Below are 52,113 nucleotides of genomic sequence, written 5' to 3'. Positions count from 1 at the left end.
CTCGCGGTAGATCTCGAGGAACCCGCCGGTGAGGCGGACCTCCTCGGCGTCGCGGGGCCGCTCCAGCGGCACCTTGAACACGGCCTTGATCGTCGCGGGCCCCGCGGTCATGACGACGACCCGGTCGGACAGCACGAGCGCCTCCTCCAGGTCGTGGGTGACGAAGACGACGGCGGCGCCGGAGCCCGACCACAGGCGCAGGAGCTCGTCCTGCATGAGGCCCCGGGTCTGCACGTCCAGGGCGGAGAAGGGCTCGTCCATGAGCAGCACGTCGGGCTCGTTGACGAGCGTCTGCGCGAGCGCGACGCGCTTGCGCATCCCGCCGGACAGCTGGTGGGGGTAGTAGCCCTCGAATCCGGCGAGGCCGACCCGCGCGACCCAGTCCCGGGCGCGGTCGCGGGCCTCGCGCTTGGACGCGCCCCGGTAGCGGGGGCCCGCCGCCACGTTGTCCAGGACGGACCGCCAGGGCAGGACGGCGTCGTTCTGGAACATGTAGCCGACGCCGTCGGGGATCCCGTCCACCGGCCGGCCGTGGACCAGGACGCGGCCCTCGGACGCCGGCTCCAGTCCGGAGACCAGGGACAGGGTGGTGGACTTGCCGCAGCCGGTGGGGCCGACCACGGCGACGAACTCGCCGGGCCCCACGGACATGTGCAGGTCCCTGACCGCGGTGTGGACGCCGTTCGCCGACCGGAAGCGCTTGGTGGCGCCGGCGAGTTCGATCACGGGCCCGGCGGATCGCTCGGAGCCCTCTGGCTGGGGTGATGCTGATGTGGACACGGCGGCACCGTACGAATGTGGCGCGGGTCACCGGAACCCTTGCCCGCGATGTGCTCGCAAGCCGCGAATCCCCACGTTGAGCGCGTTAGCCGGGCTTCTGCGCGTTCTGCTCACGCGGGGTCTGGGCGGCCGGGCCGCCATGGTCTACGGTGCACGTCATGTCCGTCCGGCCCCGCATCACCTTCGCCCGCCAGGTGCTGATCCTGCAGGTGGGCGTGGTCGTCGTGGTGGCGGTCCTCGGGTACGGGCTCGTCGCCTGGATGCTCGACGGCCGGCTGCGCGACCAGTACGGCCAGCGGGCGCTCACGGTCGCCCGCAGCCTCGCCGTCGACCCGCAGATCGCGGCGGCGGTCGCCGCGGGCGATCCCGGCGGGATCGTCCAGGACCGCGCCGAGCGCGTCCGGGTCCGCACGGGGGCGCTCTTCGTCGTGGTGACCGACAACCGCGGCCTGCGCCTGTCCCACCCGAACCGGCGGGAGCTCGGCCGGCACGTGAGCACCGACCCGTCCGACGCCCTGGCGGGGCGGGAGGTCGTCCGCGTCGAGCGCGGCACGCTCGGGCTGTCCGCGCGCGGCAAGGTGCCCCTGTACGGGCCGGACGGGCGGATCCTCGGCGAGGTCAGCGTCGGGTTCGACGCCCGCGCCATCGACCGCGAACTCGGGCACGTGCTGCGCGAGATGACGCTGTTCGTCGCCGGGGCCGTCCTGCTCGGCGTCGTCGCGTCCGCCGCGATCGGCCGCAGGCTGAAGCGCCAGACGCTCGGCCTCGAACCGTACGAGCTGGTGGAGCTGGTCCACGAGCGGGAGGCGGTGCTGCACGGCGTCGGCGAGGGCGTCGTGGCCGTCGACACCGCGGGCCGGATCGCCGTCTGCAACGACGAGGCGTCCCGCCTGCTCGGCGTCGCGCCGGAGCGCGGCGCGCCCGCCGGGGGCCTCGCCCCAGAGGGGACGCTGCGGGACGTCCTGACGGGGCGGCGCGACGCCGTGAACCTGTTCGTCACCGCCGGGGAGCGCGTCCTCGTCGTCAACCGGCGGGAGGTCCGCAGGCACCGCCGCGACCTCGGCGCCGTCATCACCCTGCGCGACCGCACCGACCTGGAGACCCTCGCGCGCGAACTGGACTCGGTCAGCACCCTGTTCGACGCGCTCCGCGCGCAGCGCCACGAGTACGCCAACCGGCTGCACACCCTGTCCGGCCTGCTCCAGCTGGGCCACAGCGAGGAGGCGGCCGACTACGTCGGCACCCTGATGGAGGACGCCGCACGTCGCGCCCCGGCGCCCGACAACCTGCCCGACCCCCTGTCGGACCCGTACCTGCGCGCCTTCCTGTCGGCCAAGTCCGCCGTCGCCGCGGAGAAGGGCGTCCGGCTCGACATCGGCGCCGGCAGCTACGTGCCGGGCCGCGTCGCCGACCCCCTGGACGTGACCACCGTCGTCGGGAACCTCGTCGACAACGCCGTCGAGGCCGCGCGGCTCGGGCGGCGGCGGCCCGCCCGCGTCGAGGTGGAGCTGCTCGGCGACGGCCGCGACCTGCACGTCACCGTCGCCGACTCCGGCGACGGCCTGCCGGACGGGCTCCGCGACGCCGTGTTCGACGACGGCGTCTCCACCCGCGACATCGCCGCGGGCCGCTCGCGCGGACTCGGCCTCGGCCTCGCGCGCCGCACCGCCCGCGCCCGTGGCGGCGACGTGGCGTTCGTGGACGCCGGGGCGGGCGGTCCGGACGGCGGCGGAGCCGTGGCGGTCGCGCGGCTCCCCGGGGTGCTGGGCGCGGAGGCGGTGCGGTGATCGACGTGCTCGTGGTGGACGACGACTTCCGCGTCGCGCAGGTCCATGCCGGATTCGTGGCGGCGCTGCGGGGCTTCGCGGTCGCGGGGCTCGCCCACACCGCCGCCCAGGCCAGGTCCATGGCCGCCGAGCTGCGGCCCGACCTCGTCCTGCTGGACGTCTACCTGCCGGACGCCTCGGGCCTCACCCTGCTGCCCGATCTGGACGCCGACGTCATCATGGCGACGGCCGCCGCCGACCCGCGCGCCGTGCGGGAGGCGTTCCGGCGCGGCGCCCTGCACTACCTGGTCAAGCCGTTCACCGCCGCCGCGCTCAACGAGCGGCTCACCGCCTACGCCCGGTACCGGCAGGCGCTGTCCGGCGGGAACGAGCTCTCCCAGGCGGCCCTCGACGACGCGGTGCGCGCCCTGTACGCGCCGCTGCACGCCCGCACGCCCGCGCCCAAGGGCCAGTCGCCGGTGACGACGCGGCTGGTCAGCGACGCGCTGGCGCGGGCGGACGCGCCGCGCTCGGCGGCCGAGATCGCCGACGAGGTCGGCATCTCCCGCGCCACCGCGCAGCGCTACCTCGCGGCCCTCGCCGAGGCCGGGCGGGTCGTGGTGACCCTCCGCTACGGCGCCACGGGCCGGCCCGAGCACCAGTACGCGTGGTCGCCCCGGTAGAGGCCTGCGAGGACCTCCTCGATGCCCGCCTCCCGCAACGAGATGTCGCGGACCTCGTGGTCGCGGGCCAGCGCGGCGACCACGGCCGCCGCGTTCGCCGCGCCCGGGAGCCGCAGCCACTGCCGCGGGCCCTCCACCCGCTCGGCCTCGATCCCGTCCAGCCTGATCGGCGGGGCCGGCCGGGCCAGCTCCACGACCAGCAGCCGGTCGGTGGCCACGGTGCGGCGCAGCTCGTCCAGCCCGCCGTCGTAGGCGAGCCGGCCGTGGTCGATGATCATGACGCGGCGGCAGAGCCGCTCGATGTCGCCGAGGTCGTGCGTGGTCAGCAGGATCGTGGTGCCGCGCTCGGTGTTGACGCGTTCCAGGAAGTCGCGGACGGTCGCCTTGCTCACCACGTCCAGGCCGATCGTCGGCTCGTCCAGCACGAGCAGCTCGGGGTCGTGCAGCAGCGCGGCGGCGAGGTCGCCCCGCATCCGCTGGCCGAGGCTGAGCTGCCGGACGGGGGTGTCCAGGAACGGCTCCAGCTCCAGCAGCGCGGTCAGCTCCGCGAGCCGGGCGCGGTGCGCGGCGGCCTCGACCCGGTAGAGCCGCCGGACGAGCGCCAGGCTGGAGCGCAGCGGGAGGTCCCACCACAGCGTGGTCCGCTGCCCGAACACCACCCCGATGCGGCGCGCGAGCGTCGTCCGGCGCCGCGACGGGTCCAGCCCGCACACCCGCAGGGTGCCCGAGGACGCGGTGAGGATCCCGGTGAGCATCTTGATCGTCGTCGACTTGCCCGCCCCGTTCGGGCCGAGGTAGCCGACGAACTCGCCCCGCTCCACCGTGAAGGACACCCCGTCCACGGCGTGCAGCCGCCGCCGCGTCCGCCGCAGGGCGCCCGAGCGCGCCCGCACGGTGAAGGACTTGACCACGTCCTCGGCCTCGATCATCGGCACCGCCATCAGCTCCCTGTCGATCGGTAGTGCCGCAGGCCCGCCCGCCACGCCGCGGCCGCCGCCCCGCACAGCACGGCGGCGACCGCCGGGGAGGCGAACCGCGCCGCGCCCGGCAGCCCGAGCGGGTCGGGCCGGTCCAGGACGTACAGCGCGGGCTGCCAGTTGACGAACGCCAGCGGCACGGCGAACGTCACCCCGCGGACCAGGTCGCGGGCGAACATCGTCATCGGGTACTGGGTGAGGAACGCGCCGCCGTAGGTGAGCGACTTGCTCGCCCCGTGGCTGTCGACGAGCACGAACTGCACCGCGCCCGTCAGCACCCACAGCCCGCCGAAGATCGCCGCTCCGGACAGCACCATGACCGGGACCATCGCGAGCCGGCCCGGCGTCCAGGCGACGTCCAGCCGGCCGAGCGCGTACCCGAGCACCAGCACCGCCGGGACGAGCTTGCCGAGCCGCCGGGGCGTGAACCCCTCCGTCGCGATCTGGACCAGCGGGCTCACCGGGCGCACCAGCATCGCGTCCAGCGTCCCCTCGCGCACGTGGGCCCCGAGCCGCTCGGTCGTCCCGAGGACGATGTCGGAGAGCGCGAAGGACAGGGCCGACGTGCCGTACAGGAACAGGACCTCGTGCACGCCGAACCCGGCGATGCGCGGCGCCCGGGAGAACAGCACCATGATCGCGGCGGCGTCCAGCACGGAGACGACCGCCGTGGCCAGGCCGAGGAGCACCATCGAGACGGGGTACTGCGCCGCCGCCCGGATCCACGTCCAGGCGAGCAGCCCGTACGCGCGCAGCGCGCCGGCCGCCGGATCAGCCACCGTGCACCACCAGCCTCCGCCGGGCCGCCCGCGTGACCAGCGCGCCCGCCCCGAGCAGCAGTGCCGCCCACCCCGCCTGGAACGCCAGCGCGCCGGCCAGCCCGGCGCCCTCGTGCCGGCCGAGGAACACGTCGGCCGGCACCTGGATCTGCGCCGCCCACGGCAGCATCTCGGCGACCTCGCCGAGCCGCCCTGGGAAGACGACGAGCGGCAGGATCATCCCGGAGAAGAACAGCGACATGACGAGCGTGACGGCGCTCAGGCCGCGGTCGTCGTGCAGCCAGAACATCCCCATCGCCACCAGGTAGCGCAGCCCGAAGCTCACCACCGTCGCGAGCACCAGCGCCGCCGCGAACGCCGCCAGGTTCGCCGGGGCCGGCCACCGGAACGGGAACGCCAGGGCCCCGGCCAGCAGCGGCGGGCCCGAGCGCAGCACCAGCGAGCTCGCCGCGCGCCCGAGGTCGTGGGCCAGCCACCAGCCCTGCAGCCCGGCCGGCCGGTGCAGGTCGATCGCGACGTCCCCGTTGCGGATGCGCTCGGTCAGCTCCATCCCGCCGAAGACCTGCACCGGCCCGATCAGGGCCTGGGTGACGAAGCAGAACGTCACGGCATCGGCGGCCGCGTACCCGCCGAGGGACGGCCGGACCTCCCACAGCGCCAGCAGGACGTAGGCGCGCATGAAGCCGAACATCGTGTTGGTGAGCGACTCGGTCAGGGATCCGAGCGGATAGGCGGTGTGGCGGCGGAACCCGTACCACCAGACCCACGGAAGAACCCCCACTTGCCGGAAGCCTAGACAGGGGGCCCGGTTCCGACCACGTACTTTCGCACAGAACCGGGCCCCCGGCGCGTCTCGCCGGAGGCCCGGTCCAGGGGCGGGAGGGGGGTCAGCCCTGCGGGATGTCGGGCTTGACGGGGGAGTAGAGCCAGTCCTTGAAGAAGCCGCTCAGGTCCTGGCCGGCGACCCGCTGGGCCAGCGCCGTGAACTGCTCGGTCCTGGCGTTGCCGTACTTGTGCTGCGCGTACCAGGTCCGGAGCAGGGTGAAGAACCTCTCGTCGCCGATCTTCTCGCGGAGGAACTGCAGCATCATGCCGCCGCCGCTGTAGACGCGGTCGTTGAACATGGTGTCGCGCTGCGGGTCGGCGGTGAGCACCGACCAGTACGGCCGGCCCGCGCGGTCGGGGAAGGGGCGGGCGGCGTAGGTGGCGCGGGCCGCGTCGTGCACGGAGCGGCCGCCGTGCACCTCGGTGTAGTACCACGCGGACCAGGTGGCGAAGCTCTCGTTCAGCCAGACGTCCCGCCACCGGGCGGGGGAGACCGCGTCGCCGAACCACTGGTGCGCGAGCTCGTGCGCGATGGTGCCGGTGTCGCGCACCGCCGAGTAGACCGGCTTGCTCTGCGTCTCCAGGGAGAACCCGAGCGGCTGGCCGTTGAACCGGGCGTCGTCGGCGATCGCGCCGGTGCTGCCGAACGCGTACTTCCCGAACGTCTTCGACCAGAGGTCGGTGACCTCGCTGGTGGTGCCGTAGAAGAAGTTCACCGCGTCGGGCTGCGCGGCGAGCAGTTCTGGGTCGACGGCCGTGTAGTTGGGGACGCCGCCCGGCGTGCGGCCCTGCTTCACGTTCCACTTGCCGATGTCGATCGTGGTGAGGTAGCTCGCCATGGGGCTGTCCTCGCGCCACTTGAAGACCTCGGCGCGGCTCTTGGCCGCGCGCCGGCTGAAAGCGGCGACGGTGGAGCGGTGGCCCGCCGGGCGCCCGTTGGCGACGGCGGTGAGGCCCTGCGGCACCGTGATGGTGTAGTCGTAGGTGGCCTTGTCGCTCGGGTGGTCGTTGACGGGGAACCAGGTGCTGGCGCCGTTCGGCTCGCCGCCGACGAACGCGCCGTCGGGGGTGTGCAGGAAGCCGTATGGGGAGCCGAACACGATCGGCGAGCCGACGATGGTCTGCGGCACTCCGCCGTACCTGATGACGGCGGTGAAGGTCCGCCCCTTCCGCAGGCCCTGGGGCGGCGTGATGACCAGCTCCTGGCCGCGCCGCTCGTAGCGGGCCCGGCGGTGGTCGACCCAGACCTTGTCGACGTCCATACCGGACAGGTCGAGGTCGAACCGCGACAGGTTCTGGGTGGCGCGCGCGGTGACGGTCACGGTGCCGTCGAGCTGGTCGAAGTCGGGATCGTAACCGAGGTCCAGCGAGTAGTGCCGGACGTCGTAGCCGCCGTTGCCCTCCAGCGGGAAGTAGGGGTCGCCTACACCGGAGGCGCCGGGGGTGTAGCGCCCGTGGTGGCCGGGCCCGCCCGCGGATGCGGCGGGCGCGAGCGCGACGACGCTCACCGCGGCGACGGCGAGCGGCAGCATCCGGCCGGGGATCGCCCGGGACCGGATGAACCGGGGGTGACGCGCCATCAGGGGTCCTCTCTCGGAGAGATCGACTGGCGGGGCCACAATGCGCCCCCGTGGCGCGTTTGTCGAGTTCCATAGCCGAATGTGGCCGGAACGTAAGGGGGGCCGGATGGGGCGGGAGGGGCGCGCGGGCGTGCCGGGACGCCGTAAGGCCCCCGCGGGTGTAGGGACGCGGGGGCCTTCGGGGTCCTGGGGATCAGGCCGGAGAGCGGGGCCGGCGGCGCCGGCCGGCGAGGGTCAGTGGAACTGGCCCTCCTCCGTCGAGCCCTTCAGGGCCGTCGTGGAGGACTCGGGGTTGATCGCGGTGCTGACCATGTCGAAGTAGCCGGTGCCGGCCTCGCGCTGGTGCTTGACCGCGGTGAAGCCCTTCTCGGCCGCCGCGAACTCGCGCTCCTGCAGGTCGACGTAGGCCGTCATGCCCTCGCGGGCGTAGCCGTGCGCCAGGTCGAACATGCCGTAGTTGAGCGCGTGGAACCCGGCCAGGGTGATGAACTGGAACTTGAAACCCATGTGGCCGAGCTCGCGCTGGAACTTGGCGATGGTCGCGTCGTCCAGGTGCGCCTTCCAGTTGAAGGACGGCGAGCAGTTGTAGGCCAGCATCTGGTCCGGGTACTCGGCCTTCACGGCCTCGGCGAACCTGCGGGCCTGCTCCAGGTCCGGGGTGCCGGTCTCCATCCAGATGAGGTCGGAGTACGGCGCGTAGGCCTTGGCGCGGGCGATGCAGGGCTCGATGCCGTTGCGGACGCGGTAGAAGCCCTCGGCCGTGCGCTCGCCGGTGGTGAACTCGCGGTCGCGCTCGTCCACGTCCGTCGTGATCAGGGTCGCGGCCTCAGCGTCGGTCCGCGCGATGATCAGGGACGGGGTGCCCGAGATGTCCGCGGCCAGGCGCGCGGTGTTGAGGGTCTTGATGTGCTGCGAGGTCGGGATGAGGACCTTGCCGCCGAGGTGGCCGCACTTCTTCTCGGAGGCCAGCTGGTCCTCCCAGTGCACGCCCGCGGCGCCCGCGGCGATCATGCCCTTCATCAGCTCGAAGGCGTTCAGCACGCCGCCGAAGCCGGCCTCGGCGTCGGCCACGATCGGGGCGAGGAAGTGCGTGTCGCCCTCACCCTCGGCCCACTGGACCTGGTCGGCGCGCAGCAGCGCGTTGTTGATGCGGCGCACGACGGCCGGGACCGAGTTCGCCGGGTAGATGCTCTGGTCCGGGTAGGTCTGGCCCGCCAGGTTGGCGTCCGCCGCGACCTGCCAGCCGGACAGGTAGATGGCCTTCAGGCCCGCCTTCACCTGCTGGACGGCCTGCAGACCCGTCAGCGCGCCGAGGGAGTGGACGTAGTCCTCCTCGTGGAGGAGCTTCCACAGCCGCTCGGCGCCGAGACGCGCGAGGGTGTGCTCCTCCTGGACCGAGCCGCGGATCCGGACGACGTCCTCGGCCGTGTAGGTCCGCTCGACGCCCTTCCACCGCGGGTCGGTCTCCCACTGTCGCTGCAGCTCCTCGGCTGCGCCCTTGAGGCGACTTTCGCTCATCATCTTGCCCTTCCGTGTCGTCCCCTGGGTGCTCGTTCACGACTATGCCCTCGGTGCAACCCCGTTATGAACTGGCGAGTAACAGAAGAAGTGCGAAATTTCCGCTATGATGAAGCGGTGACGACCTTGCAGGCAGAAGAACCCTTCAACTTGACGAGTGACGTGGATCTCGTCACGTTCGGGCAGCGGCTCCGCCATCTGCGGCGCGCCCGCGGCCTGACGCTGTCGGAGCTCGGCGAGCGCGTCGGCCGCGCCCCGTCCCAGCTGTCACTGCTGGAGAACGGGCGGCGCGAGCCCAAGCTCTCGCTGCTGCAGGCCCTCGCCGCCGCGCTGGAATGCCCGGTGGAGGAGCTGCTGCGCCGCCAGCCCCCGAGCCGGCGCGCCCAGCTGGAGATCCAGCTGGAGGAGGCCCAGCGCGACCCGCTGTACCGGACCCTCGGCCTGTCGCACCTCAAGGTCGGAAAGCGGATGCCGAACGAGGTCATCGAGCACATCCTCGCCCTGTACGGGGAGCTCAAACGCAGCCGCACCAAGCCCACCGCGAGCCCCGAGGAGGCGCGCAAGGCCAACGCCGAGCTGCGGCGCCAGATGCACGAGCGCGGCAACCACTTCGCCGACATCGAGCGCGTCGCCTCCCAGACGCTCGACTCGGTCGGGTACCGGCGCGGCGCGGTGTCGCAGGGCCTGCTCATGACGCTGGTCGGGCACTTCGGCTTCAGCCTCCAGTACGTCCAGGACCTGCCGCGCTCGGTCCGCTCGGTCACCGACCTGCGCAACCGGCGGATCTACCTGGAGCGCGAGCAGCTCGGCATGCACACCCCGCGCACGATCCTGCTCCAGACCCTCGGGCACATCGCGCTCGACCACGACCAGCCGCGCGACTTCGCCGACTTCCTGCGCCAGCGCGTCGAGGCCAACTACTTCGGCGCCGCGATCCTCATGCCCGAGCGCACCGTCGTCCCGTTCCTGCAGGAGGCCAAGGCCGCCCGGGAGCTGTCGGTGGAGGACCTGGCGGACGTGTTCTCCGTCTCCTACGAGATGGCCGCCCACCGCTTCACCAACGTCGCCACACACCACCTCGACCTGCAGCTGCACTTCACCAAGAACGACGAGAACGGCACGATCTACAAGGCGTACGCGAACGACGGCCTGGCCTTCCCGCAGGACGAGGACGGCGCGATCGAGGGCCAGCGGATGTGCCGGGAGTGGGCCGGGCGGCACGTGTTCGGCGCCGCCGACCGCTACTCCGTCTACTACCAGTACACCGACACCCCGAACGGGACGTACTGGTGCCTGTCGCACATCGACCCCAGCCACGAGCGCGACTTCGCCATCACGCTGGGCGTCCGCTTCGAGGACTCCCGCTGGTTCCGCGGGCGGGAGACGACCCGGCGGGTCAGGTCGGCCTGCCCGGACGGCGACTGCTGCCAGCGGCCCCCGAAGGCCCTGTCCGACCGGTGGGAGGGGATGGCGTGGCCGTCGGCGCGGGCGCACTCGCACGTCCTGTCGGTCCTGCCGCCGGGGGCGTTCCCCGGCGTCGACGAGGCGGACGTCTACGAGTTCCTCGACCGGCACGCCGCCGAATGACGGGTGTGTTGTGGCCGCGTTAAACCTTCGGGTCGGTTCGCCGCCCGGCGCCGGAACGGTGAATGATCTGGGGGGATCCGGCGTTTCCTAGTAGGTGAGGGGATCCCCGGCCGCAGGACGCCCGGTCCAGGCCGCCCCGCACGGAAGGGAGGGCGCGTGCTGCCCGAGGTCGCGTCGTGGTTGGCCCGCCGTACGAGTGCGGCGGAGGACTGGCCGCCGCGCCTCCTGCTCGCCGCCAAGGGCGCGACCAGGATCAGCGTCGTGCTGCCCGCGCGCGACGAGGAGGCGACGGTCGGCGCGATCGTCGCGGCCGTCCGCACCGACCTCGTCGAGCGGGTCCCGCTGGTGGACGAGATCGTCGTCGTCGACTCGCGCTCCGCCGACCGGACCGCCGCCGTCGCCGCCGCGGCCGGCGCGGAGGTGGTGGCGCAGGACGCCGTCCTGCCGGAGCAGGGCCGCATGTCCGGCAAGGGCGAGGCCCTGTGGAAGTCCCTCGCCGCGACGTCCGGCGACCTGATCGTGTTCGTGGACGCCGACCTGCGCGAGTTCACCTCGTCCTACGTGACGGGGCTGCTCGGCCCCCTGCTCACCGACCCGTCCGTCGGCTACGTCAAGGGCTGCTACGACCGGCCGCTGGTCGAGGGGGAGCGGCGCGTCGAGGGCGGCGGGGGCCGGGTGACCGAACTGGTCGCGCGCCCCCTGATCAACCTCCACTGGCCGCTGCTGGCCGGTGTCATGCAGCCGCTCGGCGGCGAGTACGCGGGCCGCCGCGCGCTGCTGGAGCGGCTGCCGTTCGTGACCGGCTACGGGGTCGAGCTCGGCCTGCTGCTGGACGTCTACCAGGACTCCGGGCTCGACGCGATCGCCCAGGTCGACCTCGGCCGCCGGGTCCACGCGCACCAGTCCACCGAGGCGCTCGGGGCGATGTCGGGCCAGATCATGCTGACCGCCTGGTCGCGGCTGGAGCGGCACGGCCGGATGATCCCCCTCGCCGCCCCCTCCACCGGGCTCACCCGGTTCCGGCGCGGCGCGGACGGGCATGACGCCCGCACGGCCGACGTGGCCGTGGGGGAGCGCCCGCCGATGATCGAGGTCCCCGGCTACGCGGCCGCCCGGACCTTCACTCCCGGCCGGGGATGAAGGCCCTCTCCGGGCTCCCCGCTCCGGGAGCCGGCCGCTGTGTTACCCGTGGTAACGCCGGATGGTGCTACCGTTGGTAACAGGTCATATTGGAGAGAGGGTCAATTAATCATGACGAGTGCGGAGCAGGCGCCGTTCTCGCTGGAGCCCAGCGAGGACGTTCGCGAGGTCAGGGACTGGGTGCACGAGTTCGCCAAGGACGTCATCCGTCCCGCCGCGGAGGAGTGGGACGAGCGCGAGGAGACCCCCTGGCCGCTGATCCAGGAGGCCTCCAAGGTCGGCATCTACTCCCTCGACTTCTTCGCCACCCAGTGGCTGGAGCCGACCGGCCTCGGCATCCCGGTGGCGTTCGAGGAGCTGTTCTGGGGCGACGCCGGCATCGCCCTCTCGATCGTGGGGACCGGTCTCGCCGCCGCCTCCGTCGCCGCCGTGGGCACCCCCGAGCAGGTCAGCGAGTGGGTGCCGCAGATGTTCGGCACCGCCGACGACATCAAGCTCGGCGCGTTCTGCGCGTCCGAGCCCGACGCCGGCAGCGACGTCGGCTCGATCCGCACCCGCGCCGTCTTCGACGAGGCCAAGGACGAGTGGGTGCTGAACGGCACCAAGACCTGGGCGACCAACGGCGGCATCGCCGACGTCCACGTCATCGTCGCCTCGGTGCACCCCGACCTCGGCAGCCGCGGCCAGGCCAGCTTCATCGTCCCGCCCGGCACCCCCGGCCTGCGGCAGGGCCAGAAGTTCAAGAAGCACGGCATCCGCGCGTCCCACACCGCCGAGGTGATCCTGGACGACGTCCGGATCCCCTCCCATTTGATCGTCGGGGGCAAGGACAGGTTCGACGAGCGCATCGCGCGCAGCCGCGAGGGCAAGAGCTCCAAGGGCCAGGCCGCGATGAAGACGTTCGAGACCACCCGCCCCTCGGTCGGGGCGATGGCCCTCGGCGTCGGCCGTGCCGCCTACGATTACGCCCTCCAGTACGCCCGGGAGCGCGAGCAGTTCGGCAAGAAGATCGGCGACTTCCAGGCCATCGCCTTCAAGCTGGCCGACATGAAGTGCCGCCTGGACGCCGCGCGCCTGATGGTGTGGCGGGCCGCCTGGATGGCGCGCACCGGCAAGGACTTCGAGAACGCCGAAGGCTCGATGGCCAAGCTGATGGCCAGCGAGATGTCGGTGCAGGTCACCGAGGAGGCCATCCAGATCCTCGGCGGCAACGGCTACACCCGCGAGTACCCCGTGGAGCGCATGCACCGCGACTCCAAGATCTTCACGATCTTCGAGGGCACCTCGGAGATCCAGCGCCTGGTGATCGGCCGCACCGTCACCGGACTGCCTATCAGATAGTAACTGGCCTGCACAGACGGCCGGACCGCCTTCCAGAAAGATCCCCCGGAGGTCCGGCCGTCTCGCCGTCTCCAGAGGGGCCACGACCAAGATTGGGAGCCGATTGGGAGCCGATCATGGAAGGCTCGCGCCGCGGGCGACCAGAAGCTCGTCCAGCAGCCCGACGCGGGAGTGGGGCGCCAACGCCAGCCGCTCGTCGAGGGTCTTCACCCACAGCGCCTCGAGCCGCTCGCGCAGCTGCTCCCGCATCATCGGGGACACGTGCGCGTACGTCCCGCCGATCCCCGGCAGGGAGTGCCCGAGCCGGTCGTGGGCGAGCACGGCCGGTGTGCCGATCTCGTCCAGCCACACCCGGTGGGAGTGCCGGAAGCCGTGCGGCGTCAACCCCTGCCCGATCGGCAGCCACGACGCCAGCACCAGTTCGCGGACATGCCCGAGCGCGCGGGCGGCGGCGACGCGGGGCCGGTGGGTGTGCCCGCCGCCGCTGGGGGACTTGCAGGCCTCGCCGGCCAGGGCGGGGCAGCGGGGGCAGTCGACGGCGAGGGCGTCCACGACGGGCTGGTCGTAGCGGGGGATGCCGCGCACCGACGGCGGTGACCAGTCGGGGCCGGTCGCTGCGGGCCACGCCGGCGCCAGCGGGGCGCCGGGCCATCCCGAGGCGAGGTCGACCAGGACGGGCCGGGCCGGTGCGCCTCCGGACCGGCCCGGCCGCGGCCGCCGCGCGGGGATCATGCCTCGGGCGGCCTGCTGCCAGGGGCGGCCCCCGGCGTAGGTGCGGTGCAGGTGGTGGCCGCCGTCCTCGGCGAGGAACAGGAACCGGTCTCCGCCGCACCCCTCTCCCGGGCAGTCGCACGAGGCCGGGGGGCGTGCCGTCATGAACCGGTCGAGCAGGGCCGACAGGGACGGCGGCAGGTCGGCGGCGCCGAAGAAGTCGCGATGGTTGTTGCGTATGGAACCGTCCTTGGGCGGCCGGCACCGGAACGGCCCGTCCGGCGGCGCCAGCTGGACGTCGACGACGAGTTGGGTCTCAAGGACGTGGTGGCGTTGCAGGCCCATGACCTCGCCCCACCGCAGCCCGCACCACGCGCACACGGTCCACATGACGAAGTCGTCGTCGCGGCCGGTGAGGATGGCGCACCGTTCGGCGAGCAGCAGCGCCTCCAGCGGCGTCGCCCACCGCCGCGCCGCGCGGGAAGCCTGGAGGCGGCGTTCGCTGACCTTGCCGCGGCGCTTGCGGCGGCTGGCGGCGTTGTCGTCGACCAGGCCGGCGTCGCGGGCGTCGCCGAGGATGGTGGCCAGCAGGTTGCGGGCGTTGTCGACCGTGTTGGGCGCGTACCGGCCTCGGAGCGCGAGCTCCCATGCCTGGATCTGCTCGCGGTCGTAGAGGGTGTTGATCGGCCAGTCCCCGAGGGTCGGGAAGATCCGCAGCCGCAGGTGCTGGTCGTAGACGACCCTGCTGGAGTCTTCGATGTCCTGGGCGGGGAGCCACTTGGACTCGACCCATTCCCGCAGGGTGATCTCTCCGGCGTAGGGGTCGCGGCCGCCGCGTGCCCGCAGGCGCCCGGCGAGGGCGCGCTTCCACTGGTCCAGGGTGAGGTCGTGGGCGGGCGGCCCGTCCCATTGGGACGCCAGGCGCCGCAGCTCGCTCTCCTTGTCCTCGGCTGCGCGCTCGGCGTCCCGCCGCCTGGTGAACGGCCAGCCGTCCGGGGTCGCGGAGACGGTGCCCAGGGCCGGTTTCACGCCCGGGGGGTTGCGGTAGCGGCCGCGCCAGTACCGGCCGCGTTTCTCTGCGTATGCCACAGCGTGTCCTAAGGGGAGAGCAGCGCGAGGGGCCGCTCCGGGCTGGTGGTCGGCGTCCCGGCGGTTTCCAGCGGGCTCCCGTTCTCCGCTGGCTCACCGTCCCGGGACGGCGCATCCGCGCTCGGCGTCGACTCCACCGGCGCCGGCTCCGCCAGCGTCGGCTCCTCGAGGGCTGGTTCTGTGGGGGCGGGCGCCTCGGGCTCGACCGGCAGGCTCGGAGTAGTCGGCGTGGGCGGGGTGGTCGCGTCGCCGTCCGGGGATGTCGCGGGCAGGGGCTCAGCGATGACTGGCGGGACCTCCTCAATGGGGGGCTTGCTCGGGGAGGTCTCGGCGGGGACCGGAGCGGGCCTGGGCTGTGCTGCGGGCTCCGCCGGAGGGGTGAGAGGTCTGGCCGGAGCCCTGGAGGTCTGCTCGCGGGGGGAGTCCTGAGAAGGCTTCAGCGGGGTCATGCGGCGGCCGGGGGTGCGCGGTGCCGGCGCGGGCGGTTCGAAGGCCAGGGGCGCCATGCTGTCCATGACCTGCGCTGCGGATGGCGGCCGGGTGTCGGCGCTCGCCTCGGGTGCGCATGAGGTGACGGCCGTGTAGGAGATCGCCGCCGCGGTGACGGCGGGCAGGGCGGCGCCGACGGCGGTCGTGGTGGCGGTGGTGGCCGCCGAGGCCGCGGCGGACGTGGTGGCCTGGGCGTCGCGCAGCACCGACAGCACGGCGCGCCCTGCGGCCGGGGCGGGGATCGCGAGCAGGCCGAGGGCGCGCAGGAGGCCGCACTGGCGGCGGGGGCGCAGCGCGCGGTGCGCAGCCACGACGTCCGTGCCGGACAGGGAGAGGCTGACCGCGATCTGCCCGTGCGGCCACGCGACCCCGTAGAGCCGGTCGGGCATCTCCAGTCGCGTGAGCGAGTGCGTGGGCGCCTCGCTCGTGTGCTCGGTGAGCCAGTTCCACACGCGGGCCTCGGCTCCGGGGTCGGCCTGGTAGGCGGCGCCGTCGACCAGGACGCGAAGGTCGTGACCGCCGATGGTGAGGTGCACGGCCTGGAGGCGGTGCGGGGAGACGCTGCGCAGCGCGTGCGCCAGCTCTGCCGGCACGTCGACCTGGGCGTGCTGGAGGTCGTAGGCGTGCGCGAGTTCGGTCATGGCGCACTGCCGGTCGATGCGGGCGATGTCGCGTTCGTAGGTCAGGTGGTCGACCTGGGCCTGTAGTTCCTTGATCCGCCGCTGGAGGGCGACGACGTCGTCTGGCATGCCGCGTCCTATGTGATCCGTTCCCCCGGGCCCACATAGGTGCCGTACATAGATGAGATACGCGAAGTGATTGAAACGTTGACCTTTACGGGTGCTTGTATCTAAACCGTTACAGGTTGCAAGAACGTAGCAGTCACGCGCGTCTCCTGCCGGGAACATTGTGCGCTCCGCTGGTCACCTCCCGATGCGTCACAACAGCGCGGATCGCGACCAGCTTGTCCTCATCGGACGCCGGTCCTCGGTAGATGTGCTCGTAGAACGGGTCGCCGGCGGCCCAGGGCGGGTATCGCACGCCGTCGGCGACAGCGTCCGGTGACTTGTCGGGAGCGGCGGGGGGCTGCCCGCCGAGCAGGATGCTGCGGCAGGTCCCGGGCGGCCAGCCGAAGGCGAGCTCGATGGCGGCGAGCGTGTCTCGGCTGACGCGCTGACCGTTCTCGATCTTGCCCAGGGTACGTTCGCTGACCTTGGTAATCGCGGCGAGGTCCCGGAGATCCAGGTGGCGGTGCACACGCTCGGTGACCAAGTAATCGGCCAGCCGTAGCCAGTCGTCTTCCATGGTTGCCCACTATGACGGAAGAGATCGGAAGAGTCTAGGTGAGGTTTCGCTACCTCTACGGCCCCGATGATCCTTCTCTTCCGATTCCTTCGAACGTTCTCGCGACGATGCTTCGTTTCTCTTCCGAAAACGCTTGACGCACCTTCCGTTCTCTTCCTACAGTGACGGACATGGCGCAACACAGCGGCGACGAAGCCGAAGCAACCCGAAAGCTTCGCGGCGCCAAGATCCGCAAGCTGCGGCAGCAGCGAGGCCTCCGCAAGAGCGAACTCGCCACCCGCTGCGGCAGCTCCTACAGCCACATCGACAACATCGAGCACGGCCGCAAACGCCCCTCCGACCAGCTCGCCAGACGCCTCGCCGAAGAACTCGGCGTCGACATCGACGAGATCAGCCTCGGCGACACCCTCCGGGACTCGGCATGACACCCGCCCCGCCCGTCGCCGCGTGCGAGGAGAGCTGCCCGCACCTCCACACCCCCGAAGAGGCCTCGGCCTTGCTCGGCGGACGCACCTCCCCGCGGACGCTGCGCGACAAGGCCGGCCGCGGCGAGATCGCCCACACCCGCATCGCCGGGACCAACCGCATCGCCTTCAGCGACGCCGACATCGCCCAGATCATCCGCGACGGAGCGTCGGGCCGCCCAGCCCCGCTGCGTCGCGACTCGCGCCGTCACTCCTAGCCCTCCAGGAGGCACGCATGACCGTCCAGACCGTCACCGACATCACGCCCGTCCAGGGCGCGGACGTCATCCAGGGCGACCGGCTGTGGACCGGCAACGGATTCACCGCCGAGATCACCCACTTCATCACCCCGCCGCCGCAGTCGTTCGCCTGCGCCATGTGGGGCCCGGGCGTCCGGATCCCTTTCCACGGCAACCAGCCGATCATGTGGCCGATCGCCCCTGCCACGCCGACCGCGATCAAGACCCGCGAGGCGGCCTGAAATGTGGCCCTTCAGGACCAAGCCGCGCCGAGGCGGTGAGCACCTCAGCACACGGGAGCTGCGGCAGGCGCTCACCCTGGCCTCCGCCGACGACCGCGAGTGGCTCCTGGCCTACCTCGCCGGCGCGGCCCCCACCGCGACCGCGCAGGCCCTCCAGAACCTGACCCGCATGAAGGACCACGCCGCCGTCGGCGGCGAGTGCCTCAAGTGCGGGAAGCGCTGGCCGCTGCCGACCGTCCCGGTCTACGTGAGCGGGGTGCACGGGTTCGTGTGCAACGAGCCGCCGTGCACCCCCGACCCGGAGTCCCTCGCGCTGTCCGTGTCGACCACCCCCATGCCCGCTCTTCCCTCAGGGAGCGCCTCATGAGCACCTACCACCAGGGCGAGACCGTCCGGGCCACCATCACCTCCAAGGTCGTTCTCGACGGCGCCCGCGGCCCGGCCGTCGAGACCGGCGACCGTGACGTTCCGCTGCTGCCGCTGTCCGCCCCGGGCGTGACCGTGGCGCGCGTCATGCCCGCGCAGGACCCCCGGCCCGGCGAGATCTGGTCCACGGCCGACGGAGGCCTGTGGCTCGCGCAGAAGTACTGGCCCGACTACGACGACGACAAGGACGCCGCCGGCATCAACGACGAGGGCTGGCGCGTCCGGATGATCCCGCTCGACGGCGGCGACTACGGGTACCGCCCCGAGGAGGTCCACCAGCAGTTCGGCCTCGTCGCGTGCTTGCACCGCGTGCCGGTGTGCGAGTGCAAGGCGTCGACCACGTTCGGCGAGATCGTGCACACCCGGTCGTGCCCGCAGTGGCCGGCCTGCGACTGCCCGGTCAGCGTCCTGGTCAGCGACCGCCACTTGCTCGACTGCGCCCAGGCGGGTGAGAAGCGATGACGCTTCAGAGCACCGACCCCCGCGCCGTGTACGAGCTGCTCGCGCTGCGGACCGAGTACGCCGTCCGCACCAGCGACGGCCTGCACGACACGATCGTCCCGGTCGGCGACGAGGCCCTGATGCGGCAGACCGTCTCCGAGTTCCTCGACCAGGGGCAGGACGCCGAGCCGGTGTACCGGACCGTGACCGCCTGGGCCGTGGACGAGCCCGCCGCCGAGAAGGTCCGCCGCGACCGGGCCCGCGACCACCTGCTGTCCATCGCCCAGAACGCGTGGGAGCAGCACGGCGACGAAGTCGACGAGCTGATCGAGGAGCAGTTGCGCCGCATCCACCTGGCGCGCCAGGGAGTGGTGCGCAAGGGGCTGACCGACGCCGACGCCATCCGGGAGATCGAGACCCAGACGCGGGCCGCGCTGCGGGACATGCTCGCCAAGCCGCTCGCCGAGACCGCCGAGCACTCCTGCCTCGGCGAGGCCGCCCGCCTGCTCAAGCTCGTCGAGCTGATGGGGGAGCTGACCCACCAGGAGGCCGTGGAGGACGACAAGGTCGCGCCCGACCTCGGCCAGGACAGGCGGAGCCTCCTGGACGACGCCGAGCGGCGCGTGAACGAGGCCGCCGACGCCCTGTACGGGGGTGCGTCGTGAGGTACCTGGTGGTGGCCCTCTTCGGGCCGAAGTGGACCTGCTCGATCTGCCGCTCCCGGCAGGTCGGCCGCGCCTGCGCGAACTGCGGGTGGTGGGCGCGATGACCCTCGCAGACGTGATCGGGTGGACCGGAACCGGGTTCGCCGTTAGCGGCGGCTACTTCACGGTCACGACTCTCTTCAGCTCGGTTCCCGAGCGAGAGCACATCGCGGACGGGTTCTACGCCCTCGGCCTCTGGCTCGCGTTCATCGCCAACGTGATCGACGTATCGCCGGTCTGGTCCGCCATCTACGGGCTGGCCGCCGCGTACTACACGTGGCGGTGGTGGAAGAACCGCCGCAACGGCCGGGGCCGTAAGGCGCTCCGCGAGCTGGGCGCGAAGTCCCGGGCCCGGGTGCAGGCGCTCGTGGACCGGATGACTCCTTCCCCGATCCCTTCGCCCGCCGGAGCGCTGTCATGATCCTCACGCTCGGCGCGATCGTGGCCGCCTACCTGTACGTCCTCGCGCTGGCCTGGAGGGTCGGGCACACCGGCAAGCACGGCCGTGTCTGGTCGACGCCGCGCCCGGCCCGGCTGCTCCAGCACGGCAGCCACGCCCGCCCCCGCAAGCCCGCCCCCCACAGCGAGCCCGAGGCCGCCACTGACGAGGCGGCCGGTCTGGCGGTGGCGGCATGACGGTCCCCACGCTCGCGATGCCGACCGCCGTGCTCGTTGCCCCCTACGGGATCGACCGAGACGACTGGCTCGCGGTCCGCAAGATGGGCGGCTCCGACGTCGCCGCGATGCTCGGCATGGACAAGTACCGCACTCCCCGCCAGGTGTGGCTCGACAAGCGCGGCGAGCTGCCCGACCTGCCCCGCTCACCCGAACTGGAGGAGTACGCCGAGATCGGGTCGGAGCTCGAGGACTGGATCGCCGGCAAGTTCGCCCGCGTCACCGGCACCTCGGTGGCGACGATCGGGACACTCGCGCACGTCGACCGCGACTGGATGACCGTCAACCTCGACCGCGCCGTCACCGGCTGCGCCGCCCCGTGCCTGCTGGAGTGCAAGAACCGCTCCGAGTACCAGGCCAAGGAATGGGCCGAGGAAGTCCCCGACGGGCCCGCGCTGCAGGCCCACTGGGGGATGGCCGTCACCGGCCTGGACCACGCGCACGTCGCCGTCCTCATCGGCGGGAACAAGTTCCGGCACTTCCGCATCGACCGCGACGAGGCCTTCCTCGACGACCTCGTCGCGCTCGCCGGCGAGTTCTGGGAGACGGTGGTCGACCCCGACGCGCTCGCCCCGCCGATCGACGGGTCCGACGCCGCGACCGAACTGCTCGCACACCTGTGGGAGACCACCGCGGACTCCATGAAGGTCGTCGACGAGGCCGTCGTGATGCCGCTCGCCGCGCGGCGGCAGCACCTCAAGGACCAGATCGGCGCGCTGGAGATCAATCTCGCCGAGGTCGAGAACCAGCTCAAGGACCTGCTCGGCGAGAAAGAGATCGGCACCAACGAGCTGAAGCAGCCGCTGGTGACCTGGAAGCAGAACGGCAACTTCGCGGCCAAGCGGTTCCGTGAGGCCGAGCCTGAGCTGGCCGAAAAGTACACGCGCCCGATGCCCGGCCTGGACGTCAGGGCGCTCGCCAAGGACCACCCCGAGACATACAGGCGCTACCGCGCCCGCGTCCTGCGCATCCCGAAGGGACCCTCCACATGAGTGATCTTCAGAGCCGTGTCCGGCAGCGCCGCGAGCAGAGCAACGGCGGACAGGACCAGGGGCAGCCGGGCACGCAGGTCAGCCCCGTCGACCGGAAGATGGCCGACGCCCGGCAGATGTTCACCAAGATGCAGGGCGAGTTCGCGGCCGCGCTGCCCAAGCACGTCGGCATCGACCGGTTCATGCGCATGGCCCTCACCTGCATGCGCAAGAACCCGGCCCTGCTCGACTGCGACCCCGCGAGCGTCCTCGGCGCGCTGCTGGAGGCCGCGCGGCTCGGGCTGGAGCCCGGCACCAAGCAGGCCGCGATCGTCCCCTTCGGCCGCACCGCCACGTTCATCGCGCAGTGGCAGGGCCTGGTCGAGCTGATGTACCGGTCCGGTCAGGTCACGTCCGTGACCGCGGAGTTCATCTACGAGGCCGACGAGTGGGAGTACACCGTCGGCGACGACGGCCGGTTCTACCACCGCCCCAACCTCCTGGCCGCCGACCGTGGCCGCATCCTCCTCGCCTACGCGTTCGCGACGATCAAGGGCGGGGGCCGGTCCCGCGTCGTGTTCCTCTCCAGGCCCGAGGCCGAGGAGATCCGCGACGAGTTCTCCAAGAACTACCAGCGCGCCGAGAAGAACCGCCGCGGCAACCCGCAGCAGTACGCCGAGCACCCCGACTGGGGCAAGTTCAACTCGACCTGGCACACCCACTTCGACGCCATGTGGCGCAAGTCGTGCGTGCGGCGGCTCGCCGACTGGGTGCCGTCCTCCCCGGAACTCCGCGAGCTGCTGATGCGCGAGAACGAGGCCGGCGAGATGCGGGACGCCGCCGACCAGATCGTCCCGGACAACGTGTTCGACGGGGAGGTCGTCTCCGACACCGCCGACGAGCCCGGCGACGACCCGGCCACGGGAGACCCGTCCGCCGCCGACGCGGAGGCCGCCGCTCAGGCCGCCGCCGAGAAGACGGGCGGCGGGACCGATGAGTGACGTCCGAAGCAAGGCGCTCAGCTACCTCCGCGACGAGAACGTCCGGATCATGCACGCGGACACCCCGCCCGGCGGCACGAGGCCGGACGAGGTGCGGGCGCTGGTCCGCGGCTACCGCGGCACCTACCAGGTCGTCCTGACGGACGGCGTGTGGTCCTGCGCGTGCGGCGCGGACGAGTGCGCCCACGCGGCGGCCGTCCAGACCGTGACCGGTTACCGGTCCGCTGCCTCCAAGGCGGACACCAGCAGAGAGAAGGCCGCCTGATGGCAACGAACACGCAGACGCCGGCCGAGGTCCGCCGGATCGCGTCCGGCCGGGACTGGTTCGGATTCCTCACCCTGGAGAACCTCAACGCGGTCGCCGACCGGATCCGCAGCATGATCGGCGATGGGCAGCGATACACCTGGGTCGCCTGCAACGAGGGACTTGGCGACTACCGGCCCGAGGTCCGGACCTCGCAGGTGGCCGCGAAGATCCGCGTGGACCGCCGTGACGACGAGCACGGCTCGATCATCGTGGTGGACACCTACGGCGTCTGGTCGATCCACACTGACATCGCCGACCAGGCCGCCGGGATGGGACGTCAGCCCGAGTTCTCGCTGACGTACCTGAAGATCACGCGCGGCCAGATCCAGATGGAGCACAAGGCCCCGATCGGCGCCCGCCTGCTCTGGACCGTGGCCCTCGAGGGCGGTGACGCCTGATGTGGGTCGTGAGGGTCAGCGACGGCGCCGAGGACGTCGCCGCGTACGGGCCGATGAAGAACGAGCCCGAGGGCCGGAGGTTCGCCGGCTTCCTCACCGAGGAGGTCGACCCCGCCCGCGTCGAGTACGAGGCCCCCTACAGCACCGGGTCGGTCTCCTCGCCCGTCGCGGAGCTCCTGAACTGGCGCGACCGCTTCAAGGCCGTCGAGGGTGAGCGCGCCGCCCGGATCCGGGACGTCCACGCCCGGCTGGTCGAGGAAGCCTCCAACGGCCACGGCGCCGACCGCTCCGGGCTGGAGAAAGCCGCCGCGCTGCTCGCCGAGGCCTGGTACGGGTTCGAGCCCGCCGACCCCCACGCGCCGCTGGACGGTGCGTGATGGGGAGGACGGCCCAGGTCGACGCGCAGCACCTCACCGAGCGCGCCCAGCAGCGCAACGCCAAAGCTGTCGGAGGCAACGACCTCGTAGGGCAGCACACCCTCGCCGGAGCGGGCGCCACCTACGGCATTGATGACGCCGTGTCCGCAGCGGCGGAGGCGTGGGTGCGCAAGTTCGCGAACCGGCACGACTGCCCGGCGCCCGCTCTGCTGCGCGAGGCGGTTGAGCGCGGCTGGCACAACAAGGCCGCGCGGATCCGGGAGGACCCGGCCGCGTTCTGCTACCACCCGCGCCACGCTGAGGACGCCGCGTTCGCAGCGGAAGCGCTGGAGTGGCTGGGGTTGCGGCCCACCGTCTACCTGTGGGTGTCGACCGACGAGATCGCCTCCCGTCCCCGCGCGGCCCGGTACGGGCGCTGCCCGGAGTGCCGCCTGCGGCGGAACCTGCGCAGGGACGGCACGATCGGCAGCCACGCCGGCCGCGACGGGGAGGCCTGCCCCGGCAAAGGCGCGAAGCCCGCCGCTCAGGAGGGCACGTCATGACGACCCCAACCGTGCAGGAGACGCGGGCCCGGCTCGCCCGCCACCTCGCGTGGCACCCGAACTCGGGTGACTGCCTGCAATGCGCCGCGGCGCGACTCGCCGAGACGTTCCCCGACACCCTGCCGGAGTCGGTCGATCGGCCCGCCCTGGACGATCTCCTCGACGTCGCCGAGCGCGCCGCGAAGGAGCTGGACGACGTCATCGACCATCTCGACGGCGAGCACGGCGCCACCCTGCGCGACGCCCTCAACTCGATCGCCGTCACCACCGACTCCGGCGCGCTCACCGCGATCCTCGCCCGCGCCGCATGCGGCCCCGACCCCGCCGAGGCCGCCCTCGACGCCGCAACCAGGCGCCTCGACCGCATCCGGGTCCTCCACATCCAGCTCGTCGACGAGCACAGCAACCAGTGGGGCCCGCTGAGGCTCGTGAACTGCCGCGCGGACATGATCCGGCGGCTCGCCCAGGCGTGGCACGGGCACCTCCCCGCGGACCCGCACGCGCCCTTGACCCGCGACCACTAGACGAAACCCCTTGGAGCACATCGTGAAGAACCGCCCGCGCGACAACCAGCACCCTCCGCAGTCGTCCGCGCACAGTCCGGCGCCGACCGCGCCGATGTTCCAGTCGCCCGAGACCGGGCCCGCCGTGGCGGCGCTCCTGGCCGACAAGCGCAACGCCGTCGTCCATCACGGCCAGCAGGCCCAGGCCCGCCGCCAGGACGCCGAGGAGCACCTCCGGCAGGTCGCAGCCCGCGAGGAGATGATCGCCGAGCGGGAGCGGGAGATCGCGGAGTTCCGCGCCGCCAAGGAACGCGAGATCGCCTCCCTCCGCGAGGAGATCGGCCGGTACGACACGGCGGCGAAGGACGCCACCAGCGACGCCGGCAGCCACACCCAGGCGCAGCGCGACGCCGAACTCGCCGCGCATGACCTGGAGCGAGTCCTGCGCACGCACGCGCCGGCCGCGCTCGAACTCGCCGCCCCCGCGAACAGCACCCCGCCGGGCGGAACCCCCTCCCAGGGCACCCCGGCCGCCGTGAACGCCGGCCCCGGCGTCCTTGTCGCCGGCAACGGCACCGGCCCCCAGCCGCTCGCCGGCCCCGCGCGGACCCCGGAGGGCCGCTGACATGGCGGGCGGCGCGACCATCCCACTGCTGTTCGTGCTGGTCGTGGCAGCCGGAGTCATCGTGATCCTGCTGTGCGACCAGAGGGTCCTGAACCGCAAGCTCACCGCGGAGCAGATGCGCGCGGACGCCGCGTTCGACGACGCGCGCCGGGCCCGCGCCGCCAAGGTCATCGCCGACGAGCAGCGGGAACGGGCCGTCCTCGGCTACGGCGAAGTCCTGGCCCAGGTCGCCGACCTGGCGGACCACCTGCGAGCCAACCATCACGACCTCGTCGCCAAGCAGCTCGACCGGCTCGTCGACGACCGTACCGGCACGCTGCGGAGGCTCTGATGGTCGGGCGTCTCCTCCTCATCCCCGCGGTCGTGGCGGCCGCCGGTGGCCTGTTCTTGGCGCAGCAGACCGGCACCCAGGCGGCCCAGCTCAACACCACCGCCGTGTCCCGGCACGCCTCGGCCGCCTACCTCGACCGTGCCCGCGTCGAGGCGCCGGAGCTGTGGGCTGCCGACGACCTGCTGTTGATCCGGGCCGGTGTCGGCCTGTGCGGGGTGATCGAGCAGGCGCCCGACGCCGAGGTGGTGCCGCGCCCGGTCGACGGTCTCACCGACCGCGAGATGCGCGTGATCACCACCGCCAGTACCCGCCACCTGTGCCCCGGCCAGCGCAGCAGAGTCGCCACCTACCTGAGCACGAAGGGATCCCAGCCATGACCGCTGAGCAGAGCGAATTCAGCCTCCGCGCTCTTGTGCGTGAGGTCGCCGAGCAGTGGCCGCTGATGCCGCCTGGCCTGCTGGCGAAGAAGGTTGCGGAGCGGATCCCGGAGGAGCATCTGCGCGAGTCCGTGGGGCAGACGATGGGCCTGTTCGTGCGGCAGGTGATGCATGAGGCGCGGCCGAGCGCGGCGGGCAAGTCGATGGGGCACCTGTCGCAGCCTGCGCCTCGGCCCGCTCCGGCCCCGGTTGCTGCCCCGCCCCCCGCTCCGGTCCCCTCGACTTCGCCGGCAGCGGCACCCCGACCGTCCTCTCCCGCCGGGGCCCCCGCTCCGGCCTTGGCCTCCGGCCAGGGGAGCCCGGCCGCTCAGCCTTCTCCCACGCCCACGCTGGCGGCTGCGAAGCCGCGGGTCGTCTCGTCCCGCAAGGGGGCGGAGATCCGTGACGGCTGGCAGCGGCATCTGGACGCCGAGTACCCCGTGCAGGCGGGCTATAAGAAGCTCGGTGACTGCACCTATGAGGACCTGTACTTCCTTGCGGCGGAGCGGGACAAGCAGGCCGAGTCCCTGAAGGCGCATGGCCGGTACTTCCGTGGCCTTGCGGGGCTCCTGGTGGATCACGACGTGAAGACGTTGCGTGAGTTGCCGGTTGAGGTGCAGATGCAGGCGGTGGGTTCCTGATGGCCACCGACACCCCAAAGACCACTCGGCCGACCATTGCCGTATCGACACCCCAAGGGCGTGCGTCGGCCGGGTCCAAGCTTCCCGCCCCGACCAAAGATGTAGCGGAGTCCAAACCACTTCCGTCGGGGCGGGACCAGACTTCCCCACAGGCCATACGGCCGTCGATGCCCAGCGCTGTTGCGCCTGCGGGGAGCCAGACCGGCCGAGACCAAAACCCACCCGACACCCAGCCCGAAGGCGTCTCGGCCACCAACGTCCCCGGCGACCAGCTCAGCCTGGCGCTCGGGGAGAACGACCAGCCGACGGCCATCCCACATTCGGCACCCACTGCAGCACCGCCGTCGGTTGCCGACCACCCCCAGACGGCCAAGGTTCCACCGCCGCCCATTTCGGTACCGCCGTCTGGGGGTGTCCTCCAAGCCGCGCACGCCGCGATCGAGGCCGACCCCGTCTTCCTGTCCCTCCTCGCCGACATCGTCGACGACCTCGAAGCCGTCCGGATGGCGAACCGGAACCGGTTCGGGCAGCTCACCCGGAAGGAAGCCGACAAGGACGGGATCATGCGGGGCCTCGGCCTCGACCTCATGAACCCCTACGTCCAACGCGTCGCCGAAGTCCTGGCCGAGATCGAGTCGGCCGAGAAGCGGTCGGTGAAGGCCCTCGAAGCCCTCATGCGCAAGCACCCCCTCGGCCCATGGGTGAAGTCCCAGCGCGGCTTGGGGGAGAAGCAGGTCGCCCGGCTCCTCGGCGTGATCGGTGACCCCTACATCCGGCCCGAACTCGTTCACGAGGACGACACGGTCGAGCCCGCGAGGCCCCGGACCGTGTCGGAGCTGTGGGCGTACTGCGGCTACCACGTTCTTCCCGCCCGCCATACGACCGTCGACACCCAGGGGTACGACGCGGGCGGGAGCAAGACCGGCCACCCCGACCAGCCGTGCGGCGATGCCCATAGTCGAGGCGTCGGGGTGGCCCCCAAACGGCAGAAAGGCAAACGGGCCAACTGGTCCACCACCGCGAAAACCCGCACCTACCTCGTCGCCGAATCCACCATCAAGACCCTTCGCAAGCCCTGCGTCGCCGATAAGGAACTCGGCTACGCCACCCACTTGGACGGGTGCGTCTGCTCGCCGTTCCGCGTCATCTACGACCACGCCAAGGCCAAGTACGCCGACGCGGTTCATCAGGTCCCGTGCCCGCGCTGCGGCCCGTCCGGAAAGCCCGCCGAACCTGGCACCCCACTATCCGACGGCCACAAACACGCCCGCGCCATGCGCGCCGTCTCCAAGGAAATCCTCAAGGAACTCTGGCGAGCCTCCAAACACCTCCACGAGGCCGCCGCTGCCGGGAGTGACGCATGACCTCCCGCAACCCGAACCGCGCCGCCGGCCAGGCGCCCGGCATGGCGGCGCACGCCGAGGAGGCTGGCTCCCTGGTCGCCTCGGCAACCCCGCCCACCGTTGTCCCCGCGGTGGGCGGGGCCCCGACTTCCAAGACGCGCTGGAGCGCGCGCCCCCGCACGGACCTGACCCCGTGCGGCGCGGGCCCCTCCAGCGCCGTGGCCTCGCCCCCTGCTGGGGGGCGGGGGCGAGGCCACCGGTCCGTCCCTCCTGGGGGGTGGGGACGGGCCACCCTCGGCGCCCGCGCTGTGTGCGCGCGGGCGCCGAGGGCCAGAACGGCGGAACGGTGGACTGGGGGGTTTGACCGTTCCGCCCCGGCGGCGTTGGTGGCCATCCGGCCCGAGCGACGCTCCGCCGCCGCTGCCCGCCCGACCCCGGCCGTCACCGGGGCCGGGCGGGCCCTGACCTGGTCGCCCGCCACCCGCTCGGCGGGCGACCACCAGACCCGGGCAGCCGCCAGCCTCCGCGTGGTCACGCGGCTGCCCGGCCCGACCCGCCGGGGTCCCGCCCAATCCGAACCCGCCCTGCACGGGCGGGCCCCGGCGCCGACAACCCAAGGAAAGCGGTGACCATGCCTGCCCAGACCATCGAGCTCACCGACCGCCAGCGCCGGGCGCTGGCTGGCGGCAAGACGGTCCAGTGGGCCGCCGACGCGTTCGGTCTGCCCCGCCCGCAGCTCGTCGCGGCCATCGCCGCCGCGGGCCTGGTGATCGACCCGGCCACCGACCTCGTCCGTGCCCGCCGGGCCGCACCCACCCGTCCCACCAGAGAGGCCGCCATGTCCAGCGACACCCCGACCGTCCTGGACACCCTGCGCTCGGGCACTCCCATCCCGCAGGTCGCCGCCGACCACGGCTGGTCGGAGATGTCAGTCCGGGCACTGGTCAACGGCAAGAAGGGCTGGAGCATCGACCCCGCCGACGACTCCGTGCACATCGACGACGACACTCCCGCGCAAGTCGACGACAGCGACACCCCCGAAGACACCCCGACTACCTCCCCGCCACCCCGCAGCGGCAGCCCCACCAGCGAGCGAGACTCTGCACCGGCCGCGCCGACGCCCACCCCGGCCGAGACGATCGCCGGCGGAGTCGAGCAGCTCCTGGCCGCCGCCCGCGCATCCGGCGACAAGCGTCTCGAGCGCGCCGCCCTCAAGGCGCAGACCGCGATCGGTGTCGTGGTGGGCCTGTACGAGCCGTGGCTCGCCGAGCAAAAGGCCGCTGGGAAGCGCGCGCAGGAACTCGCCACCGCGGAGAAGGCCGCCGCGAAGCTCCGCGCCGAGCTGGAGGAAGCGCAGGCGAAGGTCGCCGCGCTGAAGGGCACCCCCGCCCGCACCACCTCGGGCCGCGCCCGCTCCCACGCCATCCGCACATGGGCGGCAAGGGAGGGCATCAAGGTCAACGAGCGCGGCCGCATCCCCGCCCACATCGTCGAGCGGTACGAGCGGGACCACGGAGGCGGCGATGTCCCGTAGGCATCGGCGTGCGCCAGCATGCCGGGCCTGCGGCCGCCCCGTGATCTTCGCGTTGACCGAGGCCGGCGCCCGCCAGCCCCTCGACCCCGAACCGCACCCCGACGGCAACGTCCTTGCCTTCAATGACGCGCTCGGTGTCTGGCGCGCCCGGTCCGTGGCCTCGGCCGACCCGGCCGCCCGGCACCCCCTTGAGAAGACCTTCATGCCGCACTTCGCGACCTGCAAGGGCCCGGCCCAGCAGGAACTGCCCGCGAACGTGACCCCCATTAGGAGGAACCGATGACCAGCTCGGAGGAGCAGCACGCTCGGCGCCTCGCCGGTGTCCACAACCAGGACGCCGTGGAGCGCATCGCCCGTCATCTGCATGCGAACGAGTCGCTGCACATGCACCAGCGCGTCGAGGACACCGACCCGTGCGAGTACTGCTGGCTGCGCGCAGGCAAGGCGATCCACGCGCTGCGGGCCGCCGGACTCCCGATCGTTCTCGGCCCCGACCCGGTGAAGGCCGACGAGCCGGTCAAGGTCGAGGCGCAGGTCCTGCACGAGCTGGAGGCGCTGGGGAGCTGCGGGGAACGCGCAGAAGTGCAGGGCTGGACGCTCGTCCACATCGGCTCACCCGGCGCGGACTGGACGAGGCGGCGGCTGGTGTTTCGTTCCCAGGACCGCCGGCACTACGGCGTCCGGTTCGACGCGTTCATGCACGCCGTCGCCGGGGCCCGGATCGTCTGCCATCCGGCCGTGCCGAAGCCGGTGGTGACGCAGACCGCCACCTACGAGCTCGCCGAGGCGGCGTCCCGGTGATCGCCCTGCGCAGGCTCACCCGCACCCGGCCGGAGCGCGCCGCCTTCGAGCTGGCCGAGATGCGGCGCAGGGTCACGCGGATGCGCCGCGAGGTCCAAGCCCTCCAGGTCGACGCGGACGCCCTGTACGGGGAGCCGGAGGACGCGTGGCGCGACCCGCAGGCGGTGGCCCATGGCTGACCTGCTGCCTACCGAGCCGATCTCCAAGCGCGACCAGACCGTCCTGGCGTTCCTGCGCGAGCATGCGGCCGTCCACGGCCACGCACCCACCGTGGTCCAGATCAGCGAGGGTGTCGGGGCCAGCACTCGCACCGTGGTCAAGGCCATCCGGTCGCTGGCCCTCCGAGGGCTGGTGAGGCACCACCCGCGCCGCCCCCGCGGCCTGGAGATCACGACGTCGAGCGGAGCGCCGCTGACGGCGCCGCATCCCCTCGTCGAGCAGCTCGTCAAGACGCGCGTGCACCGCGGTGTCCCCCTCCGCGAGATCGCCGCGCGGCTCGGCGTGTGCACGAGCACGGTCAACAACTACGAGCTCGGCCTCCGTCAGCCCACCCCGCAACGGCTGGAGCAGTGGGCCGCCGCGCTCGGACTCCGCCTCACCCTCACACCCACCAACCCCATGGAGAAGCCATGAGCATGTTCCGCCGCAACCAGCCCGACCCCGCCGCGCCGCCGCCTGCCCCGACCGGTTTGGGCGCCGCGATCTCGCTGGAGAAGGTCCAGCAGACCGCCCCGGCCCTCGTCTCCCTCTACAAGCAGGCCGGTGTCTCGCTGGAGAAGAGGGGCCTGACCGGGCAGCGCTCCGCCGTGTACCTGGTCCTCGACCGCTCCGGGTCCATGGCCCCCTACTACCGGGAGCGGCGCGGCCAGATCTCCCACATGCAGTACTTCGCCGAACAGACCCTCGGCCTGTCCGCCAACCTCGACGACGACGGCGTCGTCCCCCTGGTCTTCTTCGACAGCCAGTCCTTCCCGGTCGTCGAGATCTCCCTGACCGACTACCAGGGCCGCATCGGGGCCGAGCACGACCGCCTCGGGCGGATGGGCGGTACCGACTACGCGTCCGCGATGCGGACCGTCGTCGACCACTACCAGGAGTCCGGGGCGTCCACACCCGCGTTCGTGGTGTTCCAGACCGACGGCGCCACCTACAACGAGAACACCGTCAAGGACCTGCTGCGCGACTACTCGCACCTCCCGATCTTCTGGCAGTTCGTCGGGTTCGGACCAGCCGGCTCCCGCGAGTTCGCGTTCCTGCGCACCCTCGACAAGCTCCGCGGCCGCGCCGTCGACAACGCCGGGTTCTTCGAGGCCGGCACCGACCCGGCCGCGCTGTCGGACGCCGCGCTCTACGACCAGCTCATGGACGAGTACCCGACCTGGCTGGCCGCCGCGCGCGCGAAGGGCATCCTGCGGTGAACGAGCAGCAGCAGGACGACATCACCGCGATGCTGCCGCCCGTCCCCGACGAGCCGGAGCCGCGCTACGGCCACCACGCGCCCGCACCCCGCTGGCGCCTGACGCTCGACGACGCGTGCCGGTGGGTCGTCACCCACCGCGCCGCGTTCTGGAGCCTGGTCACCGCCGCGGCCGCGGCCGCGCTGGCCGGCGGATACCTCGCCGGTGCGCCCGCCGGAGCCGACCCACCGGCCCGACCGCCGGCGGCCGAGGTGTCCGAGGAGCCGACGCGGACCCTGGACGCTCCGCCCGCCGCCCCCGCGCCGACCCGGACCCGCACCCCGCAGGTGAAGCGTCCGGCGCCGGTGGTGCATCCCCGCCCGACCCGCACGAAGAAGACGGCCCCCACGCGGTCACCGTCGCCATCGTCGGCGAGCCCGTCGCAGTCTCCGTCGCCAACGGGGCGCCCGTCCGGGCCGAGTACCCCGCCCACCGATACCGGAACGCCGTCGGTCCCGCCGAAGACGCCGGAACCGCAGGCCCCCACGCGAGAGCAGGGGGCGTGATGGCCCGCAAGAGCAGCGCCGTCCTCACACAGGTCGCGCCGTCGGTGCCCGAGGGCCGGACCCGCTGCGGGCATACCGCCCCGACGATCGGCTGCCGCGCCTGCGAGGCCGCCCAGTCCCGCCGACGGCGCCCCGGCCGCCTGCGGGGCCGCGGCTGGACCAAGCCCGCCAGCAGGAAGAAGCGGCGCAACAGGAGGAAACCGTGACCGTGACAGACGAGGGGGCGCAGCTGCAGAACCTGCTCGGCCTGCCCGACGACGCGTTCCGCACGCTCATCGTGAGCAACCTCGACCGCACCGAGCAGCCCGCCATGTGGGATCTGCTGCTGTCGCCGCAGTTGGCGCGCCGCACTCACGGCGTGCTCGGGGCGGCGTTCCGGGACGTGGAGGACCAGCTCGCCGAGCGCCGCGCCGACATGGAGAGCTACCGGCAGGAATGCCACGTGGAGGGGGCTGCGGGCAAGGGCAAGTGGTTCGCTGCGCAGGGCGAGCACCAGGAGTGGCGGCGCCGCGCGATCGGGTACCGCCGCATCCTCAGCCGCCGTCTCGCCGAGGCCAAACACGCCGCCGGCAACGCGGCGGCGCCCGCCCGCCCGAAACCAGCCCTGCCCGTTCCGGCCCCGCCGAACCCGGCGCGCAAGGTCCGGCAGGTGACGTCGGTGTTCCGCCTCGCCTGGGTGATCTCCGAGCACCGCGCCGAGACCCTGCGGCAGGGAATCGTCCCCGACGAGCACGACGTCGAGCTGTGGCGCGCCCTTGACCTGATCGAGGTCGACACTCCCGACGGAGTCATCACCGTCACCGAGTTCCTCGACGCCATCACCTCCAAGCCCGGCTTCGAACCCCCGGACCAGCAGGCGGGAGGACGTTCGTGAGGGCACGCACGAAGGGCCGTTCCTGCACGGAGCGCGGAGGCCGGGCCCGATGACGGCGGTCCTGACCGTCCGCGCCGGCGGCTCCGTGGCGGGGTCGTGCGGGAAGTCCTGCTATGACGCCGAGTACAAGACCTGCCGCTGTGTCTGTGCAGGTGAGAACCACGGCGTCGGGTTCGAGCAGGCGGTCAGGAACGCGCAGGCCATGGCCGAGGAGTGGGTCTTGCGGGCCCGCGCGGACGGCTGGGCCATCGACACCTTCGAGCTGGGCCTCCCCGTCGTCCAGCACGCCCTGTTCTAGGAGACGCAATGCGGAAGAAGAAGGACAAGAGCCGTCGCTGGGAGTGGCTCGCCGACCTCACCGAACTGGCTGTCGAGCTGCTGGTCGGGTGGTGGCGTTGAACGGCCAGGGCACTTGCACCGGCTGCGGAGGCACCGGTGGGTGAGCCGCTGCCGATCGTGCGGGCGCTGCGAGCACGTCGCCGCGCACTCGGGCTGAGCGTGCGCGCCGCCGCCGCACGCGCCGGGTTGTCCGCTTGCGTGCCGGCGTCTTGGGAGCGAGGAGACCGGTGCCCGTCGCTGGAACGTGCCTGCGGCTACGCCGGGGTGCTCGGGCTGGAGCTGGCGCTGCTGCCGGGCGCTAGCGGGGTGCCGGTGCCGCTCGCCGCCTGCGCCCAGGACGACAGGCGGCTGCCGGTGCTGCGGCAGCTCCGCGCGACCCGCCTCGTCCGCGAGCTCCCGGTCGCGCAGGTCGCGGCAGCGGTGGGGGTGACGCGCCCGGCCGTGACGATGTGGGAGAACGGGGAGCGCCGCATCCAGCTCGACCAGGCCCACGGCTATGCGGACGCTCTCGGGCTGCTGCTCACGGTCGAGGAGATCTCGGCGTCGGTGACCGTGCTCGTCGAGGCTGGCGGCACCCCCAGCGCTGCGAGGCGCCGATGAGCGGTATCGGCAGGTGGGACAAACCATGCGTCCACTACTCCGACGCCGAGCAGCGCACCTGCGGGGCAACGCCGACTCGCCTGTTCATCCAGGGCCCCCGTTGCTTGGACCACACTCCGTCGGCCGAGCGAGGCCTGCCCGAGCCACCGGAGGGGCGGTGCGCGCCGGCGCGGTGCTACTGCGGGCGCCCGTCGTGCCCGGCGTTCGAGACCTACGGGCGTGACTCCTACGCCGCGCAGGGCGGCCTGGCGTGGCAGGCGGTGGACGCCCGCGCGGTCGCGTCCGGTAAGCGCCGCGCCTCACCCGGCGAGCAGGAGGCGGCGAAGCGGGCGGTGCAGGAGCAGAAGGACCGCGACGCCGCACACCGCCGCACCAGCCAGCCCCACCCGGAAGGAACGCCCGGATGACCCAGCTCGCCTGCTCTCCACCCTCCAGCGACGTCCACGAGTTGCGGCACGGCTACAACCTCGCCGACCTCGAACGCCTCGCATCGTTCTCCACCCGGCGTCTCTACGGCATCACCACCGATCCCCGCGACCGCTACGCCATCGCCTGGTCAGCGATCGCCGAACACCTCTACAGCGCCGACGAGCGCCCCACCCCCAACGAACTGATCATCACCGCGCAGAACGCCATCGCCCGGAACCTGCAGAAGGAGCTCCACCACCACGGCACCGCCAAGGACTACCGGCCGATGCCCAAGTACGCCATCTACTGGGAAACGGTCATCCGTCACACCCCCAGCCCCGAGGCCCGCATCGTCGACCAGGCGGCCCTGTGGCAGATCTGGCCCCAGCTCACCCCGGTCGAGCGGTCCGCCGTGCACGCTCTCGCTGCGCGTGGCACCCACCAGGCCGCCGCCGATGCCCTTGGCATCAGCTACAGCGCATTCGCGCAGCGGCTCACCGCCGCCCGCCGTCGTTTCCTGGCTCTGTGGCACGAGGGCGAGGAGCCGTCCTGGTTGTGGCGGATCGAACTCCGTGCCAACGCCGGTACGCAGAAGACGCCCGCGCATGTGGCCAAGAGGCGGCTCGACCGGTTCACCGAGCTGCACGAGCAGGGCTTGGTGCAGAAGGAGATTGCCGCGCGTATGGGGCTCAGCTACCGGACGGTGCAGCGGCTCGCGGCGCAGTACCGCGCGGAACGGGGGCTGTGATGCAGGACGAGCGCGCCCGGCACGAGGGCCTGGACGAGAACCTCGCCGCTGGCCTGCTGGTGGCGGTGCCGCAGCGCATGCAGGAGATCCGCGGCTGGACCCCCGAGCAGCGCGCGAACGACGCCGCGTGGGTGGTGGAGCTGATGCGCGCCGGGGCGGCCGGTGACGTGCTGCTGTACGGGGCGAAGGACGGCCGCCCGGCTGCGGCGTTCGCCGCTCTGGTCCGCGGGTTGGCGGCGCTGGCGTACGTGGAGGGCGGCGTCACCGTCGCCGGGCTGCACTGGTGCGCCGCGCGGCACATCGAGTGCCCGACCGGCCCTCAGTGGGCGCACCTGGACCAGGCCGCGCCGGGGTGAGCCCGGCACACGAACCTCACCAGGCGAGACAACGAGTTAGGAGACGGGATGGCGAGACGACGCAGGGCGCAGGAGTACTCGGCGGAGGAGTTCGACGCCGTGGTGGAGCTGCTGAAGACCGACGAGAAAGCGCGCCGGAACATCGAGGCGATCACCGGCAAGAGCCTGCGCGGCAAGACCCCGCGCGAGGTGTTCGACCTGTACCTGACGGTGCAGAAGGCGACCGAGGTGAAGGCCACGTTCGCCGCCTACGGCCGCGCCGGCGTCGTGCTCGACGAGGTCCGCCGCGAGGTCGAGGGCCGCTCTGCGGTGGAGGCGGACCTGGAGGCGGCCCGCAACGAGATCAAGGACTTGGAGACCGTGAACGGGTCTCTGAAGCGCGCACTCGAAGCCGAGCGCGTGAAGACGCAGAACGCGATCGCCGCGCCGGCGATGGCGGTCCATTCGGAGGGGACGGGACGATGAGTGCTACGGACGTGTTCGGGACCAAGTCGGACGTCGCGGTGTACGTGGTGCGGCTGCAGGTTCTCGACAAGCTGGTCGGTGGGGTCCCCTCGTCCCCGAGCGTGATCAAGGGCTGGCTGAAGACCCGCCTGGAGCTGGGGGACCGGGACCTGCAGGAGCTGGCGGACGCGACGCTGAAGGAGCGGTTCCCCGACCGGCAGCCGTCGGCGGACGAGCTGGCGCAGGCGGTGATGGAGTCGGGGGACGCGGAAGTGTCGGTCAACGGCTTCAAGCGCATCCCCGGCACGGGGGCGCTGGGGTACGAGGGGCGGTGCATGAAGGCCGCGCTGAAGGAGTGGGCCAACTCCGCCTACCCGGGCACGGACTTCCCCGGCAAGTCGAAGATCACCAAGGGGTTCCGGAAGGGGCTGATGTCCACCCTCGCCGAAAGGGTGTTCGTCCCCGAGGTGTACATCGACCTCGGGGTGACGGAGCCGCACGGGGTCGAGGAGCGCATCAAGCACGTGAAGACCCCGCAGGGGCCGCGTTCCTCGATCAACCGGGTCGAGTACGTGGAGCAGCCGCTTCTGGAGTTCACGGTCCGGGTCCACGACGACTTCCTGCCGATGGAGGCCTGGGGCCGGATTTGGGAGCGCGGCGAGGACATCGGGATCGGCGCGGACCGGGGCCGCTCGGACGGCAAGTTCGAGCTCCTCGCGTTCGACAAGCAGTAGCGTGACCGGGCCGCCCGGCACAGTCCGGGCGGCCTACCCGCGACGCCGCGAACCACGATGCGGCTAGCCAACACGACAGGCCCAGTCCCGCCCGCCCTGGTCAGACCCGGCCGTGCCGACAGCCCCAATCGCGCCACGCTTGGACCCCGCCGCACCGTGCCCGACGCGCCTCGCCGGTCCGTGCCTAACCCTCGCCTCGCCATGCCGACTTGTCATGACGTGCACCCGCCCCCATCGCGTCCCGCCCTCGCCTCCGGCGACAAGCCTTGCCGCGTCCCGCCGGCGCCTGTCCCCGCCGACCCGGGCCGTGCCACACCGACATGCCCCTTCTCGCCCGGCCCCGAACGGGCCATGCCAGACCGTGCCATGCCGTGCCCATCCGACGTGCCATGCCTCGCACCCGCCCGGCCTCAGCGACATGTCGAGCTATGCCAGGCCGCTTCGACTTGCCAACTCACGCCTTACCTCGCCGTGCCCGTTCGACAAGTCAGGCCCCGCCCCTGCTCGCCGCGCCGACTTGCCTTGCCTGGCCCCGCCCGTCCTCGCCACATAGCCACGACTCGCCATTTCTCGCCAAGTCTCGACCAAGCCTGCCCTTGCCGACTCGCCATGCCTGGTCCTTTCAGTCCGACATGTCCCTTCTCCTGCTTTCCCCGTCTGCCCGCTGCCGACAGGCCTAGCCCGGCCTCGCCAGACCGCGTCGACGTACCTAATCCGGCCTCGCCATCCCATGCCGACTCGCCAACCCAGGCCATGCCTTGCCGATCCTCGCCTGCCCTCGCCATGCCATACCAGATCGACAGCTCACGTCGACCCCAGCCGCACCTCGCCACACCGACATGCCTTGTCTGGCCCTGCCCGTCCTCGCCATGCCGCAACGACTTGCCTTGCCAGAACCAGCCTCGCCCTGCCATCCCGACTACCCATCCCGTCTCGTGCCCGCCCCTGAACCGACTAGCCGCGCCCTGCACGGGCCTCGCCAGAACGACAAGCCGGACCGCAGCAAGCCGGACCGCGCCGGAACGACTAGCCAGGCCTGGTCGCCGCTGACCGTCCCCGGCCTAGCCGACAGACCAGACCACATGAGGAAAAACGACGATCGGGGGATCGATGGGGGAGACGGACAGCACGAGCCGCGCTGGAGGGCGCGCGAGCAGGTCAGTCCTTGGCGGGGGGCTTCCGCTTGCCGCCGACCTTGCCGTGGATGATCCGCGAGACGTGCGCGACGTCGTACTCGTGGTCGATCAGGAACGTGATCTGCTTCGGCGTCTTGCCGCCGGCGGCGGCGGCCTTGATGGCTTCGTGCAGCTCGATCCGCGCCTGGGTGGCGCGCCGGTACCCGCGCACGGCCTTCTTCAGCCTGGTCTCCACGGAGTCCTCTCCCTCACTCACGGTGGCCATGCTCGCACGGAGAGGGAGTGCAGTCACGGCATGTCCTCGCTTCGGGGGCGTCGATCACAGCATCACCGAATGACCATACGCCATGACCTGACATCATGCTCCGAGATCGCTACAGTTGGTCATGTTCAATCTACGCAACGTGACTCTCAGCAGGTCGTAGCGACAGGAGGTCCAGCCCTCATATGACGGCTAGCCAGGCGCTGAGAGAGGTGGGAGGGCTGCGGATTGAGCGGGAAGCTCGTGGGCGACGTCATCGAGTGGCGTCGTACGCCTGCGGGCGCGGAGCTGTCGGACAAGGAGTTCGCCGTGCTCCTGACGATCGCGGACCGTGTCCTGGACGAGCGGGCCCGGGACATGCGCCGTTTCAAGAACGACGACTGCGACTTGTACGACCGGCTGTGCCAGGTAGCGAAGGTGTCCCCGCAGGGGCTCAAGAAGATCCTCCAGCGGCTCGCCGAGCGCGGGCTGGATGTCCGCGTGGTGTGGAAGCGGGACAAGAACGGCGATCCGGTGTACGCGGCCAAGGGGCACGCGATGGACTTCCGGCTGCCCGAACTGCCCGCGTTCGCGCGGATCGTGGCAGCCGAGGAGGTCGCGTGATCCCTGTGGACAACCCGGCGTCTCGGGCCTGTGGACAACCGGGCGCCCGCCAGTCCAAAGGGGGTGGGCTCCATACCCCCTTTGGACTAAGGGGGTGGGCCCTGTACCCCCTAACCGCTTCAAAGGGGGTGGGCTGTGTACCCCCTTAGGTCCTAAAGGGGGTGGGCCCCGTACCCCCCCAGACGTTTACAAGCACCTAAGAGATCAACTGCACCTCTTCAAACAACTGCACCAGACCCCGCTTCTGTCTCCGGTGGCTGAACTGGAAGGCGGCGAAGCGGGCCGAAGCCGATGTGGAAAAGCGAGATCTGATCGCCGTGAGCAGAGACCTCAGCGCGGAGCTGCGCGCCGCCCAGGCCGCCGCCGACGACGCCGACCGACGTCTCGCCGCAGCACGCGCCAGCGAACGCTCCGCCAGCCGCGCATACGACGCACGCCGTCGCCGCAACCCCAAGGGCATCCAAACCGAACGGGCGCGAAGCTCCTGGGCGCTCGCCCTCACCGAATGGATCACAGCCCTCGTCGCCCGCGAAGCCGCACGCGACCACATCCGGGCCGAACGACGCGGCGTCGACGAAACGGCAATGAACGCGCTGATGAGCAACGAGCAGCCGGTCTCGTACGAGGACGACCACGGGGCCGCGCCATAACCGACTGCCAGAAGGAACGAACGAACTTAAACGGACACAAACGCCTATAAAAGCCGTACGCCCCATGAGAACCCACCACCGTCAAAAAGGGACACAACGCATGAACGACGCCACACCCCAACCCACCACCGACACCCGACAGATCACCCTCACCGTGATCACCACAACCGGAGAAATGACCACCGCAACCGCCACCCTCCCCCTGCCCCAAGTCCACGACCTCGTGACCCGCGCCGAACAGATCGGGAAGGGCGACCAGCAGATCGTGCTGACCGTCCCGCGCCCCGGCATGACGCCACGCGTGGTGGTCCGGTCCCGCTCCGACGCCGACGCCGTGGCCGGCCTGGTGGCGGCGATGGGCGGCGACCTGTGACCGGAGAAGGGACCTGGCGGGGCGGGGATGGGGCTGGCAGCCCCGGATCCGATCACGGCGCCGCGAGCACCGCCGATCACGTATCGCGACAGGGCCGGGACGCTCCGGAGCCGTCACAGGCGATCTCAGCGCCGCGCGAGGCTCGGAACGCCGAGTCCGCGCACGCCATCGCGCCGGGGCAGGTGTACGAGTCCTGCCAGCCCACCTACCTCGTGGACGGCGAACCCGTCCGCACCCGGATCCGGGTCGTCGGTGACCCGGGCGACCGGTGGCTCCCCGGCTACAGCAAAGTCCAGGTCGTCACCCTCCTCGAGGACGGCCGCGGGGTCCGTGAGCGGTCGCTGGCCACGCGTCAGCTCTACGCGTCCGGGGTGACGGCGGCCGGGCTGGAGCGGCGGACCGGGTACCGGCTGGTCTCCGGGCCCGGAACGTCAGGGGCCGGGTCGTGAGCATCCTTGGCCGGACCTACCTCGACCCGGGCGACCGCCTCTCCGGCTACCGGCGCCCGCCCGAGCCCGTGACCGTCCTCGCGCAGTGGCGTGGCACCTCCCGCGCGCATCCGCCGGCGCCGTGCCCGTCCTGGCTGCACTGGCACGGTCGGGTGAAGGCGGGGCCGCGGAACGTCCTCGTGCGCCGGTCGGATGGTCGGCGCGACGTCATCCAGTTCCCGCGGCGCCTCCGCCGCCCACCCGAAGGAGAGCCCCGTGCCTGAGCGTTTCCGTAAGAAGCCCGTCGAGATCGAGGCCGTCCGCTGGGACGGCCACAACGAGATGGAGCTGATCGCCTTCACCGAGGGCGGTTTCACGGTGCTGCCGCCCACGCCCTACCCGCCGCATCTGGAGCACCTCCCGCCGCCCCCGAACACGGCGCAGGTGTACGACAAGCTGCACCACACCTGGGTCGGCGTCGAGACCGGCCAGTGGGTGATCCGGGGCATCAAGGGAGAGTTCTACCCGTGCGCGGATGACGTGTTCACCGAGACGTACGAGGAGGCCCGGTGAGCGACACACCCGCCACGCGCGCCTCAGACGCCCCCACAGCCGCGAACGGCCCCACGGGCGGGCATGGAGAAGGCGGGGCGGGCGCGGGGCCCACAGCGGCCCGCACGACGGCACGCAAAGAGATCACGATCGCGATCGACGACGGCGTCTACCTCAACCCCATCGCCACCGGACAGATCAGCCTCAGCGACGAACGCCAGGCGATGACCGACCTCGCCGCACTCCTCCGTGACGCCGCCAAGTCCGTAGAGGCAGAGCGCGACCGCGAGTTCCCAGACGAGGAGCCCGACCATGGCTGAGCCGACCACGCCCCGACCGCCGGTCCGCTGGAACGTGTGCCCCGACTGCCTCGGCCGCCACCCGGACGGCGCCGCATGCCTCGACGAACCCCTCGCCGACTGGGAGCGGAACCTGCTCGACCGCAAGGACCACGAGACCGAGCCGACCGAGCCCCGCCCCGATGCACCCCACGAGCGGTGCGGCGCGTCCAGCCGCATCGGGTTCCACTACCTCGTGCCCTACATCGGCCCCTGCGTCCTGCGCCGCGACCACGACGGGCCCGTCCACGAGGACGCCAACGGGACGCAGTGGACCGACCCGCGCCCGGCCAAGGCGGGCGACCTGGCCGCGCTGTGCCCGCCCGCTGGTGGCCTGCGCGAGCGGCTCACCGAAGCGCTCCAACAGGCCGACGCCTGGGCGCAACTGCTACCGGAGGACCGCGCACGGTTCGCCGACGCCGTGCTTCCCGTCGTAGAGGAGGTGCTCACCGAGGCCGAGCGGGACGCCCGCAGCCGCGTCGACCGGTGGCTGAAGCGCGCCCTCGCTGCCACGCTCATCGGCTTCGTGATCTGGGGAGTCGTAGGCATCGCGTGGTGGGTGATGGCATGACCGAGCCGACAACGGCCCGCACAGATCCTCTGCTGCCCGACGCCGAGCGCATCGCCGAGATGCGGCGCCGCAACGCGCGGGCAGCGTTCGAGCCCGACCTGCGCCTCCTGATCCAGATCAACGTGGAGGACGTGCCGCTCCTTCTGTACGCCGTCGAGCAGCTCGGCAAGTACGCCGACCAGGCCGAGGCCGCCGTCGAGCGCGTGCGCGAGGTGCTCGACGCCATGCGCAAGACCCCCGGAACCCGCGCATGGGCCGACCGCCTCGACACGGCCCTCACCGGAACCGCGCCCCGCCCCGGCCTCCGCGTGCACGAACTCCGCACCGCCCGGGGATGGACGCTCGCCGAACTCGGCAGGGCCGCCGGGCTGACCCGCGAGACCGTCCGCAACATCGAGACCGGCGACACGGCGCCGCTGCCCGAGAGCCTGGACGCCCTCGCCTCCGCGCTCGGCGTGCCCCGCGCCACACTCGAACCGCAGGCCACCGCCGCAGGCCCGCCGCGCATGGCCGAGCACGGCGTCGCCTACCTCACCGACACCGGCCGCTACGTCATCGCCGACCACGGCGGCTGGCTCACCGGCACCTACGCCACCGAAGACGCCGCACGCCTGGCCCTCACCGTCGACGACACCCAGCTCGTCGCGCTCCGCGACCGCATCAACCGCGACGCCGACCGCGGCATCACCGTCGCCGACCTCCGCCCCGCACTCGACCACACCCCGCCGAAGGAGTCCTGATGGACACCACAGCTCCGCGAGCACGACGGGCTTGGCAATGGCTCCTCGACCGCCCTACACCGACCGGGCCGCCCCCTCGCCGGATCGTCAGCCTCATATGGTTCCTGTTCGTCCTCGCGGCCGTGATGCTGCTCGAAACCGGAACCATTTCACCGGGGCCAGTCCTGGATGTGCTGGACATCCTCATGCTGGCCGCGATCGTCATCGGCCTCACCGTGGTCGTCCTCATGATCTGGCTGGCGCGACGAGACCAGGGGCCCACTGGCCGACCCGAGGAGCCGGACGAGGCCGAGCCCGATAAGGACCTGCCGCACATGTTCGCGCAGAACCTGGCTGAATTCAGAGAGAACCTCGCCCCGCTCGACGAAGCCGCGCGCGGCTACCGAACCCAGCTCATCGCCGACGGCTGGTCCGAAGACGCCGCCGAGAACATGGCGCTCGCCTTCTACGCCACCCAGATGAACATGCTCAACAAGGCGATCGAGGGAGCCGCCGATGCCTAGCAACCCCGATCTCCCGATGGCGATGCCGTCCCTGACCCACGCCGTCTGGTCCTGGCCCTGGACCCGGTACGCGCCCCGACGTCTCGCCCTCACCGCCCGAGCGTGCGGTCTCACCGTCGACACCGAGCACGACGGCGGATGGCTCCTCCGCCTCCACCTGATCACCGCGACCGGCCCCGACCGGGCCGTCCGCCGATACGACCGCGTGCTCCGGCGCCTCGCCCGCGGAGGAGCACCCGCACCGCGCCCACCGCGCGACCTGATCGACAAACTCCGTACCCAGGAGGCCAAGTGACCGCCACACCCAGGCGGTTTGTCTACGGTGCGCTGACCGCCGCAGCGGTCACCATCACCGCCAGCATCACGGCCACGCTCACCGCCGTCTTCCTCGGCGTAATCGTAGGAAGCGTCGCCGGTGTCCTGCTCGGAGCACCTGCCGTGCCACTGGGCCTCTGGGTAGGGTCGCGGGCTCGACGCCCCGATCGGCCGCCCACCCTGGCGCCAGATGTGGGCCCGGCCCTGGCCGCGCTCGAAGCCGCCAGCGAACAGCACCGCCACGACGATGCGCAGGCCTTCGCCGACCGCATCGCCGCTGCGGAATGCGATGCGCTCGGTCACGACCCCGGGCCGGACCACGGCCTCATCGAAGTGGTCGCCTGGGGCTTCACCGAACCCTTCGTGGCCGGGCCGCGCTGCCAAAGGTGCGGCCGCCGCCTCGACCCGGTGGAGGGGAACGAGAACGGCGCCGCTGACGTTCGCATGTCCAAGGAAGTCACGCATAGCGACAGGATGACTCCGGAAAGCGAAGGGGGGATTCGGTGAGCGACCAGGACACGCCCCCGCCTCGCGTCCGGAACGGCGGCGCCCACTGGTGCGACGAACACCAACGCTGGGAGTGCATCAAGAACCGCAAGCAATCACGCGGCGGAGGCCGCTGCCACAGCCCAGCAGTCACCGGCCTCGACCGCTGCCGCAACCACGCCGGCGTCACCCTCGAACTCGCCGAAGTCCAAGGCGCAGCCATGGACGCCTGGTCCGCCACCTACGGACAGCCCGCCGTCGACCCCGCCCAAGCCGTCATCGGCATGCTGAACCTGGCAGTTTTCCGCGCGAACTTCTACGCCGGCCTCCTCGAGGAGCAGGTCCTCCAAGCGCAGGAAGACCGCGAAGAGACAGGCGACCCCTACGGCAAGGGCGCGCCCCCAGTGGGAGAAGGCGCCGGCCTCATCGGCCACACCTACAGCGCCGACAAGGAACACGGGATCTTCGCATCCGGGGAAGCCATCCGCGGACTCGTGCTCCTCGAGGGACAGGAACGCGACCGGGTCGTGAAGTACGCGAAGGCCGCGCACGACATGGGCATCGCCGAACGCCACGTCCGCGTCGCCGAGCAGCAGGGCGAGCAGCTCGCGGGCGCCATCCGGCAGATCCTCGACGGCCTCAACCTCTCACCCGAGCAGCGGCAGGTCGTCCCGCAGCTCGTCCCGCCCGTCCTCCGCGCCCTCGCCCCCGGCAACCCCGCCGCCTGACCGAAAGGAACCCTGACTATGGGACAGTCCACCAACGCCGTGCTCGTCTACGGCTACAACCTCGGCGGCGGCGAGATCGACTGGCTCGTCGAGGAAGCCAATGGCAAGTACGGCGAACTCCAACTCGACTGGTTCGACGAAGAAGGCGACGACGACTTCATCGACGCCGCCGAGAAGCACCTCCTCAAGGCGGCCGGGTTCACCGAGACCTACGAAGACGGCCGTGACGGCTACTTCGGCCGCGAGCGCGCGGCCAAGAAGGCGCTCGGCGTCGAGTTCGAGACTTACTGCTCGGGTGACTACCCGATCTACACGATCGCCGCGCACGTGATCACCGTGCACCGAGGCGACTGCAAGCTCCTCAACCTCGACGAACTCGCCCGACTGCCCAGCGAGAACGGCTTGGACGACAAGCTCACCGCCGCGCTCCGCGCCCTCGGCCTCACACCCAAGCAGCCCGAGCCCGCGTGGCTCCTCGTCTCCTACTGGGGCTGACCATGCCCGACCACACCATCCCCGCCACCGCGGCCGCGCTCGACGACCGCGCCAGCGTCGGCGGCGGGTTCTGCCCGCTCTGCAAGGCGTGCGCCGACCACGGCATCGCCCACGCCTGCATCACCCAGCCCGGCCCCATCGACACCGTCCTGCTCGACCTCCCAACCGACGCCCTCGAGGGGCTGCTGGCTCGGCTCGCCGCACACCCAGCCCGGCCATTGAACGAACACGGCGAGCGCCGCGGCGTCGACCGCACCTGGTGCTGCTGCGGCTGCACCACCCCGAAGAAGGACGACCATGGCTGAGCGGATGTACCGGTACGTCGTCCCCGTCGACGACAAGCCCCACACGATCGAACTGGCGCCCGGCCGCGCCGCCGAATTGGGACCGCTCCACCTGTCCGCCACCGCCAGCGAGGTCGAGTTCTGGGCGCTGCACTCCGACGAGTACGCCCACCGGCCGCTCCCGTTCACCTTCCAGGTGTTCGGCACCGGGCAGCCCATCCCGCCCTGCGCACTGTGGCGGGGAACCGCGCCCCGCACCCGCGAGGGCCTCGTCTGGCACCTCTTCGAACTCCGGGACGCCGAGATCGAGCCCGGCGTCGCAGTGGTGCGCGGTGAGCGGTACGAGCTGACCGAAGGGACCGACGCAGCGAGCGCCGACCTGGGGATTCAACACGCCGCCTCGGCCGCGCTGGATGCCATGCGCGCCGGCGACCGCAGCGCAACCAACCGCGCCCTCAACCAGCTCCAGAACGACCACGGCATGGCAGGCATCACCACCGCCCTCATGCACTGGTGCGACGCCGCCCTGGAGGTCATGCCCGTCCGAGACGGCCCGGTCGGACTGTCATGGCTGGACACCGAAACCGGCCGGGTCCAGACCACCGACGCCGGTGTCCCGATCACAGAGCAGTGGGCGTGCCGACTCATCGCCGCGCGGGCCAATGGCGACCGCGACGCGTTCACCGCGCTGGTGAAGGCCGTCCCGGACGAGGCGATCCCGGCGCACGTCGGCGCGATGGTCCAGATGGCCGCGTGCATCATCCAGGAGGCGAACGGATGAAGCCGACCCTCTACATCTTCGACGAGGACCCCGGCCTCCTCCAGGCGCTCGACGACTACTGCGCCGAGTGCAGGGGCCGCGGCTGCACCAACTGCCTGCCCGCCAGACCCGTGTGGCAGCCCGCCGCCTCGGAGGTCGGGCTCGACCATGACGACCGCACGCCGCCGCTCGCGCCCGACCGCGTCCACGCCCTCGACCGGCAACCCGTGCCCGCCGGAGCGGCCGCCGCCGGTGGCTGCGACCCGATCCACCCGCCCGGATGGCTCATCAGCGCAGAGCCCGTCATCGACCGCGACCAGGCGGCCGCCGAGGTCCTCCGCATCCTCGCCGCGGCGCGAAAGGACTCGACCCGATGACGCTCACCGAGGACTCCGCCGACTGCCGCCGGTCCGGCTGCGGCCAGCCGCACGGCCCGCGGCAGGTCGTACTGGTCGGCCCGGACGGGACCGACCGGAAGCGCTGCGGACCGTACTGCGAGGAGCACACCCACACGCTGATGAGCAACCTCACGCCCACGTACACCGGCACCGGCGACCCCACGTACCGCGTCGAGACGATCCCGGCCGGGACACCCACCGAGAACGGAGCACGACATGCGTAAGATGCCGACGATCTTCATCCGGGACTGGGAGAACGACCGCTCCCGCGTCACCCGCGAACCCAACCCCGACTGCGCCTGGGTGTTCGCCGGCGAAGGCCGCGCGACGCGCAAGCTCGACGGGACGTGCACGCTGCTGGACGCAGGCGGTCGGTGGCACGGCCGCCGCGAGGTCAAGCCGGGCAAGACCCCGCCGCCGAACTTTTCTCTCGTGCAGGTCGATGACCGGACGGGGAAGCGGACGGGGTGGCTCCCGATCGAGGACACCTCGTACGCCAAGATCCACGCCGAGGCGCTTAACCCGGCCCTGTATGAGGACGGGCACCGGTTCGAGCCCGGCACCTACGAGCTGTGCGGCCCGAAGATCAACCGGAACCCTGAGGGGTTCGAGGCGCACGTCCTGATCCCGCACGGCGCGCACGACCTCGGAGACGTCCCGCTCGACTTCGACGGCCTCGCCCTTTGGCTCCTCGCCCGCCCGTACGAGGGGATCGTCTGGTGGCACCCAGACGGGCGCCACGCGAAGCTCAAGCGGACGGACATGCCTCCCGAGTTCGCGTCCAGCCCGGCGGCCACGGAAGCCGCGCGACAGCTCGTCGGCCAGCCGTACGAGTGGCAGAGCGAGCACGGCCCAGAGATAGTCGAGCTGGAGGCACCGTGAAGGTCTGGATCGCCACCTCCGGCAGCTACTCCGACTACCGGATCGAAGCCGTGTTCACCCGCCCGGAGGACGCCCGCGACTTCGAGCTCGGCGAGGACTTCGAGGAGTACGAGGTCCACGACGGGCCGCTGGAGGTGCGGGACTGGTGGACCCTGTGGTGGCACCCGCAGGGGCAGCACGGCCCCGACCCGGTCGTGACCTCCGACCGCCGGACCTTCGACGGGCACCCGAACTACGCCCGCCACGAGTGGGGCAAAACCGGCCGCCACGTGCCGTTCCTCCGCGTGGAGGGCTGGGACCGCGAGCGGGTCATGAAGGTGTTCAGCGAACAGCGCGCGCAGTGGGCCACCCGCAACGACATGGGGATCAAGCCGTGACCCCGAGAGCGCGCACCGTCCTGACCTGCGTCGGGTCAGGTTCCTTCACCTCCGGGAGAGAAGGATCATGAAGGTTCCGGTCGCTGAACTCACCCGCCCGCTCGGAAGCGGCACCGTCCGCTACCACTGCCCGGTCACCAGGTGCCGCTGGCATTGGGACGAGCGGCCCGGCCTCGAACCGTCCGGCCCGATCCCGCTCCCCATCAACTTCACACCCGAGAACCTCGACCAGGCGCTCACCGCCATGGCCTGCAAGCTGGCCACAGCCCAGGCCCGGCGCGTCGAGACCGTCCTACGAGCGCACCTCACCCTCGCCCACCCCGGCTACCTGAAGGACCAGCACCAATGAACGAGCCCCTGGTGAAGTTCCTGCGGGCCCAACTGGACCGGGACGAGCGCATCGCCCGAGCGGCGATCGCTGACGACGGTGGCCAGGACGGCGGGTTCGAAGACGCAGCCTGGCTGGACGACCGAACCCACCCGCTGTGCGCCCGCATCGCCACCGACGCCGCCAACCTGATCCGCGCCACCGCAGTTCCCCGCCGGGTGCTGGCCGAGGTCGCCCACAAGCGAGCCGTCCTCGACCGCCACGACTGGTGGATCAACCGCCCCACCGAAACCGACGCCGAGCTACACGCCCGCTGTGCGCACCCGGACTACGAGTACGAGACCACCGAGGGCCCGCGGAAAGCGTGGGACGAAGCCGACGAGCCGCCGGACGGTCCTGACGGCAAGCCGGACCCCTCATGGGAACGGAACGTCGAAGAGGGCCGGGACGGCTGGGAGCGGTTCGACTACATCGAAGAGTCCTACTGGCGTCGCCGCCTCCCACCAGAGAAGGCCGCCGAGAGGCACCGCCGGATGGAGCGACCGCCCCGCGAACTGCTGGAGCTGGCCGCGATCTACGCAGACCAGCCCGGCTACCGGCCCGAATGGCGTCCCTAACCCCGCTCGACCACCGCCCGCCGCCGAGGGGAGCCCGCATTGACAGAACCCGCCGCCACCATCCCGACCAGCCCGGCCGAGGAACTCGCCCAGCTCGTCCGCGAGCTCGTCGACGAAGTCACCACCGACGAAGCCGTCACCCGCTACAAGGACGTCAACCGAGGCGCCGGCCGCACCGTGACGGTCGTCGACCCCGACGCGCGGCACCGCACCCGCGACGTCGGCCTCCTCGACCAGCTCCACGCCATCAAGTCCGCGAAGGCGACCGTGCCGGTGAAGGTGTACCAGTGGGCCAGTGCTCACCGCGGCCCCGACGGCGTCGGCTGGGACGACCGGTGCGGGGCGGCGCGCCAAGGCCTGCGGTGCTCGCACGGGAAGTGGGTCCACGCCCGTACCGAGCAGCGCCCCGCCGCACGCCTCGGTGTCGTCGCCGGAGGCGCCGCCGTCCCCGGCGGGTCACCCGGATGGGACCGCGACGGCGCCCTCAACCCGCTGCGCTCCCTCGGTTTCGAGTCCGCGACCCCCGCCACGTCCGCGGTCGAGTTGTACGACGACATCCGCCGCGGTATCGACCGTCTCCGCCGCGATCTCCGCCACGCTGCCGAACGAACCTGGGGCGGCCGCAAGGCCCCTTCGGCGGCGCTCCACGAGTGCGTCGGGCTGCTCCTGGACGTCGACGACGACACCGCCCGCGACGCCATCCGACAGGTGCGGGGGTGGGTGTCGACGTGCCGGATCTTCCTCGGCTACGACGCCCCCATCGTCCGCCTCAAGGACCTGGTGTGCGGCGCCTGCGGGGGAGACCTTCACGTCCGCGCCGACGCCTCCACCGCCGTCTGGTGCGCTGGCTTCCCGGCCGCCACGGTGCACGGGCCGGGCGGTCCCTGGACCGAGTGGGGGCCGGTCGAGTACCCGGCCGAGCCCGGCTGCGGCGAACGGTACCCGCGCGGGTCGTGGATCAGGCTCCTCGAACAAGCAGCGAAGGCAGGCTGACATGAACGATCTTGTTCAGTGGCTCGGCGTGCAGCTCGACGCCGACGAGCGCTGCGAGCGCATCAATACGAGAATGCCGTTCGGCCTTTGAGTAGTCCGCGAGGGTGACGGCCTCCTAGTCAATTCAGGCAGTTATCAAGATCCACAGATCCTTTCTGGACGGATCGCTCGTTTCGGGCATGCAGACTGTTTCGAGTCCGAGCCCCCCGCCGTGAACGAAACGGAGCACGGATGACCGAAAACCTCTCCGACCTCTACGAGCTGTTCGTCGAGTGGGTGTTCGACCACTCGAATGACAACCCGCTCGGGGAAGTGGAAGTGGCAGGGTTCGGCAGCATGCACAACCTCACCAGCGAGGCGTGCTGGACGCTGCTGAGGCACTGCAAAGAGCGCGGCTTCGTGGACGACAAGCACAGCACCCTCGGGACCCCGGTGGCCAACATCACGAACTACGGCCGCGAATGGGCCGAAGCGCGTAAGAGCCGCCGTGGCGACAAGATCCAGCGGAAGATCGCCGCGCGCAACGGTCTCCTGGTCTGGCTGTGGGAGCAGAAGGAGGCGGGGAGAGGTTATCCGCTCGTCGACAGCTTCCGTAAGAGCCCAAAGGCCAAGTTTGAGGGCGACATCCTCTCGGAGAACGAGATTGACCGAGCGGCGGCATCGCTGAGGGATAGCGGCCTGATCCACGGCGTCGAGGTCGCTCAGCGCCGTGGCCCGGTACGGGCAGAACCGACCAACGAAGGCGACCGTTGCATCGAGCAGTACTCGGGAGACGTCATGGCGTACGAGCAGGCGAAGCACAAGGCCGGCACGAACATCACGTTCGGCGGGGACAACAAAGGCGCCTTCGCTGTCGATAGCCAGCACTTCGAGCAGCACGTGACCGTCTTCGAGGGCGAAAAAGTCGCCCAGGTCATGAGTGTGGTCGAGCAGTACCGGCAGGCCAAGCCGACCATCAACCTCCCCGCCGAGGCCGAGGCTGAAGTCGTGGAAGTCCTGGAGGAGCTGGAACGGGAGGTCAACAGCGGCACCCCGGACGTCGGGCGGATCCGGCGCGGCCTTCAGTTCGTCGGCGCGCACCTGAACACGGCTGCTGCCGGAGCACTCGGCAACCTCATTGCCGCCGGCGCCCTGGAGTTGGCAGCGTCGTTGGGGTGACATGCCCCTGAAGAGTGCCGCTGGGGAAGTCGTTGCGCGACATGATGATGGTGGTGGTCGTCTCTGCTGCTGCCACGGGCAACCGTGGCACCCGGGTAGCCGGCGGGGGAGCACGACCCGTTCGAGACGGGTCAGAGACACGGTCCGGGTTGGTGCGAGCCGTCCCGCGCTCAGGGCACGTGACTGCCGTGACCCGAAGCTGAGTGGAAACGGCGTGGCCCGGGGGACCGGTCTCCGACGCGGCCGTCACGGGCCAAGGAGACCGGTCACCAGCCGGAGTCGTGGATCTCGCGGAGCAGGGAAGTCGCGAGCATACAGCCGATGATGGCGTTTGCTTCGGTGAACTGGACTGCGGAATGAACCGCGTGGCTGGTTGCGTGGCGATTGAAGGTGTCCGGAATGGGGTCCCTGCCAGAGGTGTACTTGCGGAGCGCAGGAACAGCAGGGGTGAGGACACACCCAGCCCGGAACTCGGCGATGTCGATGTCGTCATGGACCCACCGGCGCTTCAGGCGCTTCGCGGTCTTGTCGTGGTAGAAGAACTCGCCGAGGCTCTCCGGGAAGAGAACCCCGTTGCGCATGATGTGACGTAGCAGTTGGTCGAAGACGTTGGCAGCGTGCGACTGGGCCGGTCCATCGATCCCTTGAGCCAGCGCAGCCAGGGCATCCTGAATCGCTGCCCGGTGCCCTTGGAGATCGGGGTGCGTGATCTCCTTGAGGGTCTCGGTGCAGTCCTCGATCACGTCGCCTCGGTGGGAGACGAGGAGCGCTCGCCTTGCGTCCTTGTTCTCGGCGAGGAGCAGCGCGTTGACCAACTCGCTGTGGGGGACGTAAGCGAGGGGCAGCCCTTCCTCCTTCATGATCGTTTCTGCAGCGTCGAACAGGTCGAGGTTGAAGATTCCGTTCTCGTAGAAGCACCGGTCGCCCCAGTTCGGCGGTTCCCAGTCGTCGGGGATACCGAGGTCGAGGGGGATCCGCAGCCGAAAGTCCTGCAGCCAGGATTCGGTGATCTTCCCGAAATCGATCAGCAGCTCATTGTGGGTGCGGAGGATGAGGCTGGTGTCGACCAGCGGATACTTCGGCACGGGAAACCTGAAACCGATAGGTCTGATCTTGAAGCCGGCCCCTTGGAAGGCGTCGGCGAGAGGACGCGCTGGGCGCTCCGTGCGTGGCGCAGCTTCTTCGGGGGGAACGGCGCTCTCCTGAGTCGCAGTCTCCTCTGACTCTTCCGAGTCGCCCTCTGGGGCGTCAGATTCCATAGCAAACCATGATGCTCCGGATTCTTTAGCCATACATAGCGAATAAAGGCTTCGCGGTCGGAGCGGTTCGGGCGCCCCGGCGGCTGGCGCTCCTTCAGGTCGGCGGCTCGCCATCCGTGTGATGGTCACCCTTCGTGCTGGGCAGTGTCCCTGGCGTTGCCAGGTGGCGCTGCGCGTCCGGTGTGCTGATTGACGGCTTAGCTGCTGCTCGGCGTCTTCCCTTGCGCTCGCCGTCTGCTCGCCTTCGCCTCAATCGTGTTGACAAGGTTGCTACATAGAGTTACTTTGTTAATACGGAAGAAGCAAAGTTCTGGACGGGAGGCACCCCATGGCCATCGACGTGAACGCCGCGTTCGCCACCGAGAAGACCGACCAGCTCAACGCCAGACGCACCGCACGCGAACAGCAGATCAAGGCCCACACGGATCGGATCGCCTGGCTGGAGTCCGAGGTCGCCGAAGGCCGCATGACCCAGATCGCCCCCAACCGCTACCGCGTCACCCAAGGTTGGGACGCGGGCGAGACCTTCACCGTCAACCGCAACGCCGCAGGCCACATCGCCGCGATCGTCGCCGACCACGGCCTGGACACCACCGCCACCGGCGACGTCGCCCTCTACACCGCCGTCCCCGCCTGGCACAGCCTCGGCAACCACATCCCCGGCGGCACCTCCGACATCACCGAAGTGCTCCGCCTCGGCGGCATCAACTGGCAGGTCGAGAAGCGCCCCGTCCGCTACTCCTTCGGCGGCGACCTTCACGTCATGGGCGACCAGTACGTCACCCTCCGCGACGACACCGGCGCCCCCCTCGGCGTCGTCGGCCGCAAATACACCGAGATCCAGAACCGGCGCCTGTTCA

Annotated in this window: 77 protein-coding genes (2 of these 77 only partly in view); 66 read left to right on the top strand and 11 right to left on the bottom strand. The window is 71.4% G+C overall.

Annotated elements, in window-relative coordinates:
* Positions 1 to 780, bottom strand: the 5' portion of a protein-coding gene (locus FKD65_RS04070; protein ID WP_205718538.1) for an ABC transporter ATP-binding protein. It extends 66 nt beyond the left edge of the window; the window shows 780 of its 846 coding nt (coding positions 1-780); its start codon is at positions 778 to 780; the stop codon falls past the left edge of the window.
* Between the two features lie 158 nt (positions 781 to 938).
* On the opposite strand from FKD65_RS04070, the gene FKD65_RS04065 reads away from it, so the two are divergent.
* Complete coding sequence (locus FKD65_RS04065; RefSeq protein WP_141576215.1) at positions 939 to 2,567, top strand: sensor histidine kinase; 1,629 nt, start codon at positions 939 to 941, stop codon at positions 2,565 to 2,567.
* Complete coding sequence (locus FKD65_RS04060) at positions 2,564 to 3,229, top strand: response regulator (RefSeq protein WP_141576214.1); 666 nt, start codon at positions 2,564 to 2,566, stop codon at positions 3,227 to 3,229. Before FKD65_RS04065 ends, FKD65_RS04060 begins: the two co-directional genes overlap by 4 nt.
* Here FKD65_RS04060 and FKD65_RS04055 read toward each other — a convergent pair.
* The 5 genes from FKD65_RS04055 to aceA form a co-directional block, all read right to left on the bottom strand.
* Positions 3,178 to 4,170 (bottom strand): ATP-binding cassette domain-containing protein, encoded by a 993-nt coding sequence (locus tag FKD65_RS04055; protein ID WP_240809954.1) that lies wholly within the window; start codon positions 4,168 to 4,170, stop codon positions 3,178 to 3,180. The two genes, FKD65_RS04060 and FKD65_RS04055, sit on opposite strands and share 52 nt — an antisense overlap.
* The gene (locus FKD65_RS04050; RefSeq protein WP_240809953.1) at positions 4,170 to 4,985 is read right to left on the bottom strand and encodes an ABC transporter permease; all 816 of its coding nucleotides are present in this window, start codon (positions 4,983 to 4,985) and stop codon (positions 4,170 to 4,172) included. The genes FKD65_RS04055 and FKD65_RS04050 overlap by 1 nt, the downstream gene beginning before the upstream one ends.
* Entirely contained in the window at positions 4,978 to 5,766 is a 789-nt protein-coding gene (locus FKD65_RS04045; RefSeq protein WP_141576213.1) for an ABC-2 family transporter protein, read from the bottom strand. Before FKD65_RS04045 ends, FKD65_RS04050 begins: the two co-directional genes overlap by 8 nt.
* A gap of 106 nt (positions 5,767 to 5,872) precedes the next feature.
* Positions 5,873 to 7,390, bottom strand: coding sequence for a M1 family metallopeptidase (locus FKD65_RS04040; protein ID WP_141576212.1), 1,518 nt, complete (start codon positions 7,388 to 7,390; stop codon positions 5,873 to 5,875).
* A 234-nt stretch (positions 7,391 to 7,624) separates the two neighbouring features.
* Positions 7,625 to 8,911, bottom strand: coding sequence for an isocitrate lyase (gene aceA, locus FKD65_RS04035; protein WP_205718537.1), 1,287 nt, complete (start codon positions 8,909 to 8,911; stop codon positions 7,625 to 7,627).
* Positions 8,912 to 9,058: 147 nt separating this feature from the next.
* Here aceA and FKD65_RS04030 point away from each other — a divergent pair, with 147 nt between their 5' ends.
* The 3 genes from FKD65_RS04030 to FKD65_RS04020 all read left to right on the top strand — a co-directional run bounded on the left by FKD65_RS04030 (position 9,059) and on the right by FKD65_RS04020 (position 12,976).
* A complete protein-coding gene (locus FKD65_RS04030) occupies positions 9,059 to 10,495 on the top strand; it encodes an XRE family transcriptional regulator (RefSeq protein WP_141586327.1) in 1,437 nt (478 codons plus the stop codon).
* Positions 10,496 to 10,651: 156 nt separating this feature from the next.
* Positions 10,652 to 11,635, top strand: coding sequence for a glucosyl-3-phosphoglycerate synthase (locus tag FKD65_RS04025; RefSeq protein ID WP_141576210.1), 984 nt, complete (start codon positions 10,652 to 10,654; stop codon positions 11,633 to 11,635).
* A gap of 111 nt (positions 11,636 to 11,746) precedes the next feature.
* Positions 11,747 to 12,976: an acyl-CoA dehydrogenase family protein gene (locus FKD65_RS04020; protein ID WP_141576209.1), complete on the top strand. Its 1,230-nt coding sequence runs from the start codon at positions 11,747 to 11,749 to the stop codon at positions 12,974 to 12,976.
* A 114-nt stretch (positions 12,977 to 13,090) separates the two neighbouring features.
* Here FKD65_RS04020 and FKD65_RS04015 read toward each other — a convergent pair whose 3' ends face one another.
* The 3 genes from FKD65_RS04015 to FKD65_RS04005 all read right to left on the bottom strand — a co-directional run bounded on the left by FKD65_RS04015 (position 13,091) and on the right by FKD65_RS04005 (position 16,570).
* Positions 13,091 to 14,776, bottom strand: coding sequence for a hypothetical protein (locus FKD65_RS04015; RefSeq protein WP_141576208.1), 1,686 nt, complete (start codon positions 14,774 to 14,776; stop codon positions 13,091 to 13,093).
* An 8-nt stretch (positions 14,777 to 14,784) separates the two neighbouring features.
* Positions 14,785 to 16,014 (bottom strand): hypothetical protein, encoded by a 1,230-nt coding sequence (locus FKD65_RS04010; protein ID WP_141576207.1) that lies wholly within the window; start codon positions 16,012 to 16,014, stop codon positions 14,785 to 14,787.
* A 133-nt stretch (positions 16,015 to 16,147) separates the two neighbouring features.
* A complete protein-coding gene (locus FKD65_RS04005) occupies positions 16,148 to 16,570 on the bottom strand; it encodes a helix-turn-helix domain-containing protein (RefSeq protein ID WP_141576206.1) in 423 nt (140 codons plus the stop codon).
* A 170-nt stretch (positions 16,571 to 16,740) separates the two neighbouring features.
* Here FKD65_RS04005 and FKD65_RS04000 point away from each other — a divergent pair, with 170 nt between their 5' ends.
* The 36 genes from FKD65_RS04000 to FKD65_RS03825 all read left to right on the top strand — a co-directional run bounded on the left by FKD65_RS04000 (position 16,741) and on the right by FKD65_RS03825 (position 36,017).
* Positions 16,741 to 16,995: a helix-turn-helix domain-containing protein gene (locus FKD65_RS04000; RefSeq protein ID WP_141576205.1), complete on the top strand. Its 255-nt coding sequence runs from the start codon at positions 16,741 to 16,743 to the stop codon at positions 16,993 to 16,995.
* Complete coding sequence (locus FKD65_RS03995) at positions 16,992 to 17,252, top strand: helix-turn-helix domain-containing protein (RefSeq protein ID WP_141576204.1); 261 nt, start codon at positions 16,992 to 16,994, stop codon at positions 17,250 to 17,252. The genes FKD65_RS04000 and FKD65_RS03995 overlap by 4 nt, the downstream gene beginning before the upstream one ends.
* A gap of 17 nt (positions 17,253 to 17,269) precedes the next feature.
* On the top strand, positions 17,270 to 17,515 hold the full coding sequence (locus FKD65_RS03990) for a hypothetical protein (RefSeq protein ID WP_141576203.1): 246 nt from the start codon (positions 17,270 to 17,272) through the stop codon (positions 17,513 to 17,515).
* A gap of 1 nt (position 17,516) precedes the next feature.
* The gene (locus FKD65_RS03985) at positions 17,517 to 17,882 is read left to right on the top strand and encodes a hypothetical protein (protein ID WP_141576202.1); all 366 of its coding nucleotides are present in this window, start codon (positions 17,517 to 17,519) and stop codon (positions 17,880 to 17,882) included.
* Positions 17,879 to 18,403, top strand: coding sequence for a hypothetical protein (locus tag FKD65_RS03980; protein ID WP_141576201.1), 525 nt, complete (start codon positions 17,879 to 17,881; stop codon positions 18,401 to 18,403). The genes FKD65_RS03985 and FKD65_RS03980 overlap by 4 nt, the downstream gene beginning before the upstream one ends.
* On the top strand, positions 18,400 to 19,047 hold the full coding sequence (locus FKD65_RS03975) for a hypothetical protein (RefSeq protein WP_141576200.1): 648 nt from the start codon (positions 18,400 to 18,402) through the stop codon (positions 19,045 to 19,047). The genes FKD65_RS03980 and FKD65_RS03975 overlap by 4 nt, the downstream gene beginning before the upstream one ends.
* Before the next feature lie 31 nt (positions 19,048 to 19,078).
* Entirely contained in the window at positions 19,079 to 19,507 is a 429-nt protein-coding gene (locus FKD65_RS03970; RefSeq protein ID WP_141576199.1) for a hypothetical protein, read from the top strand.
* A complete protein-coding gene (locus tag FKD65_RS03965) occupies positions 19,504 to 19,722 on the top strand; it encodes a hypothetical protein (RefSeq protein WP_141576198.1) in 219 nt (72 codons plus the stop codon). The genes FKD65_RS03970 and FKD65_RS03965 overlap by 4 nt, the downstream gene beginning before the upstream one ends.
* Positions 19,719 to 20,753 (top strand): YqaJ viral recombinase family protein, encoded by a 1,035-nt coding sequence (locus FKD65_RS03960; protein ID WP_141576197.1) that lies wholly within the window; start codon positions 19,719 to 19,721, stop codon positions 20,751 to 20,753. Before FKD65_RS03965 ends, FKD65_RS03960 begins: the two co-directional genes overlap by 4 nt.
* Positions 20,750 to 21,733 (top strand): recombinase RecT, encoded by a 984-nt coding sequence (locus FKD65_RS03955; protein ID WP_141576196.1) that lies wholly within the window; start codon positions 20,750 to 20,752, stop codon positions 21,731 to 21,733. Before FKD65_RS03960 ends, FKD65_RS03955 begins: the two co-directional genes overlap by 4 nt.
* Positions 21,726 to 21,998 carry a hypothetical protein gene (locus FKD65_RS03950; protein ID WP_141576195.1) on the top strand — a complete coding sequence of 91 codons (273 nt, stop codon included), beginning with the start codon at positions 21,726 to 21,728 and terminating at the stop codon, positions 21,996 to 21,998. Before FKD65_RS03955 ends, FKD65_RS03950 begins: the two co-directional genes overlap by 8 nt.
* Complete coding sequence (locus FKD65_RS03945) at positions 21,998 to 22,438, top strand: hypothetical protein (protein WP_141576194.1); 441 nt, start codon at positions 21,998 to 22,000, stop codon at positions 22,436 to 22,438. The genes FKD65_RS03950 and FKD65_RS03945 overlap by 1 nt, the downstream gene beginning before the upstream one ends.
* Entirely contained in the window at positions 22,438 to 22,815 is a 378-nt protein-coding gene (locus tag FKD65_RS03940) for a hypothetical protein (protein WP_141576193.1), read from the top strand. The genes FKD65_RS03945 and FKD65_RS03940 overlap by 1 nt, the downstream gene beginning before the upstream one ends.
* Positions 22,815 to 23,357 carry a hypothetical protein gene (locus FKD65_RS03935; protein ID WP_141576192.1) on the top strand — a complete coding sequence of 181 codons (543 nt, stop codon included), beginning with the start codon at positions 22,815 to 22,817 and terminating at the stop codon, positions 23,355 to 23,357. Before FKD65_RS03940 ends, FKD65_RS03935 begins: the two co-directional genes overlap by 1 nt.
* Entirely contained in the window at positions 23,354 to 23,881 is a 528-nt protein-coding gene (locus FKD65_RS03930) for a hypothetical protein (protein WP_141576191.1), read from the top strand. Before FKD65_RS03935 ends, FKD65_RS03930 begins: the two co-directional genes overlap by 4 nt.
* A 22-nt stretch (positions 23,882 to 23,903) precedes the next feature.
* Positions 23,904 to 24,485 carry a hypothetical protein gene (locus FKD65_RS03925; protein ID WP_205718536.1) on the top strand — a complete coding sequence of 194 codons (582 nt, stop codon included), beginning with the start codon at positions 23,904 to 23,906 and terminating at the stop codon, positions 24,483 to 24,485.
* Position 24,486: 1 nt separating this feature from the next.
* The gene (locus tag FKD65_RS03920) at positions 24,487 to 24,816 is read left to right on the top strand and encodes a hypothetical protein (RefSeq protein WP_141576189.1); all 330 of its coding nucleotides are present in this window, start codon (positions 24,487 to 24,489) and stop codon (positions 24,814 to 24,816) included.
* On the top strand, positions 24,816 to 25,193 hold the full coding sequence (locus FKD65_RS03915; protein ID WP_141576188.1) for a hypothetical protein: 378 nt from the start codon (positions 24,816 to 24,818) through the stop codon (positions 25,191 to 25,193). Before FKD65_RS03920 ends, FKD65_RS03915 begins: the two co-directional genes overlap by 1 nt.
* Entirely contained in the window at positions 25,190 to 25,873 is a 684-nt protein-coding gene (locus FKD65_RS03910) for a hypothetical protein (RefSeq protein WP_141576187.1), read from the top strand. Before FKD65_RS03915 ends, FKD65_RS03910 begins: the two co-directional genes overlap by 4 nt.
* A 167-nt stretch (positions 25,874 to 26,040) precedes the next feature.
* Positions 26,041 to 27,237, top strand: a complete 1,197-nt coding sequence (locus tag FKD65_RS03905; protein WP_141576186.1) for a hypothetical protein — start codon at positions 26,041 to 26,043, stop codon at positions 27,235 to 27,237.
* A 610-nt stretch (positions 27,238 to 27,847) separates the two neighbouring features.
* Positions 27,848 to 28,750, top strand: a complete 903-nt coding sequence (locus tag FKD65_RS03900; protein WP_168220943.1) for a histone-like nucleoid-structuring protein Lsr2 — start codon at positions 27,848 to 27,850, stop codon at positions 28,748 to 28,750.
* Between the two features lie 40 nt (positions 28,751 to 28,790).
* A complete protein-coding gene (locus FKD65_RS03895) occupies positions 28,791 to 29,033 on the top strand; it encodes a hypothetical protein (RefSeq protein ID WP_141576185.1) in 243 nt (80 codons plus the stop codon).
* Complete coding sequence (locus FKD65_RS03890) at positions 29,030 to 29,551, top strand: hypothetical protein (RefSeq protein WP_141576184.1); 522 nt, start codon at positions 29,030 to 29,032, stop codon at positions 29,549 to 29,551. The genes FKD65_RS03895 and FKD65_RS03890 overlap by 4 nt, the downstream gene beginning before the upstream one ends.
* Positions 29,548 to 29,730 (top strand): hypothetical protein, encoded by a 183-nt coding sequence (locus tag FKD65_RS03885; protein WP_141576183.1) that lies wholly within the window; start codon positions 29,548 to 29,550, stop codon positions 29,728 to 29,730. Before FKD65_RS03890 ends, FKD65_RS03885 begins: the two co-directional genes overlap by 4 nt.
* Positions 29,723 to 30,184 (top strand): helix-turn-helix domain-containing protein, encoded by a 462-nt coding sequence (locus FKD65_RS03880; RefSeq protein ID WP_141576182.1) that lies wholly within the window; start codon positions 29,723 to 29,725, stop codon positions 30,182 to 30,184. Before FKD65_RS03885 ends, FKD65_RS03880 begins: the two co-directional genes overlap by 8 nt.
* On the top strand, positions 30,181 to 30,969 hold the full coding sequence (locus FKD65_RS03875) for a VWA domain-containing protein (RefSeq protein WP_205718535.1): 789 nt from the start codon (positions 30,181 to 30,183) through the stop codon (positions 30,967 to 30,969). Before FKD65_RS03880 ends, FKD65_RS03875 begins: the two co-directional genes overlap by 4 nt.
* Complete coding sequence (locus FKD65_RS03870; RefSeq protein ID WP_141576181.1) at positions 30,966 to 31,514, top strand: hypothetical protein; 549 nt, start codon at positions 30,966 to 30,968, stop codon at positions 31,512 to 31,514. Before FKD65_RS03875 ends, FKD65_RS03870 begins: the two co-directional genes overlap by 4 nt.
* Positions 31,514 to 31,720 (top strand): hypothetical protein, encoded by a 207-nt coding sequence (locus tag FKD65_RS03865; RefSeq protein ID WP_141576180.1) that lies wholly within the window; start codon positions 31,514 to 31,516, stop codon positions 31,718 to 31,720. Before FKD65_RS03870 ends, FKD65_RS03865 begins: the two co-directional genes overlap by 1 nt.
* A complete protein-coding gene (locus FKD65_RS03860) occupies positions 31,717 to 32,388 on the top strand; it encodes a hypothetical protein (protein WP_141576179.1) in 672 nt (223 codons plus the stop codon). Before FKD65_RS03865 ends, FKD65_RS03860 begins: the two co-directional genes overlap by 4 nt.
* Before the next feature lie 49 nt (positions 32,389 to 32,437).
* A complete protein-coding gene (locus FKD65_RS03855) occupies positions 32,438 to 32,686 on the top strand; it encodes a hypothetical protein (protein ID WP_141576178.1) in 249 nt (82 codons plus the stop codon).
* Between the two features lie 137 nt (positions 32,687 to 32,823).
* Positions 32,824 to 33,327 carry a helix-turn-helix domain-containing protein gene (locus FKD65_RS03850; protein ID WP_141576177.1) on the top strand — a complete coding sequence of 168 codons (504 nt, stop codon included), beginning with the start codon at positions 32,824 to 32,826 and terminating at the stop codon, positions 33,325 to 33,327.
* Between the two features lie 104 nt (positions 33,328 to 33,431).
* Positions 33,432 to 33,734: a hypothetical protein gene (locus tag FKD65_RS03845; protein WP_141576176.1), complete on the top strand. Its 303-nt coding sequence runs from the start codon at positions 33,432 to 33,434 to the stop codon at positions 33,732 to 33,734.
* A complete protein-coding gene (locus FKD65_RS03840) occupies positions 33,731 to 34,483 on the top strand; it encodes a hypothetical protein (protein ID WP_141576175.1) in 753 nt (250 codons plus the stop codon). The genes FKD65_RS03845 and FKD65_RS03840 overlap by 4 nt, the downstream gene beginning before the upstream one ends.
* Positions 34,483 to 34,839: a hypothetical protein gene (locus FKD65_RS03835; protein WP_141576174.1), complete on the top strand. Its 357-nt coding sequence runs from the start codon at positions 34,483 to 34,485 to the stop codon at positions 34,837 to 34,839. Before FKD65_RS03840 ends, FKD65_RS03835 begins: the two co-directional genes overlap by 1 nt.
* 48 nt (positions 34,840 to 34,887) lie before the next feature.
* Positions 34,888 to 35,304 (top strand): hypothetical protein, encoded by a 417-nt coding sequence (locus FKD65_RS03830; RefSeq protein ID WP_141576173.1) that lies wholly within the window; start codon positions 34,888 to 34,890, stop codon positions 35,302 to 35,304.
* On the top strand, positions 35,301 to 36,017 hold the full coding sequence (locus tag FKD65_RS03825; protein ID WP_141576172.1) for a hypothetical protein: 717 nt from the start codon (positions 35,301 to 35,303) through the stop codon (positions 36,015 to 36,017). The genes FKD65_RS03830 and FKD65_RS03825 overlap by 4 nt, the downstream gene beginning before the upstream one ends.
* 1,158 nt (positions 36,018 to 37,175) lie before the next feature.
* Here FKD65_RS03825 and FKD65_RS03820 read toward each other — a convergent pair.
* Positions 37,176 to 37,409, bottom strand: a complete 234-nt coding sequence (locus FKD65_RS03820) for a hypothetical protein (RefSeq protein ID WP_141576171.1) — start codon at positions 37,407 to 37,409, stop codon at positions 37,176 to 37,178.
* 234 nt (positions 37,410 to 37,643) lie between these two features.
* On the opposite strand from FKD65_RS03820, the gene FKD65_RS03815 reads away from it, so the two are divergent.
* From FKD65_RS03815 to FKD65_RS03705, 24 genes are all read left to right on the top strand, one after another.
* Positions 37,644 to 38,018 (top strand): hypothetical protein, encoded by a 375-nt coding sequence (locus FKD65_RS03815; RefSeq protein WP_141576170.1) that lies wholly within the window; start codon positions 37,644 to 37,646, stop codon positions 38,016 to 38,018.
* A 293-nt stretch (positions 38,019 to 38,311) separates the two neighbouring features.
* On the top strand, positions 38,312 to 38,668 hold the full coding sequence (locus FKD65_RS03810; RefSeq protein ID WP_141576169.1) for a hypothetical protein: 357 nt from the start codon (positions 38,312 to 38,314) through the stop codon (positions 38,666 to 38,668).
* 100 nt (positions 38,669 to 38,768) lie between these two features.
* Positions 38,769 to 39,041, top strand: coding sequence for a hypothetical protein (locus FKD65_RS03805; protein ID WP_141576168.1), 273 nt, complete (start codon positions 38,769 to 38,771; stop codon positions 39,039 to 39,041).
* Between the two features lie 182 nt (positions 39,042 to 39,223).
* Positions 39,224 to 39,490, top strand: coding sequence for a hypothetical protein (locus FKD65_RS03800; RefSeq protein ID WP_141576167.1), 267 nt, complete (start codon positions 39,224 to 39,226; stop codon positions 39,488 to 39,490).
* Positions 39,487 to 39,753: a hypothetical protein gene (locus FKD65_RS03795; RefSeq protein ID WP_141576166.1), complete on the top strand. Its 267-nt coding sequence runs from the start codon at positions 39,487 to 39,489 to the stop codon at positions 39,751 to 39,753. The genes FKD65_RS03800 and FKD65_RS03795 overlap by 4 nt, the downstream gene beginning before the upstream one ends.
* Positions 39,746 to 40,042 (top strand): hypothetical protein, encoded by a 297-nt coding sequence (locus tag FKD65_RS03790; protein WP_141576165.1) that lies wholly within the window; start codon positions 39,746 to 39,748, stop codon positions 40,040 to 40,042. Before FKD65_RS03795 ends, FKD65_RS03790 begins: the two co-directional genes overlap by 8 nt.
* A complete protein-coding gene (locus tag FKD65_RS03785) occupies positions 40,039 to 40,341 on the top strand; it encodes a hypothetical protein (RefSeq protein ID WP_141576164.1) in 303 nt (100 codons plus the stop codon). The genes FKD65_RS03790 and FKD65_RS03785 overlap by 4 nt, the downstream gene beginning before the upstream one ends.
* Positions 40,334 to 40,930, top strand: coding sequence for a hypothetical protein (locus tag FKD65_RS44000; protein WP_168220942.1), 597 nt, complete (start codon positions 40,334 to 40,336; stop codon positions 40,928 to 40,930). Before FKD65_RS03785 ends, FKD65_RS44000 begins: the two co-directional genes overlap by 8 nt.
* Positions 40,927 to 41,670: a helix-turn-helix domain-containing protein gene (locus tag FKD65_RS43995; protein WP_168220941.1), complete on the top strand. Its 744-nt coding sequence runs from the start codon at positions 40,927 to 40,929 to the stop codon at positions 41,668 to 41,670. Before FKD65_RS44000 ends, FKD65_RS43995 begins: the two co-directional genes overlap by 4 nt.
* A complete protein-coding gene (locus tag FKD65_RS03775) occupies positions 41,670 to 42,173 on the top strand; it encodes a hypothetical protein (protein ID WP_141576162.1) in 504 nt (167 codons plus the stop codon). Before FKD65_RS43995 ends, FKD65_RS03775 begins: the two co-directional genes overlap by 1 nt.
* Positions 42,166 to 42,468 (top strand): hypothetical protein, encoded by a 303-nt coding sequence (locus FKD65_RS03770; RefSeq protein WP_141576161.1) that lies wholly within the window; start codon positions 42,166 to 42,168, stop codon positions 42,466 to 42,468. Before FKD65_RS03775 ends, FKD65_RS03770 begins: the two co-directional genes overlap by 8 nt.
* The gene (locus FKD65_RS03765; RefSeq protein WP_141576160.1) at positions 42,465 to 42,995 is read left to right on the top strand and encodes a hypothetical protein; all 531 of its coding nucleotides are present in this window, start codon (positions 42,465 to 42,467) and stop codon (positions 42,993 to 42,995) included. The genes FKD65_RS03770 and FKD65_RS03765 overlap by 4 nt, the downstream gene beginning before the upstream one ends.
* The gene (locus FKD65_RS03760) at positions 42,992 to 43,702 is read left to right on the top strand and encodes a hypothetical protein (protein WP_141576159.1); all 711 of its coding nucleotides are present in this window, start codon (positions 42,992 to 42,994) and stop codon (positions 43,700 to 43,702) included. Before FKD65_RS03765 ends, FKD65_RS03760 begins: the two co-directional genes overlap by 4 nt.
* A gap of 18 nt (positions 43,703 to 43,720) precedes the next feature.
* Positions 43,721 to 44,197, top strand: coding sequence for a hypothetical protein (locus FKD65_RS03755; RefSeq protein ID WP_141576158.1), 477 nt, complete (start codon positions 43,721 to 43,723; stop codon positions 44,195 to 44,197).
* A gap of 2 nt (positions 44,198 to 44,199) precedes the next feature.
* Positions 44,200 to 44,502: a hypothetical protein gene (locus tag FKD65_RS03750; protein ID WP_141576157.1), complete on the top strand. Its 303-nt coding sequence runs from the start codon at positions 44,200 to 44,202 to the stop codon at positions 44,500 to 44,502.
* On the top strand, positions 44,495 to 45,262 hold the full coding sequence (locus FKD65_RS03745) for a hypothetical protein (protein WP_141576156.1): 768 nt from the start codon (positions 44,495 to 44,497) through the stop codon (positions 45,260 to 45,262). Before FKD65_RS03750 ends, FKD65_RS03745 begins: the two co-directional genes overlap by 8 nt.
* Positions 45,259 to 45,618, top strand: a complete 360-nt coding sequence (locus FKD65_RS03740) for a hypothetical protein (RefSeq protein WP_141576155.1) — start codon at positions 45,259 to 45,261, stop codon at positions 45,616 to 45,618. The genes FKD65_RS03745 and FKD65_RS03740 overlap by 4 nt, the downstream gene beginning before the upstream one ends.
* Positions 45,615 to 45,863 (top strand): hypothetical protein, encoded by a 249-nt coding sequence (locus tag FKD65_RS03735; RefSeq protein WP_141576154.1) that lies wholly within the window; start codon positions 45,615 to 45,617, stop codon positions 45,861 to 45,863. Before FKD65_RS03740 ends, FKD65_RS03735 begins: the two co-directional genes overlap by 4 nt.
* Positions 45,856 to 46,521: a DUF5565 family protein gene (locus tag FKD65_RS03730; RefSeq protein WP_168220940.1), complete on the top strand. Its 666-nt coding sequence runs from the start codon at positions 45,856 to 45,858 to the stop codon at positions 46,519 to 46,521. The genes FKD65_RS03735 and FKD65_RS03730 overlap by 8 nt, the downstream gene beginning before the upstream one ends.
* Complete coding sequence (locus FKD65_RS03725) at positions 46,518 to 46,898, top strand: hypothetical protein (RefSeq protein WP_141576153.1); 381 nt, start codon at positions 46,518 to 46,520, stop codon at positions 46,896 to 46,898. Before FKD65_RS03730 ends, FKD65_RS03725 begins: the two co-directional genes overlap by 4 nt.
* Before the next feature lie 67 nt (positions 46,899 to 46,965).
* Positions 46,966 to 47,247: a hypothetical protein gene (locus tag FKD65_RS03720; RefSeq protein ID WP_141576152.1), complete on the top strand. Its 282-nt coding sequence runs from the start codon at positions 46,966 to 46,968 to the stop codon at positions 47,245 to 47,247.
* Positions 47,244 to 47,843, top strand: a complete 600-nt coding sequence (locus tag FKD65_RS03715; RefSeq protein WP_141576151.1) for a DUF6221 family protein — start codon at positions 47,244 to 47,246, stop codon at positions 47,841 to 47,843. The genes FKD65_RS03720 and FKD65_RS03715 overlap by 4 nt, the downstream gene beginning before the upstream one ends.
* A 39-nt stretch (positions 47,844 to 47,882) precedes the next feature.
* Positions 47,883 to 48,836: a hypothetical protein gene (locus FKD65_RS43990; RefSeq protein WP_168220939.1), complete on the top strand. Its 954-nt coding sequence runs from the start codon at positions 47,883 to 47,885 to the stop codon at positions 48,834 to 48,836.
* A gap of 231 nt (positions 48,837 to 49,067) precedes the next feature.
* On the top strand, positions 49,068 to 49,994 hold the full coding sequence (locus tag FKD65_RS03705; protein WP_141576150.1) for a hypothetical protein: 927 nt from the start codon (positions 49,068 to 49,070) through the stop codon (positions 49,992 to 49,994).
* 266 nt (positions 49,995 to 50,260) lie between these two features.
* Here FKD65_RS03705 and FKD65_RS03700 read toward each other — a convergent pair whose 3' ends face one another.
* On the bottom strand, positions 50,261 to 51,253 hold the full coding sequence (locus FKD65_RS03700) for a hypothetical protein (RefSeq protein WP_141576149.1): 993 nt from the start codon (positions 51,251 to 51,253) through the stop codon (positions 50,261 to 50,263).
* Between the two features lie 328 nt (positions 51,254 to 51,581).
* On the opposite strand from FKD65_RS03700, the gene FKD65_RS03695 reads away from it, so the two are divergent.
* Positions 51,582 to 52,113, top strand: partial view of a DUF932 domain-containing protein gene (locus FKD65_RS03695; protein ID WP_141576148.1) — the 5' portion only. It continues 707 nt past the right edge of the window; 532 of the gene's 1,239 nt are visible here — the first part of the coding sequence; it begins with the start codon at positions 51,582 to 51,584; the stop codon falls past the right edge of the window.

The sequence above is a fragment of the Actinomadura sp. WMMA1423 genome, from assembly GCF_006547145.1.
Classification (GTDB): domain Bacteria; phylum Actinomycetota; class Actinomycetes; order Streptosporangiales; family Streptosporangiaceae; genus Spirillospora.
Note: the sequence above shows the minus strand (reverse complement) of the source record. Positions and strands in the feature narration are given on the sequence as shown.

Bases quoted from the DNA above. Each gene is read 5' to 3' on its own strand.
- FKD65_RS04065 (WP_141576215.1), top strand. From the start codon at position 939: ATGTCCGTCCGGCCCCGCATCACCTTCGCCCGCCAGGTGCTGATCCTG.
- FKD65_RS04055 (WP_240809954.1), bottom strand. From the start codon at position 4,170: ATGGCGGTGCCGATGATCGAGGCCGAGGACGTGGTCAAGTCCTTCACC.
- FKD65_RS04040 (WP_141576212.1), bottom strand. From the start codon at position 7,390: ATGGCGCGTCACCCCCGGTTCATCCGGTCCCGGGCGATCCCCGGCCGG.
- aceA (WP_205718537.1), bottom strand. From the start codon at position 8,911: ATGATGAGCGAAAGTCGCCTCAAGGGCGCAGCCGAGGAGCTGCAGCGA.
- FKD65_RS04020 (WP_141576209.1), top strand. From the start codon at position 11,747: ATGACGAGTGCGGAGCAGGCGCCGTTCTCGCTGGAGCCCAGCGAGGAC.
- FKD65_RS04010 (WP_141576207.1), bottom strand. From the start codon at position 16,014: ATGCCAGACGACGTCGTCGCCCTCCAGCGGCGGATCAAGGAACTACAG.
- FKD65_RS04005 (WP_141576206.1), bottom strand. From the start codon at position 16,570: ATGGAAGACGACTGGCTACGGCTGGCCGATTACTTGGTCACCGAGCGT.
- FKD65_RS04000 (WP_141576205.1), top strand. From the start codon at position 16,741: ATGGCGCAACACAGCGGCGACGAAGCCGAAGCAACCCGAAAGCTTCGC.
- FKD65_RS03995 (WP_141576204.1), top strand. From the start codon at position 16,992: ATGACACCCGCCCCGCCCGTCGCCGCGTGCGAGGAGAGCTGCCCGCAC.
- FKD65_RS03990 (WP_141576203.1), top strand. From the start codon at position 17,270: ATGACCGTCCAGACCGTCACCGACATCACGCCCGTCCAGGGCGCGGAC.
- FKD65_RS03985 (WP_141576202.1), top strand. From the start codon at position 17,517: ATGTGGCCCTTCAGGACCAAGCCGCGCCGAGGCGGTGAGCACCTCAGC.
- FKD65_RS03980 (WP_141576201.1), top strand. From the start codon at position 17,879: ATGAGCACCTACCACCAGGGCGAGACCGTCCGGGCCACCATCACCTCC.
- FKD65_RS03975 (WP_141576200.1), top strand. From the start codon at position 18,400: ATGACGCTTCAGAGCACCGACCCCCGCGCCGTGTACGAGCTGCTCGCG.
- FKD65_RS03965 (WP_141576198.1), top strand. From the start codon at position 19,504: ATGATCCTCACGCTCGGCGCGATCGTGGCCGCCTACCTGTACGTCCTC.
- FKD65_RS03960 (WP_141576197.1), top strand. From the start codon at position 19,719: ATGACGGTCCCCACGCTCGCGATGCCGACCGCCGTGCTCGTTGCCCCC.
- FKD65_RS03955 (WP_141576196.1), top strand. From the start codon at position 20,750: ATGAGTGATCTTCAGAGCCGTGTCCGGCAGCGCCGCGAGCAGAGCAAC.
- FKD65_RS03950 (WP_141576195.1), top strand. From the start codon at position 21,726: ATGAGTGACGTCCGAAGCAAGGCGCTCAGCTACCTCCGCGACGAGAAC.
- FKD65_RS03945 (WP_141576194.1), top strand. From the start codon at position 21,998: ATGGCAACGAACACGCAGACGCCGGCCGAGGTCCGCCGGATCGCGTCC.
- FKD65_RS03940 (WP_141576193.1), top strand. From the start codon at position 22,438: ATGTGGGTCGTGAGGGTCAGCGACGGCGCCGAGGACGTCGCCGCGTAC.
- FKD65_RS03935 (WP_141576192.1), top strand. From the start codon at position 22,815: ATGGGGAGGACGGCCCAGGTCGACGCGCAGCACCTCACCGAGCGCGCC.
- FKD65_RS03930 (WP_141576191.1), top strand. From the start codon at position 23,354: ATGACGACCCCAACCGTGCAGGAGACGCGGGCCCGGCTCGCCCGCCAC.
- FKD65_RS03920 (WP_141576189.1), top strand. From the start codon at position 24,487: ATGGCGGGCGGCGCGACCATCCCACTGCTGTTCGTGCTGGTCGTGGCA.
- FKD65_RS03915 (WP_141576188.1), top strand. From the start codon at position 24,816: ATGGTCGGGCGTCTCCTCCTCATCCCCGCGGTCGTGGCGGCCGCCGGT.
- FKD65_RS03910 (WP_141576187.1), top strand. From the start codon at position 25,190: ATGACCGCTGAGCAGAGCGAATTCAGCCTCCGCGCTCTTGTGCGTGAG.
- FKD65_RS03905 (WP_141576186.1), top strand. From the start codon at position 26,041: ATGCCCAGCGCTGTTGCGCCTGCGGGGAGCCAGACCGGCCGAGACCAA.
- FKD65_RS03900 (WP_168220943.1), top strand. From the start codon at position 27,848: ATGCCTGCCCAGACCATCGAGCTCACCGACCGCCAGCGCCGGGCGCTG.
- FKD65_RS03890 (WP_141576184.1), top strand. From the start codon at position 29,030: ATGACCAGCTCGGAGGAGCAGCACGCTCGGCGCCTCGCCGGTGTCCAC.
- FKD65_RS03880 (WP_141576182.1), top strand. From the start codon at position 29,723: ATGGCTGACCTGCTGCCTACCGAGCCGATCTCCAAGCGCGACCAGACC.
- FKD65_RS03875 (WP_205718535.1), top strand. From the start codon at position 30,181: ATGAGCATGTTCCGCCGCAACCAGCCCGACCCCGCCGCGCCGCCGCCT.
- FKD65_RS03865 (WP_141576180.1), top strand. From the start codon at position 31,514: ATGGCCCGCAAGAGCAGCGCCGTCCTCACACAGGTCGCGCCGTCGGTG.
- FKD65_RS03855 (WP_141576178.1), top strand. From the start codon at position 32,438: ATGACGGCGGTCCTGACCGTCCGCGCCGGCGGCTCCGTGGCGGGGTCG.
- FKD65_RS03840 (WP_141576175.1), top strand. From the start codon at position 33,731: ATGACCCAGCTCGCCTGCTCTCCACCCTCCAGCGACGTCCACGAGTTG.
- FKD65_RS03835 (WP_141576174.1), top strand. From the start codon at position 34,483: ATGCAGGACGAGCGCGCCCGGCACGAGGGCCTGGACGAGAACCTCGCC.
- FKD65_RS03830 (WP_141576173.1), top strand. From the start codon at position 34,888: ATGGCGAGACGACGCAGGGCGCAGGAGTACTCGGCGGAGGAGTTCGAC.
- FKD65_RS03825 (WP_141576172.1), top strand. From the start codon at position 35,301: ATGAGTGCTACGGACGTGTTCGGGACCAAGTCGGACGTCGCGGTGTAC.
- FKD65_RS03805 (WP_141576168.1), top strand. From the start codon at position 38,769: ATGAACGACGCCACACCCCAACCCACCACCGACACCCGACAGATCACC.
- FKD65_RS44000 (WP_168220942.1), top strand. From the start codon at position 40,334: ATGGCTGAGCCGACCACGCCCCGACCGCCGGTCCGCTGGAACGTGTGC.
- FKD65_RS43995 (WP_168220941.1), top strand. From the start codon at position 40,927: ATGACCGAGCCGACAACGGCCCGCACAGATCCTCTGCTGCCCGACGCC.
- FKD65_RS03775 (WP_141576162.1), top strand. From the start codon at position 41,670: ATGGACACCACAGCTCCGCGAGCACGACGGGCTTGGCAATGGCTCCTC.
- FKD65_RS03770 (WP_141576161.1), top strand. From the start codon at position 42,166: ATGCCTAGCAACCCCGATCTCCCGATGGCGATGCCGTCCCTGACCCAC.
- FKD65_RS03755 (WP_141576158.1), top strand. From the start codon at position 43,721: ATGGGACAGTCCACCAACGCCGTGCTCGTCTACGGCTACAACCTCGGC.
- FKD65_RS03750 (WP_141576157.1), top strand. From the start codon at position 44,200: ATGCCCGACCACACCATCCCCGCCACCGCGGCCGCGCTCGACGACCGC.
- FKD65_RS03745 (WP_141576156.1), top strand. From the start codon at position 44,495: ATGGCTGAGCGGATGTACCGGTACGTCGTCCCCGTCGACGACAAGCCC.
- FKD65_RS03740 (WP_141576155.1), top strand. From the start codon at position 45,259: ATGAAGCCGACCCTCTACATCTTCGACGAGGACCCCGGCCTCCTCCAG.
- FKD65_RS03735 (WP_141576154.1), top strand. From the start codon at position 45,615: ATGACGCTCACCGAGGACTCCGCCGACTGCCGCCGGTCCGGCTGCGGC.
- FKD65_RS03730 (WP_168220940.1), top strand. From the start codon at position 45,856: ATGCGTAAGATGCCGACGATCTTCATCCGGGACTGGGAGAACGACCGC.
- FKD65_RS03720 (WP_141576152.1), top strand. From the start codon at position 46,966: ATGAAGGTTCCGGTCGCTGAACTCACCCGCCCGCTCGGAAGCGGCACC.
- FKD65_RS03715 (WP_141576151.1), top strand. From the start codon at position 47,244: ATGAACGAGCCCCTGGTGAAGTTCCTGCGGGCCCAACTGGACCGGGAC.
- FKD65_RS03705 (WP_141576150.1), top strand. From the start codon at position 49,068: ATGACCGAAAACCTCTCCGACCTCTACGAGCTGTTCGTCGAGTGGGTG.
- FKD65_RS03700 (WP_141576149.1), bottom strand. From the start codon at position 51,253: ATGGAATCTGACGCCCCAGAGGGCGACTCGGAAGAGTCAGAGGAGACT.